The sequence below is a fragment of the Kitasatospora sp. NPDC088391 genome, from assembly GCF_044753345.1.
GTDB lineage: Bacteria > Actinomycetota > Actinomycetes > Streptomycetales > Streptomycetaceae > Kitasatospora.
This window is the reverse complement of record NZ_JBIVNB010000001.1, coordinates 954,241-1,009,891: the sequence shown is the minus strand read 5'-3', so window position 1 is coordinate 1,009,891 and position 55,651 is coordinate 954,241. Positions and strand designations below refer to the sequence as shown.

Here is a 55,651-nt window from a genome sequence, read left to right as displayed (position 1 = left end):
GACCGGGCCCGGGTCGCCGCCGCCGTCCGCCGCCTCACCACCGGCCCCGACGCCGTCACCGCCCTGTTCACCGCCAACAACCGGATCACCCTGGCCGCCCTGCACCACCTCCCCGCCACCGACCGCCCCGCCGTCGTCGGCTTCGACGACCTCGAACTCGCCGACCTGCTCACCCCCGCGCTCACCGTCGTCGCCCAGGACCCCACCGCGCTCGGCGCCCTCGCCGCCCGCCGCCTCTTCGACCGCCTGGCCGGCGACACCACGCCCCCCGCCCACCTGGAGATCCCCACCCTGCTGATCCCGCGCGGCTCCGGCGAGACGCCCCCGCCGCACCGGAGCTGACGGTCAGTCAGCTCTCCAGCAGGCCCAGCCAGTAGCGCCGATCGGCACCGATCCGGTGCTCCGGCAGGCCGTCCAGCCACGCCAGCACCGCGGGCCCGACCGGCATCCGGCGCTCGTGGCCGAAACGCAGGCCGGGCAGCCGGCCGCCGAACAGCCAGCCGTCCAGCACGTCGGCGAGGTGCCGGTCCGCCACCGGGGTTCCGGTCTCCGCCCACACCCGCAGCCACGGCTCGACCGAGCCCGTCGCCAGCGCCAGCGTCTCCAGCACCTCCGCCACCCCGGGCGCACTCCCCGGGTCCGCCGCCAGCACCACCGGCCACCAGGCGTCCAGCACCTCCGCGACCAGCTCGGCCCGGTGCCACTCCCGCCAGCCCGCCACCGCCAGCCGGTCCCCGACCAGCGCGCCGTCCACCCCGAGCCGACCCGTCGTCAGCAGCCGCAGGACGCGCGGCGCCACCCGCCGGTACAGCGCCGGGAAGTCGTCCCAGTGCTCCGGACGCTTCGCCGCCACCCGGCACAGCAGCGCCTCGGGCAGCGCTTCCGGCGGCCCCGCGAGCGCGGCCAGCTCCTCGGGCGACCAGCAGTGCGGGCAGCCGCCCGGTGGCGGGCCCGGCCGGGCGGTGCGGTCCAGCGCGTCCAGGGCGTCGGACAGGCGGCGCTGCTGATCGGTCGTCACGAGGTCCCTGCCCGGGGGTACTCCGCCCGGGCCGACCCGGCGAAGATTGCGACGCTACCAGGGCCTGGTGTGCGGCGCGGCGGCGGGGACCTGGAAGGATGGGCGGCCAGGACGGAGAGAGGGGCACTATGCAGCGCCGGGTGACGATCCGGGACGTGGCCGCGCGGGCGGGCGTCTCCGCCGGGGCGGTCTCGCTCGCCCTCAACGACCGGCCCGGCGTCTCCGGGGCCACCCGGCAGCGGATCGTCGACGCCGCCCGCGAACTCGGCTGGTCGCCCAACCTCGCCGCCCGCTCGCTCGCCCAGGGCGACCGCGTCCACACCATCGGCATGGCGCTCACCCGGGGCGCGGCCGCCGCCGGGCTCGACCAGGTCCAGATGGCGCTGATCGGCGGCATCGAACAGGTCCTCGCCGAACGGCCGTGCGCGCTGCTGCTGCACACCGTCCCCGACCGGGACGCCGAGATCGCGCTCTACCGGCAGTGGTGGCAGTCCGGCCGGGTCAACGGCTCCGTCCTGGTCGGCGTGGTCGCCGACGACCCCCGGCTGGAGCCCGTCCACAAGCTCGGCATGCCCGTCGTCGCCGTCAGCCAGCCCGCGCTGTCCGGCCCGTTCCCGGCGGTCTGGACGGACGACGCCACCGCGATCGCCGAGGCCGTCCGCTACCTCGCCCTGCTCGGCCACCGCCGGATCGCGCACGTCACCGGCCCCGCGACGCTCGGCCGCACCCTGCTGCGCGACGAAGCCCTCGCCGCCACCGTCGCCGAACTCCCCGCCGTCACCGCCCGCACCCTCCCCACCGACCTCTCCGCCCACGCCGGCGCCCGCGCCACCCGCACCCTGCTCACCGCCGGCGACCGGCCCACCGCGATCGTCTACGACAACGACCTGATGGCCGTCGCGGGCATCGCCGTCGCCGAAGAACTCGGCCTGCGCGTCCCCCAGGACATCTCCCTGGTCGCCTGGGACGACTCCGACCTCTGCCGCATCACCCGCCCGCAGCTCACCGCCCTCAGCCACGACCCCTTCGCCGTGGGCGAGGAAGTCGCCCGCTGCCTCCTGGAGTTGCTGGACGAGGGCCGCGCACCGTCGCGCTCGGCGGGGACGCCGGTGCTGGTGCCCAGGGGGACGACGGGGGCCGCGCCGCGGTGACAGCGAGGGGACGAGGGTGGACCGGAGCGGGGTGCGGTGCGGGTGCGGGGGGTCGGGGCGGCATCTGGGGGAGCTGCTGGCCGAGTTGGTGGAGATCGACGCGCCGGAGCGGATGCGGATGCAGGACCCGGCTCCGCACCTGATCGGCACCGGTGGCGGCGGCGTTCCGCCGGTGGCACCCGGTGCCGTGGCGTTGATGCTCGCGGCGCTGGAGGGCGGCGCCCTGCTGCCGCTCGTCCGGGGGCTGTTCCTCCGGCTGCTGGCCGAACTCGCCGTCGCCGCACCGGAGTCCGCCGAGTGCCGGGCGCTGCTCCGGGCCGGGCTGCCGGGCCTGGTGCGGGCCGCACTGGCCGGGACGGCCGAGGACGCGGCCCGGGTCGCCGAGATCTGTGCGGCGTACTGGCCGTCCGGTGACGAGGCGGCCCTCGCCGCCTGGGTGCTGCTGACGGAGCGCGCCGAGCAGGGCTGACGGGTCGTCAGGTACGCAGCAGGGCCAGGGCCAGGGTGCGGGCCTCCCGGTCGGCGTGGCCGCCGCCGGTGGGGGACAGCGGGTGGTCGGGGACCAGGCGGTGCGGGGAGAAGGCGAGGGCGCGGACGGCGGGGCGGGCCCCGTCGGGGAGCCGGCCGACGGCGGTGAGGGCGCGCAGCGCGTCCAGGCCGAGGCCGTCGGGGCGCAGCAGGCCGGTGAGGACGGGGAGGGCGGCGGCGGCGTCGCCGGTGAGGCGGTGGTGGGCGGTCGCGGCGGCCAGCCGGACGTGGTCGCGGGCGGCGAGGAGCGGTTCGACCAGCGGCAGCAGCGGCGCGGCGGCCGGGCCGAGCCGCGCCAACTCCCGGAGCTGGAAGGCGGGGTGGCGGAGGCCGAGGAGTTCGGCGAAGACCGGCAGGGCGAGTGCGGTGTCGCCGGTGAGCCGGTGGTGCGCGGCGGCGGCCGCGGCCCGCAGGGCCTGGTCCGGGTCGGCGGTGGCGCGGCGCAGCAGGTCCACCGCCTCGGGGGTGGCGCGGCGCAGCAGGTCCACCGCCTCGGGGGTGGCGCGGCCGGTGCGGCCGAGTGCGCGGGCGGCCTCGACGGCGGCCCGGCCCTCGCGCAGGCAGGCGGTCAGGACGGGGAGGGCCGCGCCGTCGGCCGGGTCGAGTGCCTCGAGGAGCATCCCGGTGCGGAACGGGTCGGTGCGGTCGGCGAGTTGGCGCAGGACCAGCGGACGGACGGCTTCGGCGGGCAGCAACCGGGCGGCCTCGGCGAGCAGTTCGGGGCCGGGGCGGTCGGCCAGCAGGGCGAGGGCGCGGGGGGCGCGGGCCCGGACCAGGCCGAGCAGCGCGGTGTCGGCACCGGCGGCGGCGTGCCCGAACAGGGTGTCGCGGAGGCGGGCGTCCGGTGCGGGCAGGTGGTCGATCCAGTGCGCGAGGACGCGGAGTCGGACGGACGGGTCCTCGGCGTGGTGGGGGAGCGCGGCGTGCAGCAGGCCGAGGACGTCGGCCTCGCGGTCGCGCCAGGTCTCCACGACCGCCTCGGCGAGCCAACTGCCCCGGGTGCCCCGGTCGCCGTCGGCGATCCAGCGGGCGGCGACGGTCAGCGCCGCGTCCGGGTCCTGCGTCAGCAGGTCGGTGCGGTGCTGTTCGGTGGAGCCGGTGACGGGCCAGAGCATCTCCGGTGCGGCGTCCGGCCCTTCGGCCGCGAGCGCGGCGACGGCCCCGGCCGGGTACGGCGGCCCGTGCCGTTCGGCGGCCAGCAGCGCGGAGACGGCGCGCACCGGGGCGAGCGGGTGGTCCGGCGCGGACAGTGGCCGGCCGAGCCGGTCGAGCAGCACCAGGGCGTCCGCCCGGACCTCCGCCGCCGGGTCCGTGCCGTGCAAGTCGGTCGCCCGCACGGCGAGTTCGGCGCGTCGCGGCTCGGGCAGCAGGTCGGCGACGGCGGCCACCACCCGCAGCGCGGCCTGCCGGACCTCGGCCGCCGGGTCGTCCAGGCAGGGCAGCAACTCGGGCAGCGCCAGGCACAGTTCGCGGCACACGGCGGCGGTGTCGCTCGCCGCCCAGTGCCGGGATGCGAGGAGCTCGGGATCGTGCTCGGCCATCAGGAACAGCAGCACCAGCAGGTGGTCGCGCCGCAGCGGGGCGTGCCGGGCGGCGTGCACGAGGAACGGCACGGCGGCCGCGGACGCCGGGTGGACACTGCCCTGGTGGCAGATCGCGCCCACCAGTTCGTGGCGAGCCTCCTCGACCGCCGCCGGCTCCTCCCCGTACAGGCCCCGGATCAGCTCCGGCAGGTCGTCCGCCGACCCGTACGCGTGCGTCAGGGCACCCCAGTCGACCCCGTCGAGCATGTCGGGGGACTTCATCCGCTGCTCCGTGCTGTCGTGGCCGGTCCCGGCCCGCCGGGCCGTACCCACCGGGCCGTACCCGCTTCGGTGGATCACCTGTCGGCGGGTCGGGAAGCATCCTACGATCGGGCGTCGGCGTGCGGGCCGGCGCACGGGGAGAGGACGGTGGGGAATGGCCACGGAGGTGTTCCGCTTCGAGGAGTTGCGGCCGCAGGACCCGGCGCGGCTGGGGCGGTTCCTGGTCACGGCGCGGCTCGGCGAGGGCGGCATGGGCCAGGTCTTCCTCGCGCTCTCGCCCGGCGGGCAGTTCGCGGCCGTCAAGGTGGTCCGGGAGGAACTGGCCAGGGACGCCGAGTTCGGGGACCGGTTCGCCCGCGAGATCGCCGCCGCGCAGAAGGTCCGGGGCGCGCACCTCGCGCCGCTGCTGGACGCCGACCCGCACGGCGCACAGCCGTGGCTGGCCACCGCGTACGTGGCCGGGCCCTCGCTGCACGACCTGGTGGTCCGGAACGGTCCGCTGCCGACCGGGCAGGTGCTGCTGCTCGCCTGGGGCATCGCGCACGCCCTCGGCGACATCCACGCCGCGCAGGTCGTGCACCGCGACCTCAAGCCCGCCAACATCGTGCTGGACGAGAGCGGACCCAAGGTCATCGACTTCGGGATCGTCAAGTCGCTCACCGAGTCCGCCGTCCAGCACAGCCAGTCGACCCGGGTCGGCACCCCCGCCTACATGTCGCCCGAGCAGGCGACCGGCCGCACCGTCGGGCCCGCCTCCGACGTGTTCGCGCTCGGCTCGACGCTGTACCGGCTCGCCACCGGACGCGACGCCTTCGCCGCCGAGAACCAGTGGGCCGTCGCGCACCGGATCGTCGCCGACGACCCCGACCTGACCGACCTCGACCCGCCGCTGCGCGCCCTGCTCGCCGACTGCTTCGCCAAGGACCCCGGGCACCGGCCCACCCCGGCCGAGGTCCGGGCCCGCTGCGAGCGGCACCTCGGCGGTGCGCCCGGCCCCGGCGCGTGGATGGACGTCACCGGCGGGCTGACGGCCGTTCAGGAACGCACCGCCGCGCTGCGCACCCTCACCACCGGAGCCGGAGCGGGTGACGAAGAGCCCGGGGCGGAGGGGCCGACCGTGCGGCTGCCCCCGCCGCGGGCCGAGGTCGAGACGCCGACGGCCGTCGCGCCGGACTCGTCGACGGCCGCGGTCCCGGACCCGCCGGCGCGCAGGAACCGGGGCGCGGAGGTCCGGGGGCGGGCGGGCGAACTGCTGCTGGTGCTGGGCGCGGTCGCGCTGGCGGCGTTCCGGCCGTTCATGACCGAGCGGTGGAAGGACCGGGCGACCGGCCGGGTGGTGGCCGAGGTGACCGAGTCCTTCGACTGGCAGCACCCGTGGCGGGCCGTCCCCAGCGGTGTCGCCGGGGTGGCCACGGACTGGCAGGCGGTCAGCGTGGGCATCGTCGGCACGGCGGTCGCGGCGCTGCTCGGGCTGGTCCTGCTCGGGATCGCGGCCCGGGGCACGAAGCGGACGAAGGAGGCCGAAGTCGCGGTGGGGCTGCTGATCGGCGGGTGGCTCCTGGTGGTCGGCATCGTCGGCGGCATGCTGCTGCTGATGACCATGGGCATGTGGGTCGACGACGACAACAAGCTCTACCAGGTGCAGTCCTCGTACCAGCAGGGCGGTTGGCTGCTGCTGGCCGCCAACCTCGGTCTGGGGTACGTCCTGAAGAAGATCGCCGACCTCGAACCCCCGGCCGACCGGGCGGACGCCGCCGGGTGACGCCGGACGCCGCCGGGTGACCCGGTGCGCCCCCGGGTGACCCGGCGGTCCGTCAGTTCGCGGGCGGGGGCGCGGCGGTGGAGCCGCGCGGGGTGAGCTGGGGGGCCAGGTCCTCGTAGCCGTCGGCGGGGCGGCCGGCGATCAGGTCGAGCAGGGTGCGGGCGGCGTGCGCGCCGTAGGCGTGGATGTCGCGGGTGAGGGCGGTCAGCGGGGGCCGGACGACCTGGACGAGGGGGGAGTCGTCCCAGGCGACCAGGGAGAGGTCGCGGGGGACGGAGAGGCCGAGTTCCTGGGCGACGGACAGGCCCGCGACGGCGGTGATGTCGTTGTCGTAGAGGATCGCGGTCGGGCGGGCGGGGGAGAGCAGCAGGCGGCGGGTGGCGCGGGCGCCCTCCTCGCCGGTGTAGTCGGTGTGCACGGTGGGCAGCGCGTCCAGGCCGAGGTCGGCGCAGACGGTGGCGAACGCCTCGTCGCGGATCGCGGTGTGCACCAGCCCGGTGAGGCCCGCCACCCGGGCGACCCGGCGGTGGCCGAGCGCGGCCAGGTACTCCAGGGTCTCGCGGACGGCGGCGGCGTCGTCCGACCAGACGGGGGTGAGCCGCCCGGAGCCGGAGGGGTGGCCGATGACGACGGTGGGCAGGCCCATCTCCTCCAGGGCGGGCACCCGGGCGTCGTCGCGGCGCAGGTCGACCAGGATCGCGCCGTCGATGTGCCGCTCGCCCCACCAGCGGCGGTACGCCTCCAGGCCGCGCTCGTGGTCGGAGACGACCTGGAGCGCGAGCGAGTAGGAGGCGTCGGAGAGCACCTTCTCGATGCCGCCGATCAGCTCCATGAAGAACGGTTCGGTGCCGAGCATCCGGGCCGGCCGGCACAGCGCCAGGCCGACGGCGGCGGCCTTGGCGCCGCTGAGCGCGCGGGCCGCGCTGTTGCGGACGAAGCCCAGCTCCTCGGCGACGGCGGCGATCCTGGCGCGGGTGGCGTCCGAGACGCCGGGTTGACCGTTCAAGGCGTTGGAGACGGAGACCTTGGACACGCCCACGATCTTGGCGATGTCGGCGATGGTCGGCCGCTTCGCCGGCGGGCTCTGCTGCTGGGACACCTGCTCCACGGGACCTTTCGGACGGTTCGTCGGCTGTCCGGCCGGGGTGCGAACGCGGGGCGCGGACCTGTTGTGCCCTCTCAAGCTACTACGCGCACCCCCCTCCGCTGTAGCCCGGTGCCCCTCCCGGGAGGAGTTCTGCAACAAACGGTTAACCACCCGTTGACAACGATGTCTGGCCGCCCGTACGGTCCTCCTGCCTTAATCGGTTAATCAACCGATCGGGCGGGCGGTCCGGCAACTGGACGCCCGTTCCGGGCGATCGGAGCACTTCCCCGCACAGGACCCGGTGCGGACGGCCGCGCCCCAACGACCGTCGCCGTCCACACCGTTCGCCCCGCGCCACCCGTCGGAGGGACACCACGGGCGGCGCGGGGCATCCCACACCCCACCCCTCCCACCTCCCCGCCCGGGGACGACTCCCCGCCGGGGGACGAAAGGGATTCGCGTGCACCAGAGACTCCGCCCCCGCCGCGCCTCGCGCCTGGCCCCCACTGCCGTCCTGCTCGCCGCCGCGCTCACCGCCACGGGCCTCACCCTGGGCCGGGCCGACACCGCGCAGGCCGACACCGCGTCCGCCTTCGCCACCCGCTGTGGCATCCACTTCTGCCTGAACGGCAAGGAGTACTACTTCGCGGGCACCAACACCTACGACCTGTTCACCTACGGCTCGGCCTCCGGGGACACCGAGACGCAGTTCATGGACAAGGCCCGGATCGACGCCCAGTTCGCGAACCTGCAGGCCGACAAGGTCGACGTGGTGCGGCTGTGGATGTTCAACCACGAGAACTGGCACGGCTTCGAGAAGGCCAAGGGGGTCTACGACGAGCAGGAGTTCGCCCAGTTCGACTACATCGTCCAGTCCGCCAAGGCCCACGGCATCCGCCTGGTCCCGGTGTTCGAGAACTACTGGGAGGCGTACGGCGGCATCGACACCCGTCTCCAGTGGGAGGGCCTGTCCGGCGACCAGCCCGGCCGGGCCGCGTTCTTCGACAAGTCCCGCTGCTCCGGCTGCTTCACCTCGTACAAGAACTACGTCTCGTACGCGCTGAACCGGGTCAACCACTACAGCGGCGTCAAGTACAAGGACGACCCGACGATCTTCGCCTGGGACCTGATGAACGAGCCCCGCTACGAGGGCCAGAGCGCCGCCGAGAACGTCGACGGGACGACGCTGCGCGCCTGGGTGGACGAGATGGGCGCGTTCGTGAAGGGCATCGACTCCAAGCACCTGCTGGGCGTCGGGCTGGAGGGCCACGGCACGAACTACGGCTTCGGCGGCGACGAGGGCAACCCGTTCGTGGCGGTGCAGCAGTCGCCGTACCTCGACTACACCTCCGCGCACCCGTACCCGACCGAGTCCTGGGCGAACCTGAGCGTGGATCAGACCAAGGCGCTGATCCGCTCCTGGATCGCCGACTCGCACGACAAGGTCGGAAAGCCGTTCTTCATGGGCGAGTTCAACGTGCACAACGCCGACCGCTCGGCCTGGTGGAGCCAGATCTACCCCGACTTCGAGGCCGCCGGCGGCGACGGCAGCGCGTTCTGGTGGTACCAGGACCACAACGTGGACGGGAAGTTCGGCGTGCTGGCGGGCGCGCCCGAACTGTCGGTGTTCCGCGCCCACTCGGACCGGATGCGCGCCAAGTCCGGCCTGGTGAGCGGCACTTCCAGCCCGAGCCCGAGCCCGAGCCCGAGCGCCTCGGCGTCGGCCTCCCCGACCGCTTCCGCGCCCCCGACCGCCTCGGCGTCCCCGTCCGCCTCCGCGTCGGCGTCCGCGTCGGCCGGCAGCCCGGCTCCGGCCGGGAGTTGTGCGGTGCACTACGGCCTGTCCGACTGGGGCGGCACCTTCAACGGGGACGTCACGATCAAGAACACCGGCACCGCCGCGATCAACGGCTGGCAGCTGGCCTTCGCGTTCCCCGGCGGCCAGCAGGTCACCACCATGTGGAACGCGGTGAGCGCGCAGAACGGCAGGCAGGTGACGGCCACCAACCCGTCCTCCTACAACACCGTCATCGCGGCCAGCGGCAGCCTGAACTTCGGCTTCAGCGGCACCTCGGTGGCCGGGACCAACGGCGTCCCGGCCGCCTTCACCCTCAACGGCACGGCCTGCGGCACCTACTGACGCCACGTCAGGAGGGCGGACCACCCCCACCGCCGGTCCGCGGTCGGCGCCACCCCGCCGGCCGCGGGCCCCGCCCCGGCGGTGCACCAGCGAAGCGAGGACGAGGAAGCGATGCGCAGAGGATGGGTCGCCGCCGGTTCGGCGACCGCCCTGGCCCTGGCCCTGAGCGGCTGCACCGGCGACGCCGGGCCCGCCCCGCTCAAGGGGGTGGTGGCCGACCAGGACCCGGCGAAGGTCTCCGGGTCGATCACGGTCCTGACCAACCGGGTCGACCAGGTCGACAGCGGCCTGCTGAAGAAGTACGCCGCCGAGTTCAACAAGCTCTACCCGAAGGTCAAGGTCGACTTCGAGGGCTTCGTGGACTACGAGGGCGAGATCGGCAAGCGGCTCGCCGACGGCAGCTACGGCGACGTGCTGCTGATCCCGAACCAGGTGCCGGCCGACCGGTTCGCCGACTACTTCGCCCCGCTGGGCAACTCCCGCGAACTCTCCGACACCTTCGACTACATCGACTACGGCACCGTCGGCGAGAAGGTCTACGGCATCGCCAACATCGGCATCGCCTCCGGTCTGGTCTACAACAAGGCGGTCTGGGCGAAGGCCGGGATCACCGAGTGGCCCACCACGCCCGACCGGTTCCTCGCCGACCTGAAGGCGATCAAGGAGAAGACCCAGGCGATCCCGTACTACACCAACTACCACGACGGCTGGCCGCTGCGGCAGTGGTCGGACGCCATCGGCACCGCCACCTGCGACAACACCGCCCGCGACGCGCTCGCCTCGACCGCCGCGCCCTGGACGCCCGGCAAGGACCTCTACGAGATCGACCGGCTGCTGTACACCGCCGTGCACGAGAAGCTCACCGAGTCCGAACCGCAGGCCACCGACTGGGAGTTGTCGAAGAAACTGCTCGGCACCGGCCACATCGCCACCATGGAGCTGGGCTCCTGGGCGGTCGCCCAGATGCGGGCCGCCGCGAGCGCCAACGGCGCGAACCCCGAGGACATCGGCTTCATGCCGCTGCCGATGCAGCGCGACGGCCACTTCTGCACCGTGGTGCAGCCCGACTACAAGTACGCCGTCAACGCGCACTCCAAGAACCAGGCGGCCGCCAGAGCCTGGCTGGAGTGGTACATCACCCGCTCCGGCAGCGCCGCCGCCGACGAGTCCATCTCCGCCGTCCGCGGGGCCCCGCTCCCCGCCACGCTGCGCCCGCTGGACGAGCGCGCGGTGCGGATGATCCCGCAGACCCGGGAGCGGCTGGCCCAGGTCGACGCGATCGACCGGGCCTCCGGCATCGGCCTGGACGCCCCCGACTACCGGCGCCGGCTGGTCGACATCGCCGCCGGCTCCGCGCCCGGCGACCTGAACGGCTACTTCGCCGACCTCAACCGGCGCTGGGGCAAGGCGCAGAAGGCCGCCGGCGGCTGATCCCCGGCCCTGCCGCAGGCCGCATGAACCGGTAAACCTGCCACCCCGTCCGCCCGGCCCCGCGGGCGACGGGGTGGCGGTGCCGTTTTCGGCCTACGCCCAGCGTGCAGCGGAGTTGGTGGTCACTGAAACCCATCAAGGCATTCACATAACCGGTTTATAGACAGCGCCGCTCCGGCGGGTTACGGTTCTGCTCGCGCCGCTTGCCCGACCACCGGTCCGGCCGACTTCACCGAGGAGCCGCACGCATGAAGGACACCACCCCGCTCGACCAGGGCTGGAGCCTGCACCACGAAGGGGACCGGCTGCCCGCCACCGTGCCCGGCTGCGTCCACACCGACCTGCTGGACGCCGGCCTGATCCCCGACCCGTTCCTCGACGCCAACGAGACCGAGGTCGCCTGGGTCGGCCGCCGCGACTGGACCTACACCCTCGACCTGCCCGCCCGCGGCGGCGGCCACGAGCGCACCGACCTGGTCTTCGAGGGCCTCGACACCGCCGCCACCGTCACCCTCGGCGGCACCGTGCTCGGCAGCACCCGCAACATGCACCGCCGCTACCGCTTCGACGCCACCGGGCTGGCCGGCGAGCTGAAGGTCGAGTTCACCAGCGCCTACACCGAGGCCGAGCGGGTCCGCGGCCTGGTCGGCGACCGTCCGAACGTCTACCCCGAGCCGTTCCAGTACATCCGCAAGATGGCCAGCTCCTTCGGCTGGGACTGGGGCCCGACCCTGCCCACCGCCGGCATCTGGAAGCCCGCCCGCCTGGAGCACTGGTCCACCGCCCGGATCGCCGAGGTCCGCCCGCTGGTCACCGTCGACGGCGGCACCGGCCTGGTCGAGGTCCACGTCACCGTCGAGCGCACCGCGACCGGCGCGGGCCGCCCGCTCACCGTCCGCGCCACCGTCGCCGGCGCCGAGGCCGAGGCCGTGCTCGACGGCGACACCGGCGTGCTCGCCCTGGAGGCCGCCGACGTCGCCCTCTGGTGGCCCCGCGGCTACGGCGAACAGCCCCGTTACGACCTCGAACTCACCCTCGCCGACGGCGCCGCACCGCTCGACGCCTGGCGGCGCCGGATCGGCTTCCGCACCGTCGAACTGCGCCGCACCCCCGACGCCACCGGCACCCCCTTCACGCTGGCCGTCAACGGCGAGCCGATCTTCGTCCGCGGCGCCAACTGGATCCCCGACGACACCCTGGTCACCCGGGTCACCCCCGACCGCTACCGCCACCGCCTCCAGCAGGCCGCCGACGCCAACCTCGACCTGGTCCGGGTCTGGGGCGGCGGCATCTACGAGCAGGAGGCGTTCTACGAGGCGTGCGACGAACTCGGCCTGCTGGTCTGGCAGGACTTCCTGTTCGCCTGCTCCGCCTACCCGGAGGAGCAGCCGCTGCGCGGCGAGATCGAGGCCGAGGCCCGCGACAACGTGGTCCGCCTGATGCCGCACCCCTCGCTGGTGCTGTGGAACGGCAACAACGAGAACCTGTGGGGCTTCCGCGACTGGGGCTGGGAGGAGGAGCTCAAGGGCGACCGCGCGGGGGGCGACTCCTGGGGCGAGGGCTACTACCTGGGCGTGCTGCCCCGGATCGTCGCCGAACTCGACCCCACCCGCCCCTACGCGGCCGGCAGCCCCTGGTCCGGCAGTTGGGACCACCACCCCAATGACGTCGACCACGGCACCCACCACTCCTGGGAGGTGTGGAACCGCCAGGACTTCGCCGAGTACCGGGCCTCCGTGCCCCGCTTCGTCGCCGAGTTCGGCTGGCAGGCCCCGCCCGCGTACGCCACCCTGCGCCGCGCCCTCCCGAACGAGGACCTCGCCGCCGACTCGCCCGGCATGCTGCACCACCAGAAGGCCGAGGACGGCAACGGCAAGCTGAACCGCGGCGTCGAACGCCACTTCGAACTCCCCACCGGCGCGGCCGACTTCGACCGCTGGCACTACCTCACCCAGGTGGTCCAGGCCCGCGCCGTCGCCACCGGCATCGAGCACTGGCGCTCGCACTGGCCGCACTGCGCGGGCACCGTGGTCTGGCAGATCAACGACTGCTGGCCGGTCTCCTCCTGGGCCGCGATCGACGGCGACGGCCGGCTCAAGCCGCTCCACCACGAACTGCGCCGCCTCTACGCCGACCGGCTGCTCACCCTGCAGCCCGCCGACCGCGACGGCGACCCGCGGATCGCCCTGGTCAACCAGGGCGCCGAGGAGTGGACCACCGCGCTGCGGCTGCGCCGCCTGGACGCCGACGGCAACGTGCTCGCCGAGACCGTCGCCGAGCTGACCGCCGAAGCCCGGACGGTCCGTCGACTCCCGGTGCCCCCGGGGCTGCTGCCCGAAGCCGGGAACACCAAGGAGTACCTGGTCGCCGACGCGGACGGCCTGCGCGCCGTGCACTTCGCGGTCGCCGACAAGGCGTTCGCCTACCCCCGGCCGGAGTTCGAACTCGCCGTGGAGGAGGCCGGCGACGGCGCGGTCGACGTGGTGGTCACCGCCCGCACCCTGGTCCGCGACCTGCTGCTGCAGGCCGACCGGATCGACCCCGCCGCCTCCGCCGACCGGGGCCTGACCACCCTGCTCCCCGGCGAACGCGCCACCATCCGGCTGCACGGCGCGGGCACCCCGACCGCCGCACAGGTCCGGGAGGCCGTGTTCTGCGTCGAACCCGCGTGAACCCGGCCGCGCACCAGGAGGGTTGACCCTCGCGCCGGGGCCCGGCGGGTTCCCCGGCCGGGCCCCGGCGGCGGACGGCGGAGTACCGGGGAACCGGTGTCCGCCGTCGGGGGCGGGTGGCAGGATCGGCGCATGACGACGATCACCGCGCGGCAGGCCGCGCGCCGGGCACTGGAGGGGCTGGCCCTCGGGGACGCGTTCGGGGAGCGCTGGTTCAAGCGGTTCCGCCCGCCGCAGGAGGCGCTGGAGCAGATCGGCCGCCGCCGCACCCCCGAGGAGGCGGAGTGGCGCTGGACGGACGACACCGCGATGGCGCTGTGCGTGTACCGGGCGCTGCTCGACGACGACGGGGTGAACCGCAACCGGCTCGCCGCGATGTTCGGCGCCACCCTGCTCGCCGACCCGGCGCGCGGCTACGGGCACGGCATGTACCGCCTGCTGCCCGTCCTCGCCGAGCGGCCCGGGGGCTGGGCCCGGGAGGCGGTGCAACTCTTCGACGGCGAGGGCAGCCTGGGCAACGGCGCGGCCATGCGGGTCGCCCCGCTCGGCGCCTGGTTCGCCGCGGACCTGGACGAGGCCGCCGAGCAGGCCCGGTACTCCGCCGAGGTCACCCACGCCCACCCCCAGGGCATCGCCGGGGCGGTCGCCGTCGCGGTGGCCGCCGCGCTCGCCGCCCGGGCCGGGGCGTCCGGTGTGCCCGGCGCGGTCGGCACGGCCCCGGCGGGCGCCGAACTGCTGCACGAGGTGGCCGGTCGGACGCCCGAGGGCCCGGTCCGGGACGGCGTCCGGGCCGCCGCCGACCTGTCGCCCGCGACCCTGCCCGGGCGGGCGGCCGAACTGCTCGGCAGCGGGCGGAGGATGCGCGCCTCCGACACCGTCCCGTTCGCGCTCTGGTCGGCCGCCCACCACCTGGACAGCCTCACCGACGCGCTCTGGACCACCGCCGAGGGCCTGGGCGACGTCGACACCACCTGCGCGATCACCGGCGGCGTGGTCGCCGCCCGCACCGGCCTGGCCGGTGTGCCGGCGGAGTGGCTGGAGCGCCGCGAACCGCTCCCGGAGTGGGTGGCGGAAGAGAACTGACGGCACGTCAATCCTGCATGTGGGCAACGGGGTTCAGGAGGAGGGGGCGTCGTCCGGCTCCAGCAGGGCCAGGTCGGCGGGGGTGAGGCGGAGCGCGGCGGCGGCCAGGTTCTCGGCCAGGTGGGCGGGGTTCGAGGTGCCCGGGATGGCCAGCACGTGCGGGCCCCGGTGCAGCGTCCAGGCCAGCCGGACCTGGGCGGCCGTCGCGCCGTGCGCGGCGGCGACGCTGCGCACCCGGGCGTCCTGCTCGGCCGCCGGGGCCGCCTCCCGGGCCAGGCCGGAGACGGCGAAGAACGGGACGAAGGCGATGCCGAGCTCGCGGCACAGGTCGAGGGTGCCGAGCTCCTCGGAGCGGCGGTTGTCCAGCCCGAAGGAGTTCTGCACGCACACCACGGGGGCCACCGCCAGGGCCTGCCGGACGTGCTCGGGGCGGCAGTTGGAGAGGCCGAGGTGCCGGACCAGCCCGGCCGCCCGCAGCTCGGCGAGCGCGCCGAAGTGCTCGGTGACGTCGTCCACGTCCGGCCCGTTGCGGCGCAGGTTGACCACGTCCAGGTGGTCGCGGCCGAGCTGGCGCAGGTTCTCCTCGACCTGCGCGCGCAGTTCCTCGGGCCGGGCCATGGTCTGCCACTCGCCGGACGCCAGCCGCCCGGGCCCGACCTTCGTCACCACCGCCACCTCGCCGTCGGGCCGGTCCGCCAGCGCCCGGTTGATCAGCTCGTTGGCGGAGCGCAGCGGCGAGAAGTAGAACGCGGCCGTGTCGACGTGGTTCACGCCCCGGTCGAAGGCGGTGTGCAGGAGCCGGACGGCGGCCGCCCGGTCGATCGGGGCGCCGTCCGAGTTGCCCGCCATGCCGTTGCCGGTGAGCCGCATCGCGCCGTAGCCGAGCCGGTTCACCGTCAGGTCGCCGAGCTGCCAGGTGCCCGCCGCCGCTGCCGCCGCCGCTGTCGAAGTGTTCATGTGCGTCCCCGTCCGTCCGTGCCGGTGCTGTCCGGTGACGGAGTATGGGGTGCGCGGCGGGCGGGCGGCCAGGCCCGCCGGGTGCGCGGATTCTCACAGCCGGATCGGGAACGAACCGGTGCCCGGTCGGAGTTGGATCAGGTGTCGGACGGGCCGCGGAGGGCTCGTCGGCCGGTCCGTCAGCGGCCGGTCAGCGGCCGGTCAGGGCGTGCAGGGTGAGGGCGGCCAGGCCGCGTTCGGCGCTCTCCGGTGCGCCCGCGACGGCGAGCCGCAGCGGCTGCGAGGCCAGCAGCGAGACCAGCCACCAGGCGCCCGTGGCGGGGTCGAGGTCGGTGCGGACGGTGCCGTCGGCGCGGCCGGCCGCGAGCAGGTCGGCGAAGGTGTCGGCGACCATCCGGTTGGCGCGGCGGGCGGCGTCCAGGACGGCCGGGTCCTCGCCGGTGAGGGTCTGCGCGTCGGCGAACAGCACGCCCAGGGTGCCGCGCCGGTGGACGCTCGCCAGGTGCTCCGGGGCGAGCAGTTCGGCCAGCCAGCTGCCGGTGTCGGGGGCGCGGTCGGCCCAGGCGAGGAGTTCGGCGCGGGTGCGCTCGGCGGCCCCGTCCAGGACGGCGGCGAACACGGCGGCCTTGGAGCCGAAGTTCTGGAACACCACGGGTTCACTGACCCCGACCCGGCGGGCGACCTCGCTCATCCGGGTGCGGTGGTAGCCGAGTTCGGAGAACACCTCGGTGGCGGCGGCCAGGATCGAGGCCCGCCGCTCGGCGGCGTTCAGCCGGGTGCGGCCGGTCGGGCCGGCGGCGCGGGTGGGTCGGGTCGGGGGCACCCGTGCATCGTAGCGGGCCCTTGCCAGTGAACTTAGTGACGACTAAGTTGACTCCCGCACCGAGAACTTAGTCGTCACTAAGAAAGGTTCGCGGCCATGGACCCCGCACGCCTCCTGCACGGCGCCGCCGACTCCCGCACCGGCGGGAACGTCCTCACCCACGGACGCGGCTACGACGCCCTCACCGGCGCCTTCTTCGCCGGCCGCCGCAACGCCGTCTACCGCCGCCTCGCCGCCCTCAGCGGCGCCCGCCCCGGCGAGCACGCCCTCGACATCGGCTGCGGCACCGGCTACCTCACCGTCCGGATCGCCGACCGCACCGGCCCGCACGGCACCGCCCGCGGCATCGACCCGTCCCCCGACCTGCTCGCCCGGGCCCGCCGCCGCGCCCACGGCCGCCCCGGCTGCACCTTCGAGGACGGCGTCGCCGAACAGCTCCCCGCCGCCGACGACTCCTGCGACCTGGTCGTCACCGCCCTGATGGTCCACCACCTCCCCGAGGACGTCCGCCCGCGCGCCCTCGCCGAGATGCACCGCGTCCTGCGCCCCGGCGGCCGCCTGCTGCTCGCCGACTTCCGCCCGCCCGCCGGACCCGTCGCCCGCCACCTGGTCGGCGCCGTCGTCGGCCCCGTCATGGAGCACAACCCCGTCCACCTGCTGCGCCCGCTCGCCGAAGGGGCCGGCTTCACCGTCGCCGACACCGGCGACCTCGCGCCCTGGTTCCACTGGGTGCGCGCCACCAAGGCCGGACGGTGACCCCGACCCGGCTGCTCGCCGCCAACCGGACGCTGCGGACCGCCGCCGTCCCGCTCGCCCTCGGCGGACTCGCCCTGCACCTGTGGATCGGCAGCCGGCTGCCGCTGCTCGCCGTCGCCCTCGGGCTGGGCTGCCACCTCGCCGCCGTCCTGCTCGGACGGGCGCTGCTGCGGCGGCGGCCCGGGGCCGCGGCGGACGGGAACCCGGCAGGCGGGAACCCGCCCGACGTGAGCCCGGCCGGTGGGAACCCGGCGGCGGTGGTGGCCGTTGGCGGGGACGGGAGGGGAGTCGGGCCCGGAGCCGGGAGAGGCTAGGCTGACCGAACTCGGTCCTTTACCGAAACTTTCCCGTGCGCCGGACGAGTGTCGGCCGCCCGTTCCCGCCCAGACGGAGGTACTCCGCCTTGCACCTCGACCAGTGGATCGAGAGCGTTCCACCGACCTCGGTGTACGTGATCATCGGGCTGATCATCGGCCTGGAGAGCCTCGGCATCCCGCTGCCCGGCGAGATCGCCCTGGTCACGGCCTCGCTGCTGGCCGCCAAGGGCGTCGTCAGCCCGTGGGGCGTGGCCGGCTGCGCCATCGCGGGCGCCATCATCGGCGACTCGATCGGCTACGCCATCGGCCACAAGGGCGGACGGCCGCTGTTCGCCAAACTCGGCCGCAGGTTCCCCAAGCACTTCGGACCGGACCACCTCGCCACCGCCGAGCGGGCCTTCGAGCGCTGGGGCATGTGGGCGGTCTTCTTCGGCCGCTTCATCGCCCTGCTGCGGATCTTCGCGGGCCCGCTGGCCGGCACCCTGCGGATGCCGTACTGGAAGTTCCTGATCGCCAACGTGCTCGGCGGCGTCGTCTGGGCCGGCGGCACCACCCTGCTGGTGTACCAGGTCGGCAAGGTCGCCGAGCAGTACCTGCAGGGCGCCTCCTACATCGGCCTGGGCGCGGCCGCCCTGTTCGGCGTCGGCTCGGCGCTGTACCTCAAGCGCAAGGCGAAGAAGTCCCGCGCCGCGCACCCCGAGCAGTCCGGCGGCCCGAGCGGCGAACCGCTCGCCGAGACCTTCGCCGAGCGCACCGACTGACGCTCCGCCGGTCGTCCGGGACGGGCCGCCGCCACCCCGCCGGGGTGCGGCGGCCCGCGCGCGTTCCGGCCCCGTCCCGTCCCCGCGCCGTGCCGGGCGCACCGATCGCGCGGACGGGGGAGTAGGGTCGCACGCGAGTCGATCACGGAGGTGGGGATGACCACGCAGCAGAGCGGCCCGCAGCAGTGGGCCGCGGTGGACGAGTACGCCGAGCAGCGGCTGATCGGCCCGGACGAGGTGCTGGCCGCCGCGCTCGCCGACGCCGACGCGGCCGGGCTGCCGCAGATCGCCGTCGCCCCCAACCAGGGCAAGCTGCTCAACCTGCTGGCCCGGGTCCAGGGCGCCCGCCGCATCCTGGAGATCGGCACCCTGGCCGGTTACAGCGCCATCTGGCTGGCCCGCGCCCTGCCGGAGGACGGCGCGCTGACCACCCTGGAACTCGACCCGGCGCACGCCGCCGTCGCCACCGGCAACCTGGCCCGGGCCGGCTTCGCCGACCGGGCCGAGGTCCGGGTCGGCCCGGCCCACGACAGCCTGGCGCAACTCGCCGCGGACGGCGTCGAACCGTACGACCTGGTCTTCGTCGACGCCGACAAGGCGGGCATCCCGCACTACCTGCGGGCCGTGCTGCCGCTCACCCGGCCCGGCTCGGTGATCGTCGTCGACAACGTGGTGCGCGGCGGGCGGCTCGCCGACCCCGACAGCACCGACGAGGCGGTCCGCGGCGTCCGCGAGATGCACGAACTCATCGCCGCCGAGCCGAAGTTCGACGCCACCACGGTGCAGACCGTCGGCACCAAGGGCTACGACGGCTTCACCCTGATCCGGGTGGAGGGCTGAGCGGCATGCGGATCGGACTCCTCGGCACCGGCCCCTGGGCGGGCTTCGTGCACGCCCCCGCCCTCGCCGCCCACCCCGACGTCGAGTTCGCCGGCGTCTGGGGCCGCCGCCCCGAGGCCGCGGCCGAACTCGCCGCCGCCCACGGCGTCGCCGCCTACCCGACGGTGGACGCGCTGCTCGCCGACGTCGACGCGGTCGCCGTCGCGCTGCCGCCCGACGTGCAGGCCGAACTCGCGGTGCGCGCCGCGCAGGCCGGCAAGCACCTGCTGCTCGACAAGCCGGTCGCCGCGACCGTCGACGCGGCCCGCGCCGTCGAGGACGCCGTCGCCGCCTCCGGGGTCGCCTCGGTGGTCTTCTTCACCACCCGGTTCACCCCCGGCCAGGATGCCTGGGTCGCCGAACAGGCCGCCACCGAAGGCTGGTTCACCGCGCACTGCCACTGGATCGGCTCGGTCTTCACCACCGACAGCCCCTTCGCCGCCTCCCCCTGGCGCCAGCAGAAGGGCGCCCTGTGGGACGTCGGCCCGCACGCGCTCTCCGTGCTGCTGCCGGTCCTCGGCGAGGTCGAACGGGTCACCGCCGTGCCCGGGCCCGCCGACACCGTCCACCTGGTCCTGCGCCACCGCGACGGGGCGTCCGCCACCGTCACGCTCAGCCTGACCGCCCCGCCGGCCGCCTCCGCGCGCGGCGCCGCCGTCGAACTGCGCGGCACGGCCGGCGTCACCACCCTGCCCGACCGCGACGAGCAGCCCGTCGACGCCTTCGGCCACGCCGTCGACGCGCTCCTCACCGCCGCCCGCACCGGCACCGCCGACGCCCGCGACGTCCGCTTCGGCCGCCAGGTCGTCGAGGTGCTGGCCGCCGCCGAGGAACAACTCCTGCGCGGCGACGGCAAGTCCTGACCCCGGCGGGGCGGGGCGGGACGGGCCCGGGAGGTCACACCGGGTCGGTGTCCTGCCCCGCGCTCCGGCGCGGCCACTTCCAGCCGGTGCCGCGCCCGGCCCTCGGCCCGGGGACGGCGACCGCGCTGCCGGGGGCCCCGACTGCCCCGGCAGCCCCGGTCTCCCCGGCCGGGACGACGACATCCACGACATCCACGACGTCCACCACCTCACCGGGCACCCAGCCCGGTGAACGGCTCGTCAGTTCCAGGCCGGCGAGGTGCTTCTTCAGCCGCTTCGCCATCGGGAGGTACGTCGCCATGGTGAGTCCGCCGGAGACGACGGCCCCGACGACCGGGACGGCCTTCGAGAGGCTCTTCGCGAAGGTCTGCTTGGTCATCTCGACGCCGAGGTAGCCCGCCACCTTCTTCACCACCGGGTAGACGAAGCCCTGGGTGAGGGCCTTCTGCGGCAGCTTCTTGGCCACCTGCCGGGCCATCTGCTCGGCGACCTTCCCCACCGCGGCGTTCGCCCGGTTGACGCCGAACATCACGCCGAGGAACAGCGTCAGCAGCCCCTTGGTGGCATCGTCGAGGTCGTCCTCGCCGGAGAACAGGTCGGGCCAGCTGTAGAGGTAGGCCAGTTTCTGCGAGATCCGCAGCATGTGGCCGAAGTACTGGGCCGTGTCGGCGGGCAGGGTGGCCGGGAGGAACAGCAGGCCGGGCAGGCCGGCGGCGGCGGAGAGCGCGCTGGCCTTGCTGGTCTCGTAGGCGATGGAGTCGTTGGCGGCCTTGTCGAGGACCGCGAGCGGAATGCCGGCCGCCGAAGGGGTGTCCTCGATCGCCCGGCGGATCTGCTCCTCGGAGCACTGCCGTGCCAGCGCCTTCCGGAGGTACGCCTCCCGGTCGACGCGTACGCCCGGCAGGCTCGCCGCATACATCAGGACGGCGGAGAACCGCAGTTCCGGGTTCTCGATCACTTTGCTCTCGGCCATGGCAGCGAACCTACCGTATCCGGAACGACCCGTGCCCTTTGCCAATCCTCTTCCGGCGGGCGGAAGTTGGCGGCGGTCCGTCAGGGGACGGAGGGGCGGCGGTCGGCCGGGCGGCGGGGCGGGACGGGGGTGGCGGGGAAGTCGCGGGGGCCGGTCCAGAGGGCGGGGACGGCGTCGGCGCGGCGGGCGAGTTCGTAGGCGATGGCCTCGTAGTTGACGCGCCAGCCGCGGAAGTGCGGCCAGGCGTCGGCGGTGGGGCGCTCCTGCTGCAGGCCGGCGGCGGTGACCAGGGCCACCGCCGCGTCGAACTCGTCGAAGGTGAGCCGGATCGGCGCGTCCGGGTCCGGGTCCGGGGCGAACGGGATGCGCAGGGCCGTCGCGATGTCGCGCAGCGCGGTGAAGCCGGCCCGGAGCAGCAGCCGGGCCTCCGGGGGCGCGGAGCGCGGGGTGAGGGAGAGCTGCATCGCGGCGGCGTCCAGCACCGCGATCAGGCCGACCACCCAGCTGCGGTACGGCTGCGGCGAGCGGAACGAGATCAGCACCGGGTAGTTGGAGTGGCCCTCGCCGAGGTCGGCGGCCAGCCGCTCCCAGTCCCGGTACAGGTCGGACAGTTCGCTCTCGGTGCGCACCAGCGCCTGCCGGGCCAGCAGCTCCGGCCCCCAGGCCGGTTCGCCCGCCCGGGACTGCAGCAGCGTGACCTCCAACTCCCGCCGGTTGTAGGCGCTGTAGAGCGTCGGCAGGTAGGCGATCAGCAGCGCGATGATCAGCGGCCCGTTGGCCGCCGCCAGGAAGTCGATCACCGACAGGTGCAGTCGGTCGCCGCTGGCGAAGCCGAGCGTGAACAGGCTCGACCCGGCCTCCCGGAACGCCACCCGCCACGGCAGGTCGGACGTCCCGCGCAGCAGCAGCGTGTACGCGAGCAGCGTGGACGTCAGCCAGCAGCCCAGCATCCCGAGCAGGATCAGCGGCGCCAGCCAGGTCTGCGCCCGGTCGATCGACCGGTAGCCGCCGAACGGCGCCGCGACCGTCCGCACCACCCGGCGCAGCACCGCCCACAGCCGGTTCACCAGCGCCGAGTACAGCCCACGCGGCACCACCAGCGTCCGCAGGATGCTCGCCGCCGTCACCAGCAGCAGGGCCGCACCGGCCACCGTGAAGATCACTCCCATGCGCCCCATTCTGCCGCCCGCGCACCCCGAACCGGGGAGGTGGCGGATGGGCGGGTGGCGGCGTTCCTCGATCGGGGCGGGGCGTTCCGTCCGGAGCACGACGTCCTCGACCCGGTCGCCCGTCCGCACTTCGCCGAGGCCCTCGCCACCGGCGTCGGACCGGACTTCGACCTGTGCCGGCGGCGGACGCTCGGGATGATCCTCGACGGCTACGCGGCGCTGGCGGGCTGAGAGCGGGCCGGGGGACGGGCCGGAGGGCGGGCGCCGATACCCGGTGGAGCGGCCGCCGCCGCTCGCGTAGCGTGCCCCGGCATGGCGAGTTTCGTGCACCTGACCTCGGCGGCGAACGCGCCGCGCATCCGCCGCGCCGGCATCCGCGCGGACAGCCGCGGCCAGGGCGGTGCGCGCGGCGTGTACTGCTTCCCCGTGCTGCCCTCGTACACGCTGACCCACCAGTGGCTGCGCGAGCTGGCCCGTTCCGGGAGCCGGGGCGGCGTGGTCGCGGTGCACCTGCGGCTGGAGGACGAGCAGCCGGTGCTGGTCGGCCGGTACGGGGACCGGTGGCAGGGGAAGCAGCGGGAGGTGTCGGCGGCCGAGGCGGTACGGCGGGTCGCGCTGCAGGACGACCCGCGCGGCTGGGAGGTGTTCGTCCCCCGCGCGGTCCGGGCGGGCGAGGTGCGCCGGGTCCGCCCGGTGCCCCAGGTGGCGGGCTGGCGGCACTGGCCCGGCGCGCACGGCACCAGGCCGTGCACCTGCGACGGCTGCGTGATCCGCGGCGAGTACGGCTCCCGCCGCCTGCGCGAACGCCTGCCGCACCCGCTGGACGGACCGCCGCCGCCGGTCGCGGTGCTGCTCGCCGGGATCGAGGCGGCCGGCGACCCCGGCGACCCCGCCCGGCTCCTGGACGTCCTGCACGGCTTCGCCCGCCGACGCCGACGCCGCGGCCCGCTCGACCGGCTGGCGCACCTCGCCACCCACCCCGACCCCGCGATCCGGGAGCAACTGGTCTGGACCGTCGGCCGCTGGCTCACCCCGGGCACCGCCGCCCTGCTCGACGGCCTCGCCGCCGACCCCGAGCCGGACGTCCGGGAGGCGGTGGAGAGCGTCCGCGCCCGCTGACCGCGAAGGCCGGCCCCGGGTCGTCGACTCGCCCCGGCGGAAAACCGGTTGGGGGCGGCGGTCGGTTCCGGGTAGAAAGGGCGGGTTTGCGAAGCGGGGCCGAGACGGAGGAGGGGGAGTCGCGATGGCGCTTCCGGAGGGCATGACGGTGCGGGCGGCGGTACCGGCCGACGCGGCGGCGATCTGTGCGCTGCTGAACCGGGTGGACGAGATCGAGATCGGCCGGGCCGAGTTCTCGGTGGGCGAGATCGAGGACGAACTCGGCCACCCGGGCGTCGACTTGGCGCTCGACAGCTGGCTGCTGGCCGACGCCGAGGGGGAGTTGGTCGGCTACGGGCTGGTGCGCGACCCGTCCGGCGGCGAGCGGATCGACCTGGACCAGTACCTGCTGCCCGACCAACTCGACGGCGGGCAGCACCTGTTCGACCTGATGGAGGTCCGGGCCGTCGAGCTGGCCCGGCGCAACGGGGCCGAGCGGGCGGTGCTGCACCTGATGCTCAACTCCGATCCGACCGTCGACACCGGGGCGCTGCGCGGGCGCGGCTGGCGCACCGTCCGCCGGCACCACGTGCTGACCCGGGAGGTCGACGCGGCGAAGGACCCGGCGCCGGTGCCCCCGGCGGGGGTGCGGCTGCGCGACTGCACCGCGGAGGAGGACCGGCGGACCGCGCACCGGCTGCTCCAGCAGAGCTTCGCCGAGCACTTCGACTTCAAGCCGCGCGGCTACGAGCAGTGGCTGGAGGACATCGACGCCGACGCGCTCGACTGGTCGCTGGTCTGGATCGCCCGCCTCGACGGCGCGGGCGACGGCGCGGGCGACGTCGCCGTGCTCCGCACCCGGGACGAGCGCGGCGGCCCGGCCTGGGCGTCGAACATCGGCGTGCTGCCCGCCGCCCGCGGCCGCGGTCTCGGCGGGTACCTGCTGCGCCACTTCTTCGCGCACTACGCGGCGCTCGGCCGGACCAAGGTCGGCCTCGGAGTGGACACCGCGAACGCCACCGGCGCCCCCGCGCTCTACCGCAACCACGGCATGGAGCTCGACTTCGCCGTCGACACCTGGGAGTTGACGCTCCCGGTCGGGACGTGAGTCCGTCCGGGACGGTGGAGGGCTGCGCCGCCCAGGGGGACTCGCCGGGGCGGCACAGCGGTCACACCCTATGATTGAGGTGTGACATTGCACAAGAGTGGTGCGGCGGCCGGACCGCTGCGGGTCGCCGTCCTGGTCTCCCACGCCGGCTCCAACCTCCGGGCGCTGCACGAGGCTTCGCGACGACCGGACGCCCCGTTCCGGATCGCCCTGGTGGTGAGCAACAACAGCGGCTCGGCGGGCTTGGCGTTCGCCCGCGAGCAGGGCATCGCCGCCCGGCACCTGTCGGGCCGCACCCACCCCGACCCCGACGCGCTGGACGCCGCCCTGTGCGCGGCCCTGCGCGACGCCCGGGCCGGACTGCTGGTGACGGCGGGCTACCTGCGCCGGCTCGGCCCGCGCACCCTGCGGGAGTTCGCGGGCCGGGCGATCAACGTCCACCCCTCGCTGCTCCCGGCCCACGGCGGCCCCGGCATGTACGGCGAGGCCGTGCACCGGGCGGTCCTCGCCGCCGGGGACACCCGCTCGGGCGCCTCCGTGCACGCGCTGACCGCCGTCTACGACGAGGGCCCGGTGCTGGACCGCCTCGAAGTCCCGGTCGCGCCGGACGACACCGTCGAGACGCTCGCCGCCCGGGTCCTGGCGGCCGAACACGCCCTGCTGCCGAGGGTGGTGGCCCGCCTGGCCGCCCAGGAGGGCTGAACTGCCGTGCGGGCGGCGGAGTGTGGGAGGCTCGCCCGACGCCCGGCCGCCCGCGCCGGGCCGTTCGTAGCACCGCTGCCCCCGTCGACCCGCCGTCAGGAGCCCGCCCGTGTCCGACCCCACCTCCGCCCCCGTCGCCGGGGGCGTCGCGCTGCGCCCCGTCACCGCCGCCGACCTCGACCTGTTCGAGCGGGAGTTCGCCGGTCCCGAGGGTGTCGGCCGCTACCAGTGGTTCGGCTACCGGTCGGCGGCCGGCCTGCGCCGGGGCTTCGCCGAGAACGGGCTGCTCGGCCCCGACGGTGGGGTGCTGGCGGTGGCCGAGGCCGACCGGACGGTGGGCCGGGTCGAGTGGTTCGCCGGGAGCTGGGGACGGCCGGAGACCTCCGCCTGCTGGACGCTGGCGATCGGACTGCTGCCCGCCGCGCAGGGCCGCGGCATCGGCACGGAGGCCCAACGGCTGCTCGCGCACTACCTGTTCGACCACACCCGGGCCGAACGCCTGCAGGCCTGGACGGACCGCGCCAACCTCGCCGAGCAGCGCGCCCTGGAGAAGGCCGGCTTCACCCGGGAGGGCGTGCTGCGCTCCGCGCAGTGGCGGGCCGGCCGCTGGCACGACCAGGTGATCTTCTCGCTGCTCCGGGCCGAGCGCGCCGTCGAGGGGTGAGGCCCGTCCGCGACCGGTGCGGGGCGTGGTCCGGTCGCGGACGAGGTGTCGGCCGGTGGCGCGTCGGCTGTCGGTGCGTCGGCTGTCGGTGCGTCGGTGCGTCGCCCGTCGGCGCGTCAGCCGTTGGCGAGGGCCTGGATGCGGTCGAAGGCGCCGTTGAAGCGGTTCTGGTCACCCGGGAAGGTGCCGGCGTCGGCGTACTGCCAAATGGTCTGGTACGACCAGCCGTTGGGCAGGGTGCCGACCGAGGAGGAGTAGCGGGCGATCCACAGCGGGTTGGTGGCACCGAACGACCCGTTGTTGCCGGTGCAGGTGGTCCACCAGTCGGTGGTGGTGTAGATGGTCGGGTAGCGCCCGGTCTTCGTGTGCACGGTGTTGGAGAAGTCCCGGATCCAGTTGACCATCGAGGACTGGCTCAGGCCGTAGCAGGTCGCGCCGTACGGGTTGTACTCGATGTCCAGGGCGGGCGGCAGGGTCCGGCCGTCCCGGGACCAGCCGCCGCCGTGGGAGACGAAGTAGGCGGCCTGGGTGGCGCCGCTGGAGACGTTCGGCAGAGCGAAGTGGTAGGCGCCGCGGATCATGCCGACGTTGTAGGAGCCGTTGTACTGCTGCGCGAAGTACGGGTTGGTGTAGGTGGTGCCCTCGGTGGCCTTGACGTAGGCGAACCGGGCGCCGTTGGCGTACGCGGTGCTCCAGGCGACGTTGCCCTGGTAGCTGGAGACGTCCAGCCCCGGGGTCTGGGTGGCGGCCAGTGCGGTGAAGGTGTTCGCGGCGGCTGAACTCCGGCCCTCGTGGCGGGCGACGGTGGACCCGGCGTGGTCCTGCTCGGGGTGGAAACCGGCCGGCTCGCCGGGGCGGGCGGCGGTGCCGGTGGTGGTGCCGGTGGTGGTGCCGGTGGTGTCGGTGGCGGCCCGGGCGGGCGCCGCGAGGGCGAGGCTGCCCGCCAGCAGGGCGACGGAGGCCGCGGCGGTGGCGGCGTTGCGGAGCAGGCGGGTGGTGCCGGAAGTACGCATGACGACTCCTCGGTCCGGGTGCGGCGGCCGGGGCGGCCGCTGCGGGAGAAGATATAGTCATGGCCCCGTCAGTCAACAGAGTGTTGAAACCACACAACGTATGAATGCATGTAGAGCGAACAGCCATACGTGTGACAATCGAACACCGCTGGTTCCGTTCGATGGTGACGCCGCGCCAGGTGAACGGGGGCGTCTGGCGCTCCGCCCGGCCCCGGGGTAGCGTGTCGACGCGCGTCCCACTGCCGGGATGCGTACACGTGCGATCGGTGGCAGGCCAGGGAACCGCAGTGCGGACCCGGGAACGCCGCGGTCGACGACGACGAGGGAGCGGGACGCGTTGGCCGAGGGACGCCTGCTGGCCGTCAGTGACCTGCACCTCGGCATCGCCGAGAACCAGTCCGTCCTCGACGACCTGCGGCCCACCGGCCCGGACGACTGGCTGATCGTCGCCGGGGACGTCGCCGAACAGGTCCGGGCGGTCGAGGCCACCCTGCGCTTCCTGGCCGGACGCTTCGCCAAGGTGATCTGGACGCCCGGCAACCACGAACTCTGGACCACCCCCCAGGACCCGGTCGCCCTCGCCGCGCCCGCCCGCTACCGCGAACTGGTCGAACGCTGCCGCGCCCTCGGCGTCGTCACCCCCGAGGACCCGTTCCCGGTCTGGACCGGCCCCGGCGGCCCCTGCGCGATCGCCCCCGTGTTCACGCTGTACGACTACAGCTTCCGCGTCCCCGGGGCGGCCGACAAGCAGCAGTCGCTGGCCCGCGCCCACGAGGCCGGGGTGGTCTGCACCGACGAGTACCGGATCGACCCCGCCCCCTACCCGGGCATCGACGACTGGTGCCGGGAGCGCGTCGAGGCCACCGAGAAAGCGCTTTCCGCCCACGACCCGGAACTGCCGCTGGTCCTGGTCGGCCACTGGCCGCTGGACCGCCGCCCCACCGACATCCTGCGCTACCCCGAGTTCGCCCAGTGGTGCGGCACCGAACTCACCGCCGACTGGCACCGCCGCTTCAACGTCGCCGCCGTCGTCTACGGCCACCTGCACATCCCGCGCACCACCTGGTACGAGGACGTCCGCTTCGAAGAGGTCTCGCTCGGCTACCCCCGCGAGTGGCGCCGCCGGGGCCACCCGCGCGGACTGCTCCGCCAGATCCTGCCCTACCCGGGCCCGCCGGAGCAGCCCGTCCCCGCCACGTCGCCCGCGCCGCCACCGGCCGCGACCTGAGGTCCACCGCCCCTGCCGCGAAGGGGGGCTGACGGTCCCTCGCGTGAGGGTCGGCGCACGACGGCCGACACGGAGGGGGAGCGGGGCGTGGGCGCGAGCGCGGTGGAGCTGACGGTGGACCAGGTCCTGGGCTGGCGGCTGCGCCGACAGTACCTGGCGGTGCCCGTGCCTCCCGGCGCGTACGGCCCGGCCACGCCGGAGCGGTTCGACGCCTGGCTGTCCCGCAACAGCCTGCGGAAAGTCGTGTTGAAGGGTTTCGTGGCCGCGCTCGGCGACCGGGTCGCGGAGGTCCGGGTGGCGGGGGAGCCGGCCCTGGCGCTCGCCGCGCACGTCGAGGAGCTGGCGGCCGTCAGGCCGTCGTCCTCGGTGCACCTGGTGGGCGCCTTCGACCAGTACGTGCTGGGCCCGGGCACCAAGGCGGCGGAGATCCTGCCGGCCGCGCACCGGGCGAAGGTCAGCCGGGCGGGCGGGTGGATCGCGCCGCTGCTGCTGGTGGACGGCCGGATCGCCGGGACCTGGGAGCAGGAGGGGCCGGTCCTCACCGTCACGCCCTTCGAAGGGGCGCCGGAGGAGCGGGAGTTGGCGGCTGCGGTGGAGCGGCTGGCGGCCGCGGCGGGAGCACCGGTGACCGCGGTGCAAGTGGTGGGGGAGGCGTGAGCGCCCCGGGCGGTACGGGTGGCGCGAGTACTGCGGATGGTACGGGTGGCGCGAGTACTGCGGGCGGAGCCGGAGCTGCGGTGGCTCCCAGGGCTCAACGGCCGTTCGCGTAGCCGACGGGCAGCAGGGTGCGCAGCGGCGCGACGCTGTCCTCGGCGGGGAGGTCGGCGGGGCCGGTGCGGGTGAGGGCGGCGAGGGTGAAGGCGGTGGCGGCGGCCCAGGCGTCCTCGGCGCGCGGCAGCAGGAAGTGCCCGGCGCCCGCGAGTTCGTAGCGGCGCAGCGCGGTCACCGTCCGGGCCCGCTCGGCGTAGGCGAGGGACTCGGCCGCGCCCGCGTCGCTGCGGTCGCGGTCGCCGTGGATGATCAGCACGTCGCGGCCCGCGAGCTGCTCGACGGGCTCGCCGGTCGGGAGCCAGGGGGCGACGCCGGTGACGGCGACCACGTTGCGGTGGCCGGCGGCGCGGAACGCGGCCCGGCCGCCGAGCGAGTTGCCGAACAGCGCGACCGGCACGTCCCCGTGCTCGCGGCGCAGCTCCTCCAGGGCCCACAGCGTGTCGACCAGGGTGTCGGCCGCGTCGCCGTTCCAGCCGCGGTAGCGGTAGCGGAGCTGGACCACCTTGACCCCGGCCTCCCGGCCGGCCCCGACCAGGCGGCGGGCGGGGGAGTGCAGGGTCAGCGCCGCCAGCCGGGAGGCCCGGCCGTGGCCGGTCACCGCGCCGCCGGGCAGCATCAGGACGACGGCCCGCACGGGCGTCCCGGCCGGGTGCTCCGAGAGGGTCCGCAGTTCGGGGGTGCGCTGCCGGTTCTTGGTGGTGTCCATGGCCTGTCTCCTGGTCCTGTCGTTCCGTCGGTTCGGTCCGTCGTTCCGTCAGGCTCCATTCTGGGAAAGGACACCCCCCGGCACCCAGTGTCTGCCCTCCATGACGGGACAGGACAAATGTCATGCCGGGAGCGTGCAGGGACTCCGCCCGTGGTCGGACGGGCCGTCCGGTCCGGGGCGGGTGCTGTGGCACGATGGCGGGGCCAGCAGATCCAGGTACTGTCCCGAGGAGTGCGCCGATGCCCGCCGCCGACCCGATGCCCGCCGCCACGACGACCGACGCGGTGTCCGACGTGACGGCCGATGCGGTGTCCGATGCGGTGTCCGATGCGGTGTCCGACGTGACGGCCGACGTGACGACCGAAATGGCGGCCGACGCCGCTGCCGAGCCGCGTTTCCGGGCCGCCGTCGCGGCGGACGTGCCGGCGCTGGTTGCGCTGGTGGAGTCGGCGTACCGGGGCGAGGCCAGCCGGGTGGGCTGGACCACCGAGGCGGACCTGCTGGACGGGCGGCGCACCGATGAGGAGGGCGTGGCCGAACTGATGGGCCGCCCCGACTCGCTGGTGCTGGTCGCCGAGCTGGCGGGCGCCCCGGTGGCCTGCTGCCACCTGGAGCGTCGCGGCGGCGCCGGGTACTTCGGGATGTTCGCGGTGTCCCCCGCCGCGCAGGGCGGGGGACTGGGCCGCCGGGTGCTGGCCCGGGCCGAGGAGTGGGCCCGGACCGAGTGGGGCGCCGACCGGATGGAGATGACCGTCATCGAGCAGCGCGCCGACCTGATCGCCTGGTACGAGCGGCGGGGCTTCGCCCGCACCGGCGAGTTCGAGCCCTTCCCCTACGGCGACGAGCGCTTCGGCGTCCCGCTCCGCCCCGACCTGCGCTTCGCCAAGCTCAGCAAGTCGCTGCACCCGTAGGGGAATTGACGGTCCGTCACCAGGGGGACGGGGCGGGCGGCGGGACCACCGGCGGGCGGTCGTCGCAGGTGATCGTGTTGGGCAGCTCCCAGGCGGCCAGCCAGTCGCCGGTGGTGCCGCCGCCCGAGTTGCCGCCGAGGTCGGTGACCGAGAACTCCGAACCGGCCGGGGTGAAGTGGAAGGTGCCGCAGTTGTTGACGCCGACCGCGCCGACGTTGCGGGCCCGGACGTTCCGGAAGCTCGCCGATCCGGCCGTCCGGGCGCTCAGCACCGAGGTGCCGGTGCCGTCCACCAGCACGTCCTCGAACGCCAGCTTGGACAGCTTGTACCGGTCCTTCACGCCCCAGTCGGCGACCGCCATGATCGCGTTGTAGGTGGAGTCGAGGTAGTGGTCGCCGGTGACCCGGACGTCGGCGTCGATGTCCCGGTCCAGCACCTCGAACCAGATCGCGCCGAGGCCGATGTTCCAGTTCAGCTCGTACGTCCCGGCCCGGACCGTGGTGTTGTCGGTGAAGTGCAGGTACCCGGCGAACGGCTCCGCGCCGAACCGGGAGCCGGCGTGCAGGCCGGAGCCCTCCCGGACCGGGTCGGCGACCAGGTTGCCCGAGACGGTGATGTCGGTGCCGCCGTACACCGCGATGCCGTTGGCCAGGGTCGGCGACTGCACCGTGTTGCGGTCCACGACGACCCGGGCGTCCGCGGTCTTCTCCGACCAGAGCGCGATGCCGTCGTCGCCGGTGTTGCGGACGAAGTTGCCGCGGATCACCGAGTCGGTCACGCCGGTGTGGAAGTTGATGCCGTCCGCGATCTGGTCGGCGATCCGGTTGTCCGCGACCGTCAGGTTCTTCATCGGGCCGTCCAGCCAGATGCCGACCTTGGTGTGGTGGATGTACAGGTTCTCGATCGTGGAGTCGCTGAACGCCCCGCCGACGCCGTTCACCTGGTCGGTGTCGATCCGCTCCCGGACGTCGCCCTCGATCGCGAAGCCGGACAGGTGCACGTTCCGGCTGCCGCCCTGCACCGCGTCCTTGCCGTACAGGCCGACGCCGGTGTGCACCGACCCGTCCGGGGCCGGAGTGGAAAGCGCTTTCTCGCTGCCCTTCAGCACGGTGTACCAGCTGCCCGCGCCGACCACCGTCACGTCGTCGACCACCAGGTGCCGGTTGACCTGGAACACGCCCGGCGGCAGGTAGACCGGCACCCGCAGCAGCTTCGCCAGCGCGATCGACCGGTCGATCGCATCCGCCGAGTCCCGCCGCCCCGTCGGGTCCGCGCCCAGCGCCAGCACGTTGACCGCCCGCACCTCCACGTGCGGGGCCGCGACCAGCTCCGAGTCCAGCAGGTCGATCGCCGCCCACGGCACCTGCGACCCGGCCGGCAGGGTCAGCCGCACCTTGTCGCCCGCCCGGTGGGTGCGGCCCAGCAGCAGCCGCTGCTCGTCGTACATGTGGCCCGGCCGGAACGGCTTGGCGATGCTCGGCGCGGGCGTGGTCGCGGCCGGGACGCACCCGCACTCGGTGATCCACCAGTCCGGGTGCAGCAGGTCCGCGGCCGGGTCGTTGGTGAACGGGTACTGGTTGTACAGCCAGGAGAACCGGCTGGTCATCGGGAGCGCCTGCCGGTCCTTCCCGTTGACGGTGACGTCCAGCGGCGCGCTGAGGCCGCCGCCGCCCGCCGCGTCCGGCAGGCTGTACCGGACGGTGATCGCGTCGGCGTCCTTCGGCAGCGTGAACTCCACGTACTGACCGGGCGTCAGCTTCACCGCGCTCCGGCCCGACGCCTCCGCGGCGAGGGTGTACGCGGTGCGGTCGGCGGCGATCACGCTGCCGGTGGTGGCGGCCCGCTCGGCCTCCTGCTCCTGGAAGACCACCGGCGCGCCGCGCCCCGCGGACAGCGCCGGGTCGATCCCGGCCCGGGTCGCCGCCGGGCTCCCGGCGGACGAGGACGCGGCGGCCTGTGCGGTCGGCGCGCCGCACAGCGCCACCCCGAGGCCCAGCACGGAGGCGACCACCACCGACCCGGCCCGGGCCGCCCGGGACGGCACCCGGCGGGCGGGTGCGGCGGCTCCGGCGGGTCTGACGGGGAAGGACGGGGACGGGGGCACGGCGGCAGAAGTCATCGGGGCTCGGCTCTCTGGGGCGTGGCGGAGGTGGGTGGCCCGGACGCTCACGGGCGGCGGCACGACACGGTGAAGGTGAGCCGACAGTAGAAGGCCGCGCAGCGCCCCACAAGAGGCGCTGCGCGGAAATTTCTCGCTGATGTCAGATTTTTGCGGAGCTGGTGTCGTTCATTGCAGCTCGGCCGCTTCGGCGGCTTCGGCCGAACGCCCCGCCGCCCACTCCACGTACCGGCCGGACTCCCGGGTCAGCCCCATCAGGAACCACAGCACCACCGCCGTTTCGTCGCCCCAGCCGAGCACCGGGATGAAGTCCGGCACCGCGTCGATCGGGCTGACGAAGTACACCGCCACCGCGAACGCCAGCAGCAGCAGCTTGCCCGGCCCCACGCCCGGGTAGCGCCCCGTCAGCGCGTCCCGCACCAGGCGCGGCAGCGCCCACAGCCGGGCTGCCAGCCCCGGCGCCCCCGGCCGCCTGGTCTCCCGGTACAGCCCCCACGCCGACCGGCCCACGGCCACCCCGTCCAGCCCCCTGACCCGCGCCGACGCCTTCGACCCCTTCGACCCCTTCGACCCCTTCGACGCCTTGCCCTTGCTGCTCACGCGGCCCTCCCGAAGCCCACCCTGCGACTTCCTCCACGGTACGGGAGCGCGCGGCTCCGGTCGGGTTCCGTGCCGGACCGCGACCCGGTCGTGACGAGACCGGGTCGAAAGCCCTCCGGGGCGGCGGAAAACCCGTTGCACTCCCGGTGATCTCCGTGGGAGGGTTCAGCCGCGCACAGCACGTGCGCACCCGCTCGTACGCACCCGTTCGTACGTGCTCGTACACGCTCGCACCGAAGGAACGAAGTCCATGAACTCGGCGTCCCCCAGCGGCCGCCGGCGGCACTGAACGGCCTGCCCCTTCCCGGCAGTCGTTCGCCACGCCCCACGGCGGCCCCACGACGCGGTGCACCACGCACCGCCGCCCTCCCCTGCCCTGCGCGGGGACGGCCCGACAACGCACGCGCGGCCACCCGATCCGTCCGGAACGGCGGGATCGCGCTCCACCATGTCACCACGTGAGGTCACCACCACCATGGACACCCAGGTCCAGAGCTTTGCCGTCGCCAACCTCCGCCGTCGACCCGTGGTCGTCGAGACCGGGGGCTTCGTGGCGGGATTCGACCCCGACACCACCAGCCCGTACATCAACTACGCGACCCCGCTGCCCGGGACCACCCCGACCGGCGAGGACGTCGCCGCCCTGGTCGCCGCCTTCCGCGAGCGCGGGCTCAAGCCCCGGCTGGAGTTCGCGCCGAACGCGGCACCCGCCGTCGAACCCGCCCTCCGCGCGGCCGGGTTCGGCACCGAGGCGGTCCACGCGTACCTGGTCTGCACCCCGGCCACGCTGGTCGTCCCGGCACCGGCACCCGTGGTGGAGGCCCCCGGATCGGACGAGGACTTCACCGCCGTCGACGCCGCCCTGGCAGAGGCGTTCAGCGGGGAGTTCGCCTCCTCGCCGGAGGGCGCGGCCCGGCTGCGCCGCCTGGAGCGGGACGGCGGGGCGGTCCGCTTCGTCCGGGCCCCCGACGGCGGCTGCGCGGGCGGGGCGTGCTGCTCCGCACCGGCGGTCGGCACCTCGGAACTGGCGGGCGTGGGCACCAGGCCCGCCCACCGCGGCCGGGGCATCGCCGCCGCGGTCACCGCCGAACTCGCCGGGACGATGTTCGCCCGCGGAGCCCGGTCGGTCTGGCTGGAGTACTCGGGCGAGGGCTCCCGCCGCGTCTACGAGCGGGTGGGCTTCCGCCCCGAGGGCACCCGGCTCTACCTCTCGCTGGAGAGCCCGGAGAGCTGAGGCGCCTCTCGGCCCCCGGGCCCGCCGCCGTTGCCCGGCCCGGCGGCCCCGGGAGACCGGCGGCTGCCCCGGGGCTCAGCCCGCCAGCTGCGCCTCGATCGCGGCCACCAGCTCCGCCGACTCCGGCTCGGTGCGCGGACGGAACCGGCCGACCACCTCGCCGTCCGCCGAGACCAGGAACTTCTCGAAGTTCCACTGCACGTCCCCGGCCTCGCCGGTGGCGTCCGCGACCTCGGTCAGCCGCGCGTACAGCGGGTGCCGGCCCGCGCCGTTCACCTCGATCTTCTCGAACAGCGGGAACGACACCCCGTACGTGGTCGAGCAGAACTCCTGGATCTCCTCGGCCGACCCCGGCTCCTGCCCCATGAACTGGTTGCACGGGAACCCGAGCACCGTGAACCCGCGCTCCCCGTACGTCTTCTGCAGGTTCTCCAGCCCCGTGTACTGCGGCGTCAGCCCGCACTTCGAAGCCACGTTCACCAGCAGCAGCACCTTGCCACGGTGCTCCGCCAGCGAGGACGCCCCGCCCGCGAGCGTGCCGATCGGAACCTCGAACAACGAATCCGCCATGCCGGACCCTGCCTTCCCGAAACGATGCCCGACCCCGTGGCCGGAACCCGCACGATCAACAACCAACGCCCCCGAACCTACTCCCACCCGCCCCCGGACGCGGGCGGCCGGGAGGGGGAACGGCGCGGGCGCGCAATTGACACGCCGTCAATCACGAAACAGCCCTGACTACATCCTGCATCCTCCGGGGCCGGTGTGACCGGCCCCACACTGGGCCGACTTCGCCGCAGGGCGGAGCCCCCGACCCGTCGCCCCGCCCCTTCCGGGAGTTGCCCGTGCCCGCTGTCGAGCAGTCCGTAGAGAACCAGGAAGCCCCCGCCGTCCAACGCCTGAAAGCCGGATCGGTCGGCCTGGTCGGCGTGATCTTCATGGCCCTGGCCACCGCCGCGCCGATCACCGCGATGACCGGCAACCTGCCGGTCATCGTCGGTGGCGGCAACGGCGCGCACGCCCCGGCCGGCTTCCTGTTCGTGATGCTGGTGCTGATCGTCTTCACCGTCGGCTACGTGGCGATGGCCCGTCACATCACCACCGCCGGCGCGTTCTACGGCTTCGTCTCGCACGGCCTCGGCCGGGTCGTCGGCATGGCGTCCGGCCTGCTCGCGGTCCTCGCCTACGTGGTGTTCGAAGCCTCGATCGTGGGAATCTTCGCCTACTTCGCGCAGCAGGCGGTCGACGCCCAGTTCGGCCTGGACCTGCCCTGGCAGGTGTACGCGCTGCTGATGCTGGCGATCACCGCCGTCCTGTCGTACTTCGACCTGGAGGTCGCCTCCAAGGTGCTCGGCGTGTTCCTGGTCGGCGAGGTGGTGATGCTCGGCCTGCTCGCGGGCGCGGTGCTGGCGCACGGCGGCGGCCCGCACGGCCTGGAGCTGTCCTCGCTGAACCCGACCGGAGCGTTCGCGGGCGTCAACGCCGGCGTCGGCCTGTTCTTCTGCTTCTGGTCGTGGATCGGCTTCGAGTCGACGGCGATGTACGGCGAGGAGTCCCGCAACCCGAAGCGGATCATCCCCCGGGCCACTCTGCTCGCCGTCGTGGTGCTCGGCGTGCTGTACACCTTCGTGGCCTGGATGGTGCTGGCCGGCAACGGCTCCGAGAAGGCCCTCGGGACGGCCGTCTCCGCCAACCCGCTCGACCTGTTCCTCGACCCGGCCCGGCAGTACCTCGGCAGCTGGGCCGTCACCGCCTTCCAATGGTTGATGGTCACCAGCGCGTTCGCCTGCGGCATGGCCTTCCACCAGTGCGCCTCCCGCTACCTCTACGCGATCGGGCGTGAGGGCTTCCTGCACCCGGCGCTCGGCCGCACCCACCCCCGGCACGGCTCCCCGTACGTCGCCTCCTTCACCCAGACCGGCATCGCGCTGGCCGTGGTCGGCAGCTTCTGGGCGGCCGGGCAGGACCCGTACGTCAGTCTCTACACCCTCACCGCGATCCTCGGCACCCTCGCCCTGCTGGTGGTGCAGACGCTCTGCTCCTTCTCGGTGATCGTGTACTTCCGCCGTCACCACCCCGGCTCCCGGCACTGGTTCCGGACCTTCACCGCGCCGCTGCTGGGCGGGCTCGGCATGCTCGCCGCCATCGCGCTGCTGATGATCAACCTGGACACCGCCGCGGGCGCCGCCTCGAAGATCTTCTTCTTCAAGCTGATCCCGTGGATCGTCGCCGCGGTCTTCCTCGGCGGCATCGCGCTCGCCCTCTACATGCGGGCCAAGCATCCCGCGAAGTACGAGGTGATGGGCCGGCTGGTGGTCGAGAACGCGCAGGAGCGCAGCGACGACGACGAGCCCGTCCCCGCCCAGGCCTGACCCGACCCGCCCCCACCCGCTGCAGAGAAGGGCCTTCCCCCCATGGCACGCACCCCCCACGCCGGACGGTTCAAGCAACTGATGGCCGACCGGGCCGCAGCCGAGCGCCTGCGGATGCCGGTCGTCGAGTACCAGGGCCTGCGCGACGAGGCCCGGGCCGAGCCGGACGGCGTCTCCCGCCGCACCCTGCTCGGCCGGGCCGCCGCGCTCGGCCTCGGCCTGACCGCCGCCTCCGGGGTCGCTCCCCGGGCGCACGCCGCCACCGTCACCAAACCGATCACCGGCAACCCCCGGATCGCGATCATCGGCGCCGGCATCTCCGGCCTGAACGCCGCCCTCACCCTCGCCGACAAGGGCGTCGCCGCGACCGTCTACGAGGCCAACCCGACCCGGATCGGTGGCCGGATGTTCTCCGGCGGCAGCCCCGCCAACCCCGGCCTGTGGAACCAGGGCCAGGTCTCCGAATGGGGCGGCGAACTGGTCGACACCGGCCACCACGCGATCAAGGACCTCTGCCAGCGCTTCGGCCTCGGCCTGACCGACGTCGCCGCCGACCTGCCGCCCGGCGCCGAGGGCGTCTTCCACTTCAACGGGCACTACTACCCGAAGACCCAGGTCGACAACGACTTCAAGCAGATCTGGCAGGCCGTCAAGAACGACGTCCAGGCCGGCGGCTCCGCCCCCACCTGGAACAGCCACAACGCCGCCTCGGTCGCCCTCGACAACCTGTCGATCCGCGACTGGATCAACTCCCGGGTGCCGGGCGGGGTCTCCAGCGACCTCGGCGCGCTGCTCGACTGCGCCTACGCCGTCGAGTACGGCGCCGACACCACCGCGCAGTCCTCGTACGCGATGCTGGTGATGATCTCCTGGCAGTCCAGCCCCGGGAACTTCTCCATCTGGGGCGGTTCCGACGAGCGCTGGCACATCACCGGCGGCAACGACCAGGTCCCGCACGCCATCGCGGACGCCCTGCCGGCCGGCACCGTGAAGCTCGGCCACACCCTGCAGGCCGTGGTCAAGAACGCCGACGGCAGCCAGAACCTCACCTTCGCGCTGGACGGCGGCGGCACGAAGACCGTGGTCGCCGACCACACCGTCCTGGCCGTCCCGCTGCCGATCCTGCAGGGCCGCGTCGACCTGTCGAAGGCCGGCCTCGACCCGATGATGAAGGGCGTCCTCGCCAACATGCGGATGGGCGCCTGCACCAAGCTCAACATGCAGTTCACCAAACGGAGTTCGTGGTCCGGGACCGGCGCGTGGGACGGCGTCTCGAACGGCGAGTGCTTCGCCGACCTGCCGTACCAGCAGGCCTGGGACGTCACCCGCGGCCAGGTCGGCGGCAACGGCATCCTGGTCCAGTACGGCGGCGGCAGCCCCGCCCGCAGCCTCACCCCGCCGACCGCCTTCAGCACCGCGTCCACCGCGTACACCCGCAACCTGGTGGACGACTACCTGAGCCAGATCGACAGCGTCTGGCCCGGCACCAGGGCCGCCTGGAACGGCAAGGCCACACTCTCCGCCTGGCACCTCAACCCGTACTCGTACGGTGCCTACTCGTACTGGCCGGTGGGCTACCTCACCACCTACGCGGGCTACGAGGGGACTGCCCAGGGCACCCTGCACTTCGCGGGCGAGCACACGTCGTACGACTTCCAGGGCTACATGAACGGCGGCGCGGTCGAGGGCGCCCGGGCCGCGGCGGAGGTGCTCTCCGCGCTCGGGGCCTGACCCGCCCCCTGGAGGCCTCGCCGCGCCCGGATGTCCGCCGGACGGTGGACGGTGCCGGGCGCGGCGGCACCGGCGTGGTGCGATGGGCGGGACGGCGGGGGTGCGACGGCGAACGAACGGACGGACGGCGATGACCGGCTACACCGACCTGCGGGCGGTCTTCCTCAACTGCACGCTCAAGCGCTCGCCCGAGCGCAGCCACACCCAGGGCCTGATCGACATCAGCGCGGGCATCCTCCGGCACCAGGGCGTGCAGGTCGAGGAGATCCGCGCCGTCGACCACGACATCGCCACCGGCGTCTGGCCCGACATGACCGAGCACGGCTGGGAGACCGACGAGTGGCCGGTCCTCTACTCGCAGATCATGAACGCCGACATCCTGACCCTGGCCGGCCCGGTCTGGCTGGGGGACAACTCCTCGGTGATGAAGCAGGTGATCGAGCGGCTGTACTCGTGCTCGTCGCTGCTCAACGAGCGCGGCCAGTACGCGTACTACGGGCGGGTCGGCGGCTGCCTGATCACCGGGAACGAGGACGGTGCCAAGCACTGCGCGATGAACGTGCTCTACAGCCTGCAGCACCTCGGCTACGTGATCCCGCCGCAGGCCGACGCGGGCTGGGTCGGTCCGGCCGGGCCGGGGCCGTCGTACCTGGACGAGGGCTCGGGCGGGCCGGAGAACGACTTCACCAACCGGAACACCACCTTCATGACCTGGAACCAGCTGCACTTGGCCCGGATGCTCAAGGACGCCGGCGGCATCCCCGCCCACGGCAACCAGCGCTCCGCGTGGGACGCCGGCTGCCGCTTCGACTTCGAGAACCCCGAGCACCGGTAGCCGGGGCGGCGGGGCGCGCCGGTGGGGAACCGAATTTGTCCTGAGGTCGGAGTGGGGTAGAGTCGTGTTCACCGACGCGGGGTGGAGCAGCTCGGTAGCTCGCTGGGCTCATAACCCAGAGGTCGCAGGTTCAAATCCTGTCCCCGCTACGAAGAGTCCGGCCCGGAGAGTTCAACTCTCCGGGCCGGATTTGTTGTTGGGCCCCTCACGGGGCCCGTCGGATGGTCCGGGACGGTGGTCGATGGGCGGGAACGGGCGGGCGGCGAGTCGGACGGCGGTGCTGGTCTGCCAGGGGCGGGCCGCGGCGGACGGCAGGTTCGCGGTGGGGCGGTTCGCGGACCCGGTGGCGGTCCGGCTGCTGCGGGCGGAGGAGCGCGGGCCGGTGGCCGAGGTCCGGGCCGGGACGCCGCCGGAGGGTCTGCGGGCGCGCGGCGGGTACGAGGGCGTGCGGGCCTGCGCGGAGGTCCTGGTGCCCCGGACGGTGGCCCTCGACGATGCCCTGAGGTCCCGTCCGGCCGGTCAACTCGTGGTTCTGGGGGCCGGGTTGGACAGCAGGGCCTGGCGGCTGGCGGCCCTCGCCGGGACGGACGTGTGGGAGGTCGACCACCCCGCCTCGCAGCAGGACAAGCGGGCCCGGCTGGCCGAGCAGGGCGGTGAACTGCCGGTGGTGGCCAGCTCGGTGCGCTTCGTGCCGGTGGACTTCGCGGTGGACGACCTCGGACGGGCGCTGGCCGCCGCCGGGCACGACGCCGCGGCTCCGACGACCTGGCTGTGGGAGGGCGTGGTCCCCTACCTGACCCGGGACCAGGTGCACGGCACCCTGGCGGCGCTGGCCGCCCGCAGCGCGCCCGGCAGCGCGCTCCTCGCCAACTACCAGGCGCCGTCCGCCCGAGCGAGGGCCGGTCGGTTGCTGGCGGGTCTGCTGGGCGACCCGGCCACGGCGGGCGAGCCGTGGCGGTCCCTGTGGCGGCCGCGGCAGTGGGCCGCCGCGCTCGCCCGGCACGGCTTCCGGGTGGATTCCGACCAGGACCTGCGCGCCCTCGCCGCCGGCCTGGACACCCCGACCACGGCCGCCGCCTCCCTCCGCTCTGGCCGCGTGGCCGTCGCCGCGCGCCCCTGAGTCGGGCGGATGTCGGGGCGGATCTCGGGGCGGATTCGGACGTCGGGTCCGTCGGGCACGGGGGAGGGGTGCCGCTGCGCGGGCCGACGGCGTCGCCGTGCGTCCCGAACCCCGCCGGGGCGACGAGGGCTGTCCGCCGCCCCGGCGGGGAGGGGTCAGACCCGGACTTCGGGTTCGTTCGGGGCGGGGGTCGGGGCCGTGTCCGGGGTGGGGGTGCGGCGGGGGGTGAGGCGGGTGGCGAGGGGTTCGGTCCAGCGGGCGGCGAGGGGGCCGATGACGACGAGGAGGAGGACGTAGGCGGTGGCGAGGGGGCCGAGGGAGGGTTCGATGCCTGCGGTGACGGCCAGGCCGGCGATGACGATGGAGAACTCGCCGCGGGCGACCAGCGCGCCGCCCGCGCGCCAGCGTCCGGGGGTGGCGATGCCGGCCCGGCGGGCGGCCCACCAGCCGGTGGCGATCTTGGTGAGGGCGGTGGTGACGGCCAGCGCGAGGGCGGGCAGCAGGACCGGCGGGATGCTGGCGGGGTTGGTGTTGAGGCCGAAGAACACGAAGAAGACGGCGGCGAACAGGTCGCGCAGCGGGCTGAGCAGGGTGTGCGCGCCCTCCGCGGCCTCGCCGGACAGCGCGATGCCGACCAGGAACGCGCCGACCGCCGCCGAGACCTGGAGCTGCTGGGCGATCCCGGCGACCAGCAGGGTCAGGCCGAGCACCACCAGCAGCAGCTTCTCCGGGTCGTCGTGCGAGACGAAGCGGGAGATCAGCCGGCCGTAGCGGAGCGCGACGAACAGCACGACCCCGGCGGTGCCGAGCGCGACGGCCAGGGTGACGCTGCCGACCAGCAGTCCGGCCCCGGCCAGCAGCGCGGTGAGGATCGGCAGGTAGACGGCCATCGCCAGGTCCTCCAGCACCAGGATGCTGAGGATCACCGGCGTCTCCCGGTTGCCGAGCCGCCCGAGGTCGCCGAGCACCTTGGCGATCACGCCGGAGGAGGAGATCCAGGTGACGCCGGCCAGCACGGTGGCCGCGACCGGCCCCCAGCCCAGCAGCAGCGCCATCGCCGCGCCGGGCAGCGCGTTGAACGCGAAGTCGACGATCCCGGCCGGGTACTGGGTCTTCAGGTTGGTGACCAGGTCGGCGGCGGTGTACTCGAGGCCGAGCATCAGCAGCAGCAGGACCACGCCGATCTCGGCGCCGGTGGCGACGAACTCGCCGCTGGCGCTCAGCGGCAGCAGGCCGCCCTGGCCGAAGGCGAGGCCGCCGAGCAGGTAGAGCGGGATCGGGGAGAAGCCGTAGCGGGAGGCCAGTCGGCCGAGCAGCCCCAGCGTCAGGATGATGGCGCCGAGTTCGATGAAGACGGTGGCGGTGTGCAAGCGTTCACTCCCGTCCGAGGATCAGGGATGCGGCGTCCACGCCCTCGCGGGTGCCGATCAGGATCAGGGTGTCGCCGCCGGCCAGCCGGAAGTCCGGCGCGGGCGACGGGACGGCGCCGGTGCGGCGCAGCACGGCGACGATCGACACGCCGGTGTCGGTGCGCATCCGGGTCTCGCCGAGGGCCCGGCCGTTCCAGTGCGAGGAGCCGGACAGTTCGATCCGCTCGGCGACCAGGCCGAGGCCGGAGGTGTGCAGCACGTTGGGGCTGTGGTGGTCCGGCGTCAGGGCGTCGACCAGCGCGGCGGACTCACTCTCCGTCAGGTGCAGCGAGTGCGCGCAGGCGTCCGGGTCCTCGCGGCGGTAGGTGTTCAGGGTGCGGGTGCCGTCCCGGTGCGCGATCACCGAGACGTGTCGGCGTTCTCGGGTGGTCAGGTCGTACTGCACGCCGATGCCGGGCAGCGGGGTCGATTGCATGCGGGGGACGGGCACGGGGCATCCCTTCGGGGCGCAGGTCGGGGCGGTGTCCCCACCCTTTCAGGACGGACCCGGAATGGTAAAGGTCAAACAAAGGTAAAGAGCCGGACAAGTCGGGTGATGTTCCCCACGTGCGACGGGTGTGCGCCGAAGGGCTGTCGGTCGTCGGCCGCGGCGGGCACAATCGGGCCATGACGATCACCGGGGGAGCGCCGCCGAAGCCCAACTCGCCTGCCCGGCTGGGCTCCGGGCTGCTCACGGGCGGCGTGATCGGGGCCTCGCTGGCCGCCTTCGTCGGCGCCGGGATCGCCGAGAGCTTCCGGCTGCTCTTCCTCGCCCTCGGGCTGTCCCTGGGCTACGCGCTGCTGTTCTTCCTGGCCACCGCGCCGGGCCGGGCCCGCCGCCGGGCCACCGCCCCGCACACGGCGCTGGCGATGATCGAGGAGGCGACGCCCGTCCCGGGCCGCGACGAGCGGGGCACCGCCGTGCCGGTGTGCTTCGTCCTCACCGTCGCCCCGGACGACGCCCCCGCCCGCCGGGTCGAGATCCGGCAGGACGTCCACGTCTCCGCCCTCCCCGAGCACCGGCCGCGCGGCATCGTGGTGGTCGACTACCCGCCGGACCGCCCCTGGCAGGTGCGGATCGTCACCCGCCCCACCCCCGCGTGGGAACGCCGCGCCGCCGAGGCCCGGTTGGACTCGGTGCCCGGCCCGGCGCTGAAGGGCGACGCGGACGAGAGCTCCGCGGCCGGCTGGCTCACCCTGCTCGGGGTGCTGCTCGGCGCGGCCGCCGTGCTGCTGCTCTGCCGGGCCGAACTCTTCGGCCCCGCAAGGGAGCCGGCCCCGGCCACGACGACCACGACGGCCACGACGACCACGACGACCACGACGACCACGACGGTGTCGGCCACCGGGACGGCCACCCTCGGCCCGGACGGATCGATGCTCACCGAAGGCCAACTCCGGCTCACCATAGAGGCGTTGACCAGGGGCGGCAGCGGACGGCGGGCGCTCACCCTGGTCGCGCAGGAACGGACGCTGACCGTGGTGTACGTCCCCGAGGGCGTGCCGGTCGGCGGCTTCGACCTCGACGCGCTGCCCTGCGAGCGCGTCCCCGAGCTGGTCCGGCAGGCCGCCGACGGCCTCGGGGAACTGCGCGGCTGGCAGCTGACCGCCGAGGCCGCCACCGGCCCGCTCACCCTCCGGGTGGTGGCGACCGGCGCCGCCGGGACGGCCGTGCTGACCGCCGACGGCCAGGGCAACATGCTGCAGAAGGTGGGGAGTTGAGCATGGAGATGAGCTGGGAGCGGTTCCTCCAGCTGTGGTGCGGCCTGTGGCTCGCGGTCGCCCTCGGCCGGACCCTGCAGTCGCTGCTCGGCCTGACCGCGGAGCAGCGCGCCGTCCGGTACACCGGCCGGATCGACCGGGTCGGCGAACTCCGGCACGGCGGCTCCGCCGAGGGCGGCATCCCGGTGGTCGTCGGCTACGGGGACGCCCCGCCCGTCACCGTCACCAACGACGGCACCCAGGGCGAGCGCGGCGAGCCGATCACCACGGCCTGGGTCGGCCGCGAGGTCGGCGTCGTCCACCCGCCCCGGCGCCCGCACGCCCACCGCTTCACCACCTCCGCCGAACCGCCCGGCCGGGGCCTCGGGTGGGCCGCCTTCGCGCTCTTCCTCGCCTACGCCGGCGCGGTCGCCCTCGTCGCGGTCGAACGGGCCTGGCCCTGGGCGCTGATCGGCTCCGGCGGCCCGCTCGCGCTCTGGGGCCTGGTCCAACTCCCGGTGATGCTGCGGGAGAAGAGCGAACACCTGCGCCGCCTCGACCGGATGGAGGCCGTCCCCGGCCGGATCACCGCCGTGCTGCGCGACGTCAGCATCGACCAGGACGACGGCCAGGCCGTGACCACCCTCACCCCCGTCCTGGTCTTCACCACCCGCGCCGGACAGGCCGTCACCGCCCACTGCACCACCCACCTCCCCCGCACCGAGGGCGTCCGGGGCCGCGAGGTCACCGTCCACCACGACCCCGCCGACCCCGCCGACTTCACCCTCGACCCGGACGCCGACCGCCGCGCCCGGAGCTCCGACGTCACCGTCCTGGCCATCGCCGTCCTGCTGCTGGCCGGCACGGCGGTGGTGGGCGTCCTGCTGCTCTGACGGCCTGCTCTGACGGCCTGCTCTGACGGCGGCGGCGCCGAAAAGCCTTCGACGGCCCGGCCGTTCACTGCTAGGTTCGCCTGCGCCGGAGCGGTGCCCCACCGACGCGTCACCGAGCGGGTGGGGTCCACGGCTGCCGGGAGCGCGTTCCGTCACGTCCCCACCGGGCCGCCGACCGGGCCGGCCGCGGCCGCCGACGGCCCGGACCGCCGCCCAACTCCGGAGTCCGCCCGTCATGCAGAGCAGCACCGCACCGAGCACCACGGCGCAGAGCACCACGGCGCAGAGCGCCGCACCGAGCGCCACCGCCCGCACCGACCGCCCGCTGAGCCTGCTGGTGCTGGGCGGCACGCGTTTCCTGGGCCGCGCCTTCGTCGAGGCCGCCCTGGCCGAGGGCCACCGGGTGACGCTGTTCAACCGCGGCCTGACCGCGCCCGGGCTGTTCCCCGAGGCGGAGACCGTCCTCGGCGACCGCACCGCGGACCTGTCCGCGCTCGACGGCCGCCACTGGGACGCCGTCGTCGACGTCGCGGGCTACGAGCCCGAGGTGGTCCGCCGCTCGGTGACGGCCCTCGGCGGGCGGGTCGGCCGGTACGTCTTCGTGTCCACCCTGTCGGTCTTCGCCGACCACAGCACCGTGCAGGACGAGGACGGCGAACTGCTCGACCTCGACGCGGACCCGCCGCCCCACCAGCTGTACGGGGCCCGCAAGGCCGCCTGCGAGCGGATCGTGCTGGACGCCTGCGGCGACCGCGCCAGCATCGTGCGCCCCGGCCTGATCGTCGGCCCGCACGACCCGACCGACCGGTTCCCGTACTGGCCGCGCCGCTTCCGGCGCGGCGGCCGGGTGCTGCTCCCCGGCGACCCGGCCGACGCCGCCCAGTTCATCGACGCCCGCGACGTGGCGGCGTGGATGCTCGACTGCATCGGCACGGGCCGCGGCGGCGTGTACAACGTCACCGGCCGGACCCTCCCGTTCGGCGAGTTCTTCGACGCCTGCCGGGCCCTGGTCAACCCCGACGCGGAACCGGTCCGGATCGGCACCGCCGCCCTGCTGGCGGCCGGCGTCGAGCCGTGGATGGGCGTCCCGATGTGGATCGGCGACCCCGCCTGCGTGGCCATCAACCGGATCGACGTCTCCCGCGCCCTGGCCGCCGGCCTGACGCTCCGCCCGCTCGCCGAGACCCTCGCCGACACCCTCGCCTGGGACACCGCCCGCGGCGGCCCGGCCCCCGGCGCGGAGGGGCTCACCGAGGCGGAGGAGCAGCGGCTGCTGCGCGAACTGGCGTGACGCCCCGCTAACCTGGACGGCCATGTGCTACCACGCGTTCAACGGCGCCCTCTCGCACTACGTGTGCGTCGGGTGCCGGCTGTCCTTCAAGGGCGGCACGTTGTCGACCCGGCGGACCTGCCCCGAGTGCCGGGGCGGACTCGCCTTCGCCGGGTACGACTTCGCCGCCCCCCGACGGCGGGACACCCGGGCCTGGTCGGTGGTCGCCGCCGTCCTCGCCGAGGGCCTGACCTACGACCACCGCCCCGGCTGCGGCTGCACGTACCTCCCGTCCTTCCGCCCCCGGACCAGGGCGCAACTGCGGGCCCGGCAGCGGGTGGCGCGGGCGTCCGGCCTGCCGCTGGCGGTGACCCTGGCCCGGCGCGACCCGGCCACGCCGGAACTCCGCGACGAACCGCCGCCGCCCGCCGCCCGCCGCCCCGCGGGCCGGACGTGAGCCGGAACGGGGCATGAGCGAGGGCGGGGAGGGCCGTGGCGCCGCCGTCACGGCGGCCGGCGGCCGGTCGGTGGCGGGCGGATCGTTCCACGGGGTCGTCGGCACCGGCGACCACATGACGGTGGTGCAGGTCCCGCCGGGCGAGCTGCGCCCGGTCGCCGAGGTCGACGCCCCCGGCCGACTGGTGTCGCTGCCCGCCCGGCACCCCGGCTTCGTCGGCCGGGTGCGTGAACTCGCCGCCCTGGACGAGGCGTTCGGTGCGGCGGGCACCGTGGTGGTGCAGGCGCTGCACGGCCTCGGCGGCATCGGCAAGAGCACGCTGGCCGCGCGCTGGGCGGCCGGGCGCGCCGAGAACCCGGTCTGGTGGATCACCGCGGACAGCCCCGCGGCCCTCGACGCCGGACTGGCCGCGCTGGCGGCCGCCCTGCAACCGGCGCTGGCCCACCTGCCCGCCGAGCAGCTGACGGAACGCGCGGTGCAGTGGCTGGGCGCGCACCGGGACTGGCTGCTGGTCCTCGACAACGTGGCCGAACCGGCGGACGTGGCACCGCTGCTGGCGCGGGTCGCGGGCGGCCGGGTCCTGATCACCAGCCGGCGCTCCTCCGGCTGGCACGACGTGGCGACCCCGCTGGGCCTGGACGTGCTGAGCCCCGCGGAGTCGCTGGCCCTGCTCGGGCGGATCACCGGGGAGGCGACGGCGGCCGACGGCGGCCCCGAACTCTGCGCGGAACTCGGCCACTTGCCGCTGGCGGTCGAGCAGGCCGGGGCGTACGTCGCGGAGACCGGCATCGGCGTGCCCGCGTACCTGCGGCTGCTGGCGGAGCACCCGGCGGAGATGTACGGCGAGACGGCCGAGGGCCGCGACGGCGACCGCACTGTCGCCCGGGTCTGGCGGATCACCCTGGACCGGATCGCGCGGAGCGCCCCGCTCGCGGGCACCCTGCTCAGAACGGTGGCCTGGTGGGCCCCGGACGGCATCCCGCGCACCTTCCTCGCGGGACTCGGCACCCCGATCGAGGTCAACCGGGCGATCGGACGGCTCGCCGCCTACAGCATGATCACGACCGGGGGCGACCACCTCGCCGTCCACCGCCTGGTCCAGGCGGTGGCCCGCACCCCGGACCCGCAGGACCCGCACCGGCGGGCGGAGGACATCGAAGCCGCGCTGCGCACGGCCACCGCGGTGCTGGAGGGCCGGGCCCCCAGGGCGTCCCGCGACCCGGGCGGCTGGCCCCACTGGCGGGCGCTGCTGCCGCACGTCGACGCACTCGCCCGCTGCGCGCCCGCCGGTGCCGACACCTACGCGACGGCCCGCCTCCTGAACGAGGCCGCGCTGTTCCTCAAGAGCCGGGGCGAGTACGTCCGGGCCGTCCCCCACCTCGAGCGCGCACTCGGCCAGGTGGTGCGGTCGCAGGGCGGGACGAGCGTGCCCGCGCTCATGATCCGGAACAACCTCGCCGCCGCCTACCAGGACGTCGGCGACCTGGCGCGCGCGGTCCCGTTGCTGGAGGGGAGCCTCGCCGACCGCGAGCAGGTCTTCGGCGAGGACCACCCCGGCACGCTGACGGCCCGGAACAACCTCGCCACCGCCTACCGGGACGCGGGAGACCTGGCGCGCGCGGTGGCGCTGTTCGAGCGGAACCTCGCCGACGGGCTGCGGGTGCTGGGCGAGGAGCACCTCGACGTGTTCGTGCTGCGCAACAACCTCGCCCTGGTGTACGGGACGACGGGTGATCTCGGCCGGGCGATGCCGCTGCACGAGCGGAACCTCGCGGACCGGGTGCGGGTGCTGGGCGAGGACCACCCCGACACGCTCATGTCGTGCAACAACCTGGCGTACGTCTGCTGGGCGGCCGGTGAGTACGGCCGGGCGGTCTCCCTGCTGCGCCGGGCCGCCACCGGCATGACCCGAGTGCTCGGTGAGGAGCACCCGTATGCGCGCAGGACCCGGGCCAACCTCGCCCGGGCCCTGCGGGACGCGCCCGACCCGGGGTCAGTCCAGGACCAGGTCGGCCCAGACGCGGTGGCCGAGCTGCAGGGGGTCGACGCCCCAGGCGGTGGTGCGGGCGGCCACCCGGCGGAGGCCGGGGCCCGGGACGGCGGGGTCGAAGCCGGGGCCGGCGTCGGTGACGGCGAGGCGGAGACGGTTGGCGGGGAGACGGGTGAGGGTGGCCCGGGCGGGGGTGGCGCCGTGGCGCAGGGCGTTGTCGGCGAGTTCGCGGGCGACGGCGCGCAGGGCGGGGGCGAGGGCGTCGAGCTGCCAGTGCCGGAGGTGGGCGGCGAGCCAGGCGTCGAGTTCGCCGGTGCTGAGGGTGCGGGGAGACAGGGTGAGCGCGGTCGCGGTGCTGTGCACAGGGGTCTCCCGAGGTGAGCCGGTGGACTCCCACCCTGGTCAGGAACGGTGCGGGGAACAATGCGGGGAGGGGACTTTGGGTATCCCCAAAGTCCCCTCCCCGCGGGTCGGGGGACCGGGAGGTCAGGGGGTCTGGACGGTGGCGGTGGCGCCGGGGGCGAGCGGGACGGTGACGTAGCTGTAGGTGGTGCCGTCGACGGTCCTGGTGGTGGCGGCCCGCGCGGTGCCGTCGACCTTCAGGGTGGAGTGACTGCCGGGCAGCCGGGCCTCCCAGCTGTAGGTGTCGGTGCCGCCGGTGTTGCTCAGGGTGGACTTGGTGGTGCCGTCGTGGCGGAGCGCGAAGGTGCTGCGGCCGACGGCGAGGTCGTCGATCTGCAGCCAGCCCATGCCGGTGGGCAGGTGGGGGAGGGTGGCCAGGGTGTGCGCGGGGGCGTTCGGGTCGACGCCGAGCAGGCCCTCGACGGTCTGCGAGACCAGGGTGAAGGAGACCTCGGGGTAGTCGCCGTTGGGGCCCTGCTTGGCGACGACGTGCTGGTCGTCGCGGCGGTCGTAGACGTACCGCATCCACTTCCAGGCGGTGTCGTCGCGCCGGTGGGCGAAGAAGGTGTCGGGGAGGTAGGTGTAGGCCTCGATGTTGGTGGGGCGGTCGGCGCCGGTGGCCTGCTGGTCGATGTAGTCGAGGTAGGCGTCGTTGCGCGGGCCGGGGTCGAGGATCTTCTTCATCGGCATGAACCAGCTGTTCTCCTTGCCCCAGCCGGTGACCGCGGTGCCGTCGGTCCGGTAGCCGCGCACCATCGCGGCGCCCGAACCGGTGCCGCTCCAGGTCGAGTTGAAGTAGCCGCGCAGGTCGGCGGCCTGCTGCGTCCACTGGGCGGAGCGGGCGGTGTCGCCGCGTCCGGCGGCGAGGTCGGCGGCGGCGAGCAGGGCCTGGTACTGGGAGGCGATCGAGTCGCCGGCCTCGGCGAAGTGGTCGTCGCCGGTCTCGTCGTAGCTGGCGGAGCCGGAGAAGATGCCCAGGCCGGTGCCCTCGGCGACGCCGTTGGGCTTGGCGGAGTCGTGCTGGGTGACGAAGTCGGTGGTGGCGTGCTGGTAGTACGACCACAGGGCGGGGTCGGTGACGTAGGCGCTGTCGCCGCTCCAGCGGTACGCCTTGTCGGCCTTCTCGACCAGTTCGAAGGTGGACGGGACCTCGCGGACGAAGTCGGTGGGGCTGTTGTAGTCGATGGACAGGTTGCTGCGGTCGTCGAAGTTCAGTGACCAGACGGGGTAGTAGCCCTGCCCGGCGGTGGCGGTGGCGGCGAACGCGCCCAGCATGGTGCGGTTCTCGGCGTTCAGGCCGAGCACGGCCGCGCCCTCGACCTGGTGCGCGGTGTCGCGGCCGTAGAAGGCGCTGCGGTGCGCGTAGCCGGCCCAGTACGAGGCTTCGTAGGTGGTGCTGCCGATGCCGCCGCTCTGCCGTTCGTCCGCGTTCAACGGGCCTGTGGTGCCGGGGAGTTGCACCCAGCTGCCGGCTTTCTGCTTCGCCCAGTCGAAGAGGGCGGCGACCTTCGGGTCGGAGGAGCTGACCCGGGGGTCGGCGGGGGTGGCGGGGGAGAGCATCACGTCGTCGGCGTTGATCCAGCCGCTGCCGGACTCGAGGGCGATCTCCATCCGGTCGCCGGCGTTCAGGGCGACCCGGGGGACGGTGTAGCGGGTGTAGGTCGGGCGGGACGGCAGGGCGACCGTCCCGGCGACGGTGCCGTTGACCCGGACCGTGAACGCGCCGCCGGGGCCGCCGGTGGCGATCCAGGCCGAGACGTCGTAGCGGCCGGGGCCGGCGGCGGTGAGGGTCTGGGAGACCTTCTTCCCGGCGCCCGCGTCCAGGTAGGCGAGCCGGGTGCCGCTGTGCGGGTAGTTGCCGGCGGTGCCGGTGCCGGGGGTGAACTGCCAGCCCGCGCCGCCCAGTTCGAAGCCGGGGTCGGTGACGGCCGGGCCGGAGGCGGCGAGGGAGACGTCGTCGACGTTGACCCAGGCGTCGCCGGAGAGGAAGGCGATCTCGACCCGGTCGCCGGTGGCCACCGCGATCCGGGGCAGCGTGTAGCGGGCGTACGCGGCCCGGGCGGCCAGCGGGACGGTGCCCGCGACGGCGCCGTTGACCCGGACCGTGAAGGCGCCGTTCGGGCCGCCGGTGGCGATCCAGGCGGAGACGTCGTAGACGCCCGGGGCGGTGGCGGTGAAGGACTGGGAGACCTGCTTGCCCGCGCCGCCGTCGAGGTAGGCGAGCCGGGTGCCGCTGTGCGGGTAGTTGCCGGCGGTGCCGGTGCCGGGGGTGAACTGCCAGCCCGTGCCGCCCAGTTCGAAGCCCGGGTCGGCGAGCGTCGGGACGGTCCCGGCGGCCAGCGCGGGCGGGGCGGCGGTGACGGGGGCGAGCGCCGCGGTCAGTGCCAGCGCGGCGAGCAGGGCGATCCGGGCGGGACGGACCGGACGGGTGGGGCGGGCGGGGCGGGTGGGACGGACGACAGGTCGCATGAGGGGGCTCCGGCCTGGGTGGGGGTGTCGGCTGCGATGCCCGGACGCTAACAGTCCGATTGGAGCCCTTCAATACCGTTGCAAGGTTGCGATGTCGTATCGGTCGGAAGATTTTCAGTCAGATCTTGCAAGTCGGGTTTCAGGGTTGCTAGCGTCCTGCCCCGTCGGCACCCTCGCCGACCTGGAGCAAGGTGGTTGACCATGGAGATCTCTCGGCGCGGCGTCCTCAGAGCCGGCGGGGCCCTCGCGGCCGGAGCGGGCCTCACCGGCCTGGCGGCCTGCAGCGGCAGCGGCGGTGGAACCCAGGGCGACCCGAACAAGGGCGAGATCACCGTCTGGAGCTGGAACGGCCCCGCGGCCGAGCTGAAGGCGCTGACGCCCGCCTTCAACGCCCAGTACCCGAACATCAAGGTCACCGTCGAGGACATCGGCAACCCGGCGATCTGGGACAAGATCACCACCGGTCTGGCGGCCGGCGGCGCGGGCCTGGCCGACGTCCTGCACATCGGCGTCGACTACCTGCCCGGCTACGTGGAGAAGTTCCCGGGCGGCCTCGCCGACCTCTCCAAGCTCGGCGCCAACCAGTACAAGGACGCCTTCGCCCAGGGCCTGTGGGAGACCGTCTCCTCCAAGAACGGCCGGGTCAACGCCCTGCCGTGGGAGGCCAACTCGGCCGGCTTCTACTACCGCGCCGACATATTCGAGCAGGCCGGCGTCGACGTGAAGTCCCTCAACACCTGGGACGACACCATCGAGGCCGGAAAGACCATCAAGGCCAAGACCGGCAAGTACCTGCTCGGCATCGACAAGCCCGCCTCCGTCCCGGACGCCGCCAACTTCTTCCAGCTGCTGCTCCAGCTCCAGGGCGCGTTCTACTTCAACCTCGACGGCGGCATCACCCTCGACTCGCCCGAGTCGATCAAGGCCATGACGCTGATCAAGCAGCTCAACGACGCCGGCCTGGTCGCCGACATGTCGGGCGGCTGGAACGCCCTGATCTCCTCCATCAAGGCCGGCACCTCCGCGGTCGTCCCCTACCCGACCTGGTTCGGCGGCGTCATCGAGGAGACCGTCCCCGAGGAGAAGGGCAAGTGGGGCGTCCGGCTGCCCCCGGCGATGCGCCTGGGCGGCAGCACCGCCGCCACCGTCAACTCCACCCACCTCGCGGTCTCCGGCACCAGCAAGGCGCAGGCCGCCGCGTTCAAGTTCGTCGAGTTCGTGCTCACCAAGCCCGAGAACCAGGTGAAGATCTACCAGGACAAGGGCATCGCCCCCGCCCTGATGAAGGCCTACGACGACCCGGTGTTCCACACCCCGTCCGCCTTCTTCGGCGGCCAGCAGAAGGGCGAGGTGTTCCTGGCCGCGCTCAAGGCCCCGTCCCCGGCCTACAACTACAGCTCCGACTACGCCCGCGCGCTCAAGGTCGTCACCGACGCCCAGACCAAGGTGCTGCTCAAGGGCGCCGACCCGGCGGACGTGCTGAAGCAGGCCGCCGACCAGCTCGCCCAGCAGACGGGTCGCAAGGTCGTCCGATGAGCACCGTCTCCACCCGGCGGCCCACCCGGCGGCAGGCGGCCCCCCGTTCGGGGCCGCCCCGCCCGATCGGACGGCGGCTCGCCCCCTACGGCTTCGTCCTGCCGGCCGTCGTCCTGTTCGCCGCGTTCAAGCTCTACCCGATCGCCTGGTCGTTCCTGCTCAGCCTCTACAAGAGCGTCGACGGCGTCGACACCTTCGTCGGCGGCGACAACTACGCCCGGCTGCTCCAGGACCCGCTGTTCTGGACCGCGCTGAAGAACACCGGCATCGTGCTGGCCGTCCAGGTCCCGGTGATGCTGGCCCTGGCGACCGGCCTGGCCGTCGCCTTCAACTCCCGCTTCCTGCGCGGCCGGACGCTGTTCCGCCTGGGCTTCTTCCTCCCCATGGTGACCGGCCTGGTCGCCTACGGCGTGATCTTCTCGGTGCTGCTCAACGAGAAGTACGGCCTGGCCAACTGGCTGCTCCAGCAGGTCGGGATCGGCGCGGTCCCGTGGCTGACCGACCCGCTGTGGGCCAAGCTCTCCCTCGCCCTCGCGCTGACCTGGCACTACACCGGCTACAACGCCGTCATCCTGCTGGCCCGCCTGCAGTCCATCCCCGCCGAGCTCTACGACGCCGCCGCGGTCGACGGCGCCGGCCCCTGGAAGACCTTCCGGCACGTCACCCTGCCCGGCCTGCGCCCCGCGCTGCTGCTCACCACGGTGCTCTCCACCATCGGCACCCTGCAGATCTTCGACGAGCCGTGGATCCTCACCCGCGGCGGCCCCGACAACGCGACCCTCACCATCGGCGTCTACCTGTACCAGAACGCCTTCAGCTACTTCGACTTCGGCTACGCCTCGGCCATCGCCTACGCCCTGGCCGTCCTGATCGGCATCCTCGGGCTGGTCCAGTTCAAGGTGCTGGGAGACAAGTCATGACGCCCACCACCACCACTGCCGCGCGCCGCCGCACCAAGGGCGCCCCCGGGCACCTGCGCAACAGCATCGTCCTGACCTGGGGCCTGGCCATCGCGCTCGCCGCCGTGCTGCTCCCGTTCTACTGGCTGGTCGTCGGCGCCACCCGCAGCACCGGCGAGATCTTCGACTCGCCGCCGCCGCTCACCCCCGGCGGCCACCTGCTCGACAACCTGCAGAGCCTGCAGGACACCGCGCAGTTCGGCCGGGTCGTGCTCAACTCGCTCGGCATCGCGGCCGTCTACACGCTGTGCGCGGGCACCGTCTGCACCCTGGCCGGCTACGCCTTCGCCAAGTACCGCTTCCGCGGCCGGGACCTGCTCTTCGGCGTGCTGATGCTCGGCCTGGTCGTCCCCGGCCAGGTCACCCTCGTCCCGCTGTTCAAGCTGATGGGCGAGCTGGAGTGGCTGAACACCTACCAGGCGGTGATCCTGCCCAACCTGGCGCTGCCGTTCGGCATCTTCCTGATGCGCCAGTCCATGGGCACGATCCCGGACGAACTCCTGGACTCCGGACGGGTCGACGGCTGCGGCGAGTTCCGGCTCTTCCTCAAGGTCGTGCTGCCGCCGATGCGGCCCGCGCTCGCCGCGCTCGGCATCTTCCTGTTCCTGTTCCAGTGGAACGACTTCGTCTGGCCGCTGATCGTGCTGCGGGACAGCGCCTCGCTGACCGTCCCCGTCGCACTGGCCTCGCTCAAGGGCGTCGTCAACACCGACTACGGGGCGATCCTGGCCGGCACCGCCGTCGCCGCGATCCCGATGGCCGTCGTCTTCCTCGCCCTGCAGCGCCACTTCGTCTCCGGCCTGCTGGCCGGCGCCGTCAAGGAGTAACCACCGTGACCACCCTGGCCGCCGAGGCCGTGACCACCGCCGAACTCGCCCCCGCCCGGTACGCGCCGCTGCTCGACACCGTCGAGATCGCCGTGCTCGCCGACGGCGCGGACACCGTCTGGAACCTCGACGAGGCCGGGCCGGACGTCCGCGTGCTGCGGATCGACGCCCCCCGGGCCGCCGTCGAGGTCAGACTGAGCGTCCCGCTCGGCGACACCGCCGGCTACTGGCAGCCCGGCTCCGACTGGCGCCGCACCCCGGTCGCCGACTGGGAGGGACGGGCCGGAGTCAGCCTGGTCAAGGGCCTCGCCGCCGGGTGCCTGTACGACGCCACCGGCGCCACCCTGCTGACCTTCGCCACCGCCGACCCGGTGCCCGAGGTCGCCCTGCGCTACGGCGTCTCCGAGGAGCACGACACCCACGTCGTCCACCTCCACCTGCCGCCGTCGGACGAACCCCACCGCCTGCTGTTCGTCCCGCGCGCCCGCTCCGTCGCCGCCGCCCTCCGGCCGCTGCGCACCTGGTACGCCGAACGCGCCGACCCGATGCCGGTCCCCGAGGCCGCCCGCCTCCCGCTCTGGTGCACCTGGTACGCCTACAACCAGGACGTCACCGCCGACGAGGTCGCCCGGCAGGCCCGGCTCGCCGCCGACCTCGGCTTCGGCGCCCTGATCCTCGACGACGGCTGGCAGCGCCACGGCCACGGCCGCGGCTACGCCGGCGTCGGCGACTGGCTCCCCGACGAGGACAAGTTCCCCGACTTCACCGCGCACGTCGCCGAGGTCCGCGCCACCGGCCTGCGCTACCTCGCCTGGGTCGCCCCGCTGCTGCTCGGCCCCGGGGCCGACTGCCACGCCGCCTGGGCCCCCTACGCCACCCGCGCCGCCGGCGTCCCCGGCGCGCACGTCCTCGACCCCCGCCACCCCGAGGTCCGGGCCCACCTCGTCGACACCTGCGTCCGCCTGGTCCGCGACCACGGCCTCGACGGCCTCAAGGTCGACTTCCTGGACGAGGCGATGGTCTACGCGAACGACGGCGGCGCCGACGTCGGCCGGGCCCTGCTCGCCCTGCTCACCGAACTGCGCGCCGCCCTGCTGGCCGTCCGCCCCGACCTGCTGCTGGAACTGCGCCAGCCCTACGTCGGGCCCGCGATGGGCGGGTTCGGCAACCTGCTGCGCTCCTTCGACTGCCCGGCGGACTCCACCGCCAACCGCATCCGCACCCTCGACACCGCGCTGGTCGCGGTCGGCGGCGCCGTCCACAGCGACCCGATGATGTGGGACGTCGGCGCGCCCGTCGAGTCCGCCGCCCGCCAGCTGATCGGCGCCCTGCACGCCGTCCCGCAGGTCTC

General features: G+C 74.3%; 50 protein-coding genes and 1 tRNA gene (2 of these 51 running past the window's edge). 36 read left to right on the top strand and 15 right to left on the bottom strand.

All coding sequences use genetic code 11. The features are described 5' to 3' along the window. A protein-coding gene (locus tag ACIQBJ_RS04340; protein ID WP_400703179.1) for a LacI family DNA-binding transcriptional regulator crosses the window boundary here: on the top strand, positions 1–342 show its final stretch. Its footprint begins 696 nt before the window's first position; the window shows 342 of its 1,038 coding nt (coding positions 697–1,038); the start codon falls outside the window, past its left edge; it ends in the stop codon at positions 340–342. Positions 343–349: 7 nt separating this feature from the next. Here the strand turns inward: ACIQBJ_RS04340 and ACIQBJ_RS04335 are convergent, their stop codons facing one another. Beyond that, entirely contained in the window at positions 350–1,018 is a 669-nt protein-coding gene (locus tag ACIQBJ_RS04335; protein WP_400703176.1) for a hypothetical protein, read from the bottom strand. Between the two features lie 128 nt (positions 1,019–1,146). On the opposite strand from ACIQBJ_RS04335, the gene ACIQBJ_RS04330 reads away from it, so the two are divergent. Beyond that, complete coding sequence (locus tag ACIQBJ_RS04330) at positions 1,147–2,169, top strand: LacI family DNA-binding transcriptional regulator (RefSeq protein WP_400703173.1); 1,023 nt, start codon at positions 1,147–1,149, stop codon at positions 2,167–2,169. Between the two features lie 85 nt (positions 2,170–2,254). After that, positions 2,255–2,638, top strand: coding sequence for a hypothetical protein (locus tag ACIQBJ_RS04325; RefSeq protein ID WP_400703170.1), 384 nt, complete (start codon positions 2,255–2,257; stop codon positions 2,636–2,638). 7 nt (positions 2,639–2,645) lie between these two features. On the opposite strand, the gene ACIQBJ_RS04320 is transcribed toward ACIQBJ_RS04325, so the two are convergent. Then, complete coding sequence (locus ACIQBJ_RS04320; protein WP_400703167.1) at positions 2,646–4,502, bottom strand: hypothetical protein; 1,857 nt, start codon at positions 4,500–4,502, stop codon at positions 2,646–2,648. Positions 4,503–4,656: 154 nt separating this feature from the next. Between ACIQBJ_RS04320 and ACIQBJ_RS04315 the strand changes: the two genes are divergently transcribed. Next, a complete protein-coding gene (locus ACIQBJ_RS04315; protein WP_400703164.1) occupies positions 4,657–6,264 on the top strand; it encodes a serine/threonine-protein kinase in 1,608 nt (535 codons plus the stop codon). A gap of 52 nt (positions 6,265–6,316) precedes the next feature. Here ACIQBJ_RS04315 and ACIQBJ_RS04310 read toward each other — a convergent pair whose 3' ends face one another. Next, positions 6,317–7,372, bottom strand: a complete 1,056-nt coding sequence (locus ACIQBJ_RS04310; RefSeq protein WP_400703161.1) for a LacI family DNA-binding transcriptional regulator — start codon at positions 7,370–7,372, stop codon at positions 6,317–6,319. A gap of 439 nt (positions 7,373–7,811) precedes the next feature. Here ACIQBJ_RS04310 and ACIQBJ_RS04305 point away from each other — a divergent pair, with 439 nt between their 5' ends. From ACIQBJ_RS04305 to ACIQBJ_RS04290, 4 genes are all read left to right on the top strand, one after another. After that, a complete protein-coding gene (locus tag ACIQBJ_RS04305; protein ID WP_400703158.1) occupies positions 7,812–9,491 on the top strand; it encodes a cellulose binding domain-containing protein in 1,680 nt (559 codons plus the stop codon). Between the two features lie 111 nt (positions 9,492–9,602). After that, positions 9,603–10,922: an ABC transporter substrate-binding protein gene (locus ACIQBJ_RS04300; protein ID WP_400703155.1), complete on the top strand. Its 1,320-nt coding sequence runs from the start codon at positions 9,603–9,605 to the stop codon at positions 10,920–10,922. A 248-nt stretch (positions 10,923–11,170) separates the two neighbouring features. After that, positions 11,171–13,594: a glycoside hydrolase family 2 protein gene (locus tag ACIQBJ_RS04295; protein ID WP_400703152.1), complete on the top strand. Its 2,424-nt coding sequence runs from the start codon at positions 11,171–11,173 to the stop codon at positions 13,592–13,594. Positions 13,595–13,726: 132 nt separating this feature from the next. Further along, the gene (locus ACIQBJ_RS04290) at positions 13,727–14,677 is read left to right on the top strand and encodes an ADP-ribosylglycohydrolase family protein (protein ID WP_400703149.1); all 951 of its coding nucleotides are present in this window, start codon (positions 13,727–13,729) and stop codon (positions 14,675–14,677) included. 33 nt (positions 14,678–14,710) lie between these two features. Here the strand turns inward: ACIQBJ_RS04290 and ACIQBJ_RS04285 are convergent, their stop codons facing one another. Beyond that, positions 14,711–15,634, bottom strand: coding sequence for an aldo/keto reductase (locus tag ACIQBJ_RS04285; RefSeq protein ID WP_400703146.1), 924 nt, complete (start codon positions 15,632–15,634; stop codon positions 14,711–14,713). Positions 15,635–15,824: 190 nt separating this feature from the next. Then, positions 15,825–16,457 (bottom strand): TetR/AcrR family transcriptional regulator, encoded by a 633-nt coding sequence (locus ACIQBJ_RS04280; protein ID WP_400703144.1) that lies wholly within the window; start codon positions 16,455–16,457, stop codon positions 15,825–15,827. Positions 16,458–16,553: 96 nt separating this feature from the next. On the opposite strand from ACIQBJ_RS04280, the gene ACIQBJ_RS04275 reads away from it, so the two are divergent. From ACIQBJ_RS04275 to ACIQBJ_RS04255, 5 genes are all read left to right on the top strand, one after another. Next, positions 16,554–17,213 (top strand): class I SAM-dependent methyltransferase, encoded by a 660-nt coding sequence (locus tag ACIQBJ_RS04275; protein ID WP_400703141.1) that lies wholly within the window; start codon positions 16,554–16,556, stop codon positions 17,211–17,213. Further along, positions 17,210–17,527, top strand: coding sequence for a hypothetical protein (locus ACIQBJ_RS04270; RefSeq protein ID WP_400703138.1), 318 nt, complete (start codon positions 17,210–17,212; stop codon positions 17,525–17,527). The genes ACIQBJ_RS04275 and ACIQBJ_RS04270 overlap by 4 nt, the downstream gene beginning before the upstream one ends. 89 nt (positions 17,528–17,616) lie before the next feature. Next, entirely contained in the window at positions 17,617–18,291 is a 675-nt protein-coding gene (locus ACIQBJ_RS04265) for a DedA family protein (protein WP_400703135.1), read from the top strand. Between the two features lie 156 nt (positions 18,292–18,447). Continuing rightward, positions 18,448–19,131 (top strand): O-methyltransferase, encoded by a 684-nt coding sequence (locus ACIQBJ_RS04260; protein WP_400703132.1) that lies wholly within the window; start codon positions 18,448–18,450, stop codon positions 19,129–19,131. 5 nt (positions 19,132–19,136) lie between these two features. Next, entirely contained in the window at positions 19,137–20,033 is an 897-nt protein-coding gene (locus ACIQBJ_RS04255; RefSeq protein ID WP_400703129.1) for a Gfo/Idh/MocA family protein, read from the top strand. 34 nt (positions 20,034–20,067) lie between these two features. On the opposite strand, the gene ACIQBJ_RS04250 is transcribed toward ACIQBJ_RS04255, so the two are convergent. Both ACIQBJ_RS04250 and ACIQBJ_RS04245 read right to left on the bottom strand, forming a co-directional pair. Beyond that, on the bottom strand, positions 20,068–21,006 hold the full coding sequence (locus ACIQBJ_RS04250; protein WP_400703126.1) for a hypothetical protein: 939 nt from the start codon (positions 21,004–21,006) through the stop codon (positions 20,068–20,070). An 80-nt stretch (positions 21,007–21,086) separates the two neighbouring features. Further along, the gene (locus tag ACIQBJ_RS04245) at positions 21,087–22,175 is read right to left on the bottom strand and encodes a hypothetical protein (protein WP_400703123.1); all 1,089 of its coding nucleotides are present in this window, start codon (positions 22,173–22,175) and stop codon (positions 21,087–21,089) included. Between the two features lie 54 nt (positions 22,176–22,229). Between ACIQBJ_RS04245 and ACIQBJ_RS04240 the strand changes: the two genes are divergently transcribed. The 5 genes from ACIQBJ_RS04240 (at position 22,230) to ACIQBJ_RS04220 (ending at position 25,747) form a co-directional block, all read left to right on the top strand. Then, positions 22,230–22,406: a hypothetical protein gene (locus ACIQBJ_RS04240; protein WP_400703120.1), complete on the top strand. Its 177-nt coding sequence runs from the start codon at positions 22,230–22,232 to the stop codon at positions 22,404–22,406. Between the two features lie 81 nt (positions 22,407–22,487). Continuing rightward, positions 22,488–23,294, top strand: coding sequence for a HEAT repeat domain-containing protein (locus tag ACIQBJ_RS04235; protein WP_400703117.1), 807 nt, complete (start codon positions 22,488–22,490; stop codon positions 23,292–23,294). Between the two features lie 124 nt (positions 23,295–23,418). After that, positions 23,419–24,381: a GNAT family N-acetyltransferase gene (locus ACIQBJ_RS04230; protein WP_400703114.1), complete on the top strand. Its 963-nt coding sequence runs from the start codon at positions 23,419–23,421 to the stop codon at positions 24,379–24,381. Between the two features lie 81 nt (positions 24,382–24,462). Further along, positions 24,463–25,083: a phosphoribosylglycinamide formyltransferase gene (locus ACIQBJ_RS04225; RefSeq protein ID WP_400703111.1), complete on the top strand. Its 621-nt coding sequence runs from the start codon at positions 24,463–24,465 to the stop codon at positions 25,081–25,083. 109 nt (positions 25,084–25,192) lie between these two features. After that, the gene (locus ACIQBJ_RS04220; protein WP_400703108.1) at positions 25,193–25,747 is read left to right on the top strand and encodes a GNAT family N-acetyltransferase; all 555 of its coding nucleotides are present in this window, start codon (positions 25,193–25,195) and stop codon (positions 25,745–25,747) included. Positions 25,748–25,863: 116 nt separating this feature from the next. Here ACIQBJ_RS04220 and ACIQBJ_RS04215 read toward each other — a convergent pair whose 3' ends face one another. Next, positions 25,864–26,760, bottom strand: a complete 897-nt coding sequence (locus ACIQBJ_RS04215) for a lysozyme (protein ID WP_400703105.1) — start codon at positions 26,758–26,760, stop codon at positions 25,864–25,866. A 337-nt stretch (positions 26,761–27,097) separates the two neighbouring features. On the opposite strand from ACIQBJ_RS04215, the gene ACIQBJ_RS04210 reads away from it, so the two are divergent. Beyond that, the gene (locus ACIQBJ_RS04210) at positions 27,098–27,988 is read left to right on the top strand and encodes a metallophosphoesterase family protein (protein ID WP_400703102.1); all 891 of its coding nucleotides are present in this window, start codon (positions 27,098–27,100) and stop codon (positions 27,986–27,988) included. Positions 27,989–28,075: 87 nt separating this feature from the next. Beyond that, on the top strand, positions 28,076–28,645 hold the full coding sequence (locus ACIQBJ_RS04205; RefSeq protein ID WP_400703099.1) for a DNA glycosylase AlkZ-like family protein: 570 nt from the start codon (positions 28,076–28,078) through the stop codon (positions 28,643–28,645). A gap of 94 nt (positions 28,646–28,739) precedes the next feature. Here ACIQBJ_RS04205 and ACIQBJ_RS04200 read toward each other — a convergent pair whose 3' ends face one another. After that, positions 28,740–29,465, bottom strand: a complete 726-nt coding sequence (locus ACIQBJ_RS04200; protein ID WP_400703096.1) for an alpha/beta hydrolase — start codon at positions 29,463–29,465, stop codon at positions 28,740–28,742. Between the two features lie 365 nt (positions 29,466–29,830). Here ACIQBJ_RS04200 and ACIQBJ_RS04195 point away from each other — a divergent pair, with 365 nt between their 5' ends. Beyond that, entirely contained in the window at positions 29,831–30,376 is a 546-nt protein-coding gene (locus tag ACIQBJ_RS04195; protein ID WP_400703504.1) for a GNAT family N-acetyltransferase, read from the top strand. A gap of 16 nt (positions 30,377–30,392) precedes the next feature. Here the strand turns inward: ACIQBJ_RS04195 and ACIQBJ_RS04190 are convergent, their stop codons facing one another. Continuing rightward, positions 30,393–32,495, bottom strand: coding sequence for a glycosyl hydrolase family 28-related protein (locus ACIQBJ_RS04190; RefSeq protein WP_400703093.1), 2,103 nt, complete (start codon positions 32,493–32,495; stop codon positions 30,393–30,395). Positions 32,496–32,663: 168 nt separating this feature from the next. Further along, on the bottom strand, positions 32,664–33,095 hold the full coding sequence (locus tag ACIQBJ_RS04185; protein WP_400703090.1) for a YkvA family protein: 432 nt from the start codon (positions 33,093–33,095) through the stop codon (positions 32,664–32,666). A 475-nt stretch (positions 33,096–33,570) separates the two neighbouring features. On the opposite strand from ACIQBJ_RS04185, the gene ACIQBJ_RS04180 reads away from it, so the two are divergent. Next, positions 33,571–34,329 carry a GNAT family N-acetyltransferase gene (locus ACIQBJ_RS04180; RefSeq protein ID WP_400703501.1) on the top strand — a complete coding sequence of 253 codons (759 nt, stop codon included), beginning with the start codon at positions 33,571–33,573 and terminating at the stop codon, positions 34,327–34,329. A gap of 75 nt (positions 34,330–34,404) precedes the next feature. Here ACIQBJ_RS04180 and ACIQBJ_RS04175 read toward each other — a convergent pair whose 3' ends face one another. After that, positions 34,405–34,899, bottom strand: coding sequence for a glutathione peroxidase (locus tag ACIQBJ_RS04175; protein ID WP_400703087.1), 495 nt, complete (start codon positions 34,897–34,899; stop codon positions 34,405–34,407). 368 nt (positions 34,900–35,267) lie between these two features. On the opposite strand from ACIQBJ_RS04175, the gene ACIQBJ_RS04170 reads away from it, so the two are divergent. The 5 genes from ACIQBJ_RS04170 (at position 35,268) to ACIQBJ_RS04150 (ending at position 40,387) form a co-directional block, all read left to right on the top strand. Beyond that, the gene (locus tag ACIQBJ_RS04170; RefSeq protein WP_400703498.1) at positions 35,268–36,701 is read left to right on the top strand and encodes an APC family permease; all 1,434 of its coding nucleotides are present in this window, start codon (positions 35,268–35,270) and stop codon (positions 36,699–36,701) included. A 42-nt stretch (positions 36,702–36,743) separates the two neighbouring features. Next, positions 36,744–38,432, top strand: coding sequence for a flavin monoamine oxidase family protein (locus ACIQBJ_RS04165; protein WP_400703085.1), 1,689 nt, complete (start codon positions 36,744–36,746; stop codon positions 38,430–38,432). Between the two features lie 130 nt (positions 38,433–38,562). Then, positions 38,563–39,267, top strand: coding sequence for a flavodoxin family protein (locus tag ACIQBJ_RS04160; RefSeq protein WP_400703082.1), 705 nt, complete (start codon positions 38,563–38,565; stop codon positions 39,265–39,267). Between the two features lie 75 nt (positions 39,268–39,342). Then, a tRNA-Met gene (locus ACIQBJ_RS04155) sits at positions 39,343–39,416 on the top strand. Between the two features lie 92 nt (positions 39,417–39,508). Beyond that, positions 39,509–40,387 (top strand): class I SAM-dependent methyltransferase, encoded by an 879-nt coding sequence (locus ACIQBJ_RS04150; RefSeq protein WP_400703079.1) that lies wholly within the window; start codon positions 39,509–39,511, stop codon positions 40,385–40,387. A gap of 155 nt (positions 40,388–40,542) precedes the next feature. On the opposite strand, the gene ACIQBJ_RS04145 is transcribed toward ACIQBJ_RS04150, so the two are convergent. Together ACIQBJ_RS04145 and ACIQBJ_RS04140 are read right to left on the bottom strand one after the other, a co-directional pair. Next, positions 40,543–41,757, bottom strand: coding sequence for a cation:proton antiporter (locus tag ACIQBJ_RS04145; protein ID WP_400703076.1), 1,215 nt, complete (start codon positions 41,755–41,757; stop codon positions 40,543–40,545). Positions 41,758–41,761: 4 nt separating this feature from the next. Then, positions 41,762–42,232 (bottom strand): cation:proton antiporter regulatory subunit, encoded by a 471-nt coding sequence (locus ACIQBJ_RS04140; protein WP_400703073.1) that lies wholly within the window; start codon positions 42,230–42,232, stop codon positions 41,762–41,764. 191 nt (positions 42,233–42,423) lie between these two features. Here ACIQBJ_RS04140 and ACIQBJ_RS04135 point away from each other — a divergent pair, with 191 nt between their 5' ends. From ACIQBJ_RS04135 to ACIQBJ_RS04115, 5 genes are all read left to right on the top strand, one after another. Then, complete coding sequence (locus tag ACIQBJ_RS04135) at positions 42,424–43,518, top strand: hypothetical protein (protein WP_400703070.1); 1,095 nt, start codon at positions 42,424–42,426, stop codon at positions 43,516–43,518. A gap of 2 nt (positions 43,519–43,520) precedes the next feature. Continuing rightward, complete coding sequence (locus ACIQBJ_RS04130; protein ID WP_400703495.1) at positions 43,521–44,390, top strand: DUF3592 domain-containing protein; 870 nt, start codon at positions 43,521–43,523, stop codon at positions 44,388–44,390. 235 nt (positions 44,391–44,625) lie between these two features. Beyond that, positions 44,626–45,681 carry an NAD-dependent epimerase/dehydratase family protein gene (locus ACIQBJ_RS04125; protein ID WP_400703067.1) on the top strand — a complete coding sequence of 352 codons (1,056 nt, stop codon included), beginning with the start codon at positions 44,626–44,628 and terminating at the stop codon, positions 45,679–45,681. Positions 45,682–45,703: 22 nt separating this feature from the next. Further along, entirely contained in the window at positions 45,704–46,117 is a 414-nt protein-coding gene (locus tag ACIQBJ_RS04120) for a hypothetical protein (RefSeq protein WP_400703065.1), read from the top strand. Between the two features lie 13 nt (positions 46,118–46,130). Beyond that, entirely contained in the window at positions 46,131–48,488 is a 2,358-nt protein-coding gene (locus tag ACIQBJ_RS04115) for a tetratricopeptide repeat protein (RefSeq protein ID WP_400703063.1), read from the top strand. 105 nt (positions 48,489–48,593) lie between these two features. Here ACIQBJ_RS04115 and ACIQBJ_RS04110 read toward each other — a convergent pair whose 3' ends face one another. Beyond that, complete coding sequence (locus ACIQBJ_RS04110) at positions 48,594–50,978, bottom strand: hypothetical protein (protein ID WP_400703062.1); 2,385 nt, start codon at positions 50,976–50,978, stop codon at positions 48,594–48,596. A gap of 201 nt (positions 50,979–51,179) precedes the next feature. Between ACIQBJ_RS04110 and ACIQBJ_RS04105 the strand changes: the two genes are divergently transcribed. The 4 genes in view from ACIQBJ_RS04105 to ACIQBJ_RS04090 are tightly spaced (at most 5 nt apart) and all read left to right on the top strand, a layout consistent with a single transcriptional unit that may run on beyond the window. Continuing rightward, positions 51,180–52,514 carry an ABC transporter substrate-binding protein gene (locus ACIQBJ_RS04105; RefSeq protein ID WP_400703060.1) on the top strand — a complete coding sequence of 445 codons (1,335 nt, stop codon included), beginning with the start codon at positions 51,180–51,182 and terminating at the stop codon, positions 52,512–52,514. Continuing rightward, complete coding sequence (locus tag ACIQBJ_RS04100) at positions 52,511–53,434, top strand: carbohydrate ABC transporter permease (RefSeq protein WP_400703058.1); 924 nt, start codon at positions 52,511–52,513, stop codon at positions 53,432–53,434. The genes ACIQBJ_RS04105 and ACIQBJ_RS04100 overlap by 4 nt, the downstream gene beginning before the upstream one ends. After that, on the top strand, positions 53,431–54,300 hold the full coding sequence (locus tag ACIQBJ_RS04095) for a carbohydrate ABC transporter permease (protein ID WP_400703055.1): 870 nt from the start codon (positions 53,431–53,433) through the stop codon (positions 54,298–54,300). Before ACIQBJ_RS04100 ends, ACIQBJ_RS04095 begins: the two co-directional genes overlap by 4 nt. Positions 54,301–54,305: 5 nt before the next feature. Beyond that, positions 54,306–55,651: the 5' portion of an alpha-galactosidase gene (locus ACIQBJ_RS04090; RefSeq protein WP_400703052.1), read on the top strand. It continues 433 nt past the right edge of the window; 1,346 of the gene's 1,779 nt are visible here — the first part of the coding sequence; its start codon is at positions 54,306–54,308; its stop codon lies off the right edge, out of view.

What these genes read in the sequence shown, in the direction of transcription:
- ACIQBJ_RS04110 (WP_400703062.1), bottom strand. Translation starts at nt 50,978, where the DNA reads ATGCGACCTGTCGTCCGTCCCACCCGCCCCGCCCGCCCCACCCGTCCG.
- ACIQBJ_RS04140 (WP_400703073.1), bottom strand. Translation starts at nt 42,232, where the DNA reads ATGCAATCGACCCCGCTGCCCGGCATCGGCGTGCAGTACGACCTGACC.
- ACIQBJ_RS04195 (WP_400703504.1), top strand. Translation starts at nt 29,831, where the DNA reads ATGGCGGCCGACGCCGCTGCCGAGCCGCGTTTCCGGGCCGCCGTCGCG.
- ACIQBJ_RS04275 (WP_400703141.1), top strand. Translation starts at nt 16,554, where the DNA reads ATGGACCCCGCACGCCTCCTGCACGGCGCCGCCGACTCCCGCACCGGC.
- ACIQBJ_RS04165 (WP_400703085.1), top strand. Translation starts at nt 36,744, where the DNA reads ATGGCACGCACCCCCCACGCCGGACGGTTCAAGCAACTGATGGCCGAC.
- ACIQBJ_RS04290 (WP_400703149.1), top strand. Translation starts at nt 13,727, where the DNA reads ATGACGACGATCACCGCGCGGCAGGCCGCGCGCCGGGCACTGGAGGGG.
- ACIQBJ_RS04190 (WP_400703093.1), bottom strand. Translation starts at nt 32,495, where the DNA reads ATGACTTCTGCCGCCGTGCCCCCGTCCCCGTCCTTCCCCGTCAGACCC.
- ACIQBJ_RS04200 (WP_400703096.1), bottom strand. Translation starts at nt 29,465, where the DNA reads ATGGACACCACCAAGAACCGGCAGCGCACCCCCGAACTGCGGACCCTC.
- ACIQBJ_RS04215 (WP_400703105.1), bottom strand. Translation starts at nt 26,760, where the DNA reads ATGCGTACTTCCGGCACCACCCGCCTGCTCCGCAACGCCGCCACCGCC.
- ACIQBJ_RS04260 (WP_400703132.1), top strand. Translation starts at nt 18,448, where the DNA reads ATGACCACGCAGCAGAGCGGCCCGCAGCAGTGGGCCGCGGTGGACGAG.
- ACIQBJ_RS04135 (WP_400703070.1), top strand. Translation starts at nt 42,424, where the DNA reads ATGACGATCACCGGGGGAGCGCCGCCGAAGCCCAACTCGCCTGCCCGG.
- ACIQBJ_RS04235 (WP_400703117.1), top strand. Translation starts at nt 22,488, where the DNA reads ATGGCGAGTTTCGTGCACCTGACCTCGGCGGCGAACGCGCCGCGCATC.
- ACIQBJ_RS04095 (WP_400703055.1), top strand. Translation starts at nt 53,431, where the DNA reads ATGACGCCCACCACCACCACTGCCGCGCGCCGCCGCACCAAGGGCGCC.
- ACIQBJ_RS04120 (WP_400703065.1), top strand. Translation starts at nt 45,704, where the DNA reads ATGTGCTACCACGCGTTCAACGGCGCCCTCTCGCACTACGTGTGCGTC.
- ACIQBJ_RS04230 (WP_400703114.1), top strand. Translation starts at nt 23,419, where the DNA reads ATGGCGCTTCCGGAGGGCATGACGGTGCGGGCGGCGGTACCGGCCGAC.
- ACIQBJ_RS04105 (WP_400703060.1), top strand. Translation starts at nt 51,180, where the DNA reads ATGGAGATCTCTCGGCGCGGCGTCCTCAGAGCCGGCGGGGCCCTCGCG.
- ACIQBJ_RS04175 (WP_400703087.1), bottom strand. Translation starts at nt 34,899, where the DNA reads ATGGCGGATTCGTTGTTCGAGGTTCCGATCGGCACGCTCGCGGGCGGG.
- ACIQBJ_RS04330 (WP_400703173.1), top strand. Translation starts at nt 1,147, where the DNA reads ATGCAGCGCCGGGTGACGATCCGGGACGTGGCCGCGCGGGCGGGCGTC.
- ACIQBJ_RS04125 (WP_400703067.1), top strand. Translation starts at nt 44,626, where the DNA reads ATGCAGAGCAGCACCGCACCGAGCACCACGGCGCAGAGCACCACGGCG.
- ACIQBJ_RS04250 (WP_400703126.1), bottom strand. Translation starts at nt 21,006, where the DNA reads ATGGCCGAGAGCAAAGTGATCGAGAACCCGGAACTGCGGTTCTCCGCC.
- ACIQBJ_RS04320 (WP_400703167.1), bottom strand. Translation starts at nt 4,502, where the DNA reads ATGAAGTCCCCCGACATGCTCGACGGGGTCGACTGGGGTGCCCTGACG.
- ACIQBJ_RS04170 (WP_400703498.1), top strand. Translation starts at nt 35,268, where the DNA reads ATGGCCCTGGCCACCGCCGCGCCGATCACCGCGATGACCGGCAACCTG.
- ACIQBJ_RS04150 (WP_400703079.1), top strand. Translation starts at nt 39,509, where the DNA reads ATGGGCGGGAACGGGCGGGCGGCGAGTCGGACGGCGGTGCTGGTCTGC.
- ACIQBJ_RS04130 (WP_400703495.1), top strand. Translation starts at nt 43,521, where the DNA reads ATGGAGATGAGCTGGGAGCGGTTCCTCCAGCTGTGGTGCGGCCTGTGG.
- ACIQBJ_RS04255 (WP_400703129.1), top strand. Translation starts at nt 19,137, where the DNA reads ATGCGGATCGGACTCCTCGGCACCGGCCCCTGGGCGGGCTTCGTGCAC.
- ACIQBJ_RS04160 (WP_400703082.1), top strand. Translation starts at nt 38,563, where the DNA reads ATGACCGGCTACACCGACCTGCGGGCGGTCTTCCTCAACTGCACGCTC.
- ACIQBJ_RS04315 (WP_400703164.1), top strand. Translation starts at nt 4,657, where the DNA reads ATGGCCACGGAGGTGTTCCGCTTCGAGGAGTTGCGGCCGCAGGACCCG.
- ACIQBJ_RS04100 (WP_400703058.1), top strand. Translation starts at nt 52,511, where the DNA reads ATGAGCACCGTCTCCACCCGGCGGCCCACCCGGCGGCAGGCGGCCCCC.
- ACIQBJ_RS04115 (WP_400703063.1), top strand. Translation starts at nt 46,131, where the DNA reads ATGAGCGAGGGCGGGGAGGGCCGTGGCGCCGCCGTCACGGCGGCCGGC.
- ACIQBJ_RS04300 (WP_400703155.1), top strand. Translation starts at nt 9,603, where the DNA reads ATGCGCAGAGGATGGGTCGCCGCCGGTTCGGCGACCGCCCTGGCCCTG.
- ACIQBJ_RS04180 (WP_400703501.1), top strand. Translation starts at nt 33,571, where the DNA reads ATGGACACCCAGGTCCAGAGCTTTGCCGTCGCCAACCTCCGCCGTCGA.
- ACIQBJ_RS04245 (WP_400703123.1), bottom strand. Translation starts at nt 22,175, where the DNA reads ATGGGAGTGATCTTCACGGTGGCCGGTGCGGCCCTGCTGCTGGTGACG.
- ACIQBJ_RS04295 (WP_400703152.1), top strand. Translation starts at nt 11,171, where the DNA reads ATGAAGGACACCACCCCGCTCGACCAGGGCTGGAGCCTGCACCACGAA.
- ACIQBJ_RS04285 (WP_400703146.1), bottom strand. Translation starts at nt 15,634, where the DNA reads ATGAACACTTCGACAGCGGCGGCGGCAGCGGCGGCGGGCACCTGGCAG.